The organism is Pseudomonas sp. TREG-RG-20F-10-E-6-01 (assembly GCF_022662455.1).
Classification (GTDB): Bacteria; Pseudomonadota; Gammaproteobacteria; order Pseudomonadales; family Pseudomonadaceae; genus Aquipseudomonas.
Map to the genome: position 1 here is coordinate 229,706 of NZ_JAKNQP010000006.1, position 56,538 is coordinate 286,243.

Annotated in this window: 55 protein-coding genes and 1 pseudogene (2 of these 56 only partly in view); 41 read left to right on the forward strand and 15 right to left on the reverse strand. The window is 62.1% G+C overall.

The genetic code is table 11. From position 1 onward, the window contains the following. The 3 genes from cysS to L8K08_RS19125 form a co-directional block, all read left to right on the forward strand. Positions 1-1,346, forward strand: the 3' portion of a protein-coding gene (cysS, locus tag L8K08_RS19115) for a cysteine--tRNA ligase (RefSeq protein WP_242199391.1). 43 nt of this gene lie to the left of the window's left edge; only the last 1,346 of its 1,389 coding nucleotides appear in the window; its start codon lies off the left edge, out of view; its stop codon occupies positions 1,344-1,346. Positions 1,347-1,798: 452 nt separating this feature from the next. Beyond that, positions 1,799-2,890 (forward strand): hypothetical protein, encoded by a 1,092-nt coding sequence (locus tag L8K08_RS19120; protein ID WP_242199393.1) that lies wholly within the window; start codon positions 1,799-1,801, stop codon positions 2,888-2,890. A 317-nt stretch (positions 2,891-3,207) separates the two neighbouring features. Then, positions 3,208-3,666: an HIT family protein gene (locus tag L8K08_RS19125; RefSeq protein ID WP_242199395.1), complete on the forward strand. Its 459-nt coding sequence runs from the start codon at positions 3,208-3,210 to the stop codon at positions 3,664-3,666. Positions 3,667-3,790: 124 nt separating this feature from the next. On the opposite strand, the gene L8K08_RS19130 is transcribed toward L8K08_RS19125, so the two are convergent. From L8K08_RS19130 to L8K08_RS19160, 7 genes are all read right to left on the reverse strand, one after another. Then, positions 3,791-4,129 (reverse strand): Na+/H+ antiporter subunit G, encoded by a 339-nt coding sequence (locus L8K08_RS19130; RefSeq protein WP_145164022.1) that lies wholly within the window; start codon positions 4,127-4,129, stop codon positions 3,791-3,793. Next, positions 4,126-4,404 (reverse strand): K+/H+ antiporter subunit F, encoded by a 279-nt coding sequence (locus tag L8K08_RS19135; protein WP_106578792.1) that lies wholly within the window; start codon positions 4,402-4,404, stop codon positions 4,126-4,128. Before L8K08_RS19135 ends, L8K08_RS19130 begins: the two co-directional genes overlap by 4 nt. Then, the gene (locus L8K08_RS19140; protein WP_242199396.1) at positions 4,401-4,889 is read right to left on the reverse strand and encodes a Na+/H+ antiporter subunit E; all 489 of its coding nucleotides are present in this window, start codon (positions 4,887-4,889) and stop codon (positions 4,401-4,403) included. Before L8K08_RS19140 ends, L8K08_RS19135 begins: the two co-directional genes overlap by 4 nt. Then, a complete protein-coding gene (locus L8K08_RS19145) occupies positions 4,886-6,568 on the reverse strand; it encodes a monovalent cation/H+ antiporter subunit D (RefSeq protein ID WP_242199397.1) in 1,683 nt (560 codons plus the stop codon). The genes L8K08_RS19140 and L8K08_RS19145 overlap by 4 nt, the downstream gene beginning before the upstream one ends. Beyond that, complete coding sequence (locus tag L8K08_RS19150) at positions 6,565-6,909, reverse strand: Na+/H+ antiporter subunit C (RefSeq protein WP_007986256.1); 345 nt, start codon at positions 6,907-6,909, stop codon at positions 6,565-6,567. The genes L8K08_RS19145 and L8K08_RS19150 overlap by 4 nt, the downstream gene beginning before the upstream one ends. Further along, a complete protein-coding gene (locus tag L8K08_RS19155; RefSeq protein ID WP_242199398.1) occupies positions 6,909-9,833 on the reverse strand; it encodes a monovalent cation/H+ antiporter subunit A in 2,925 nt (974 codons plus the stop codon). The genes L8K08_RS19150 and L8K08_RS19155 overlap by 1 nt, the downstream gene beginning before the upstream one ends. 210 nt (positions 9,834-10,043) lie before the next feature. Next, positions 10,044-10,973, reverse strand: a complete 930-nt coding sequence (locus tag L8K08_RS19160; RefSeq protein WP_145164030.1) for a DMT family transporter — start codon at positions 10,971-10,973, stop codon at positions 10,044-10,046. A gap of 92 nt (positions 10,974-11,065) precedes the next feature. Here L8K08_RS19160 and L8K08_RS19165 point away from each other — a divergent pair, with 92 nt between their 5' ends. From L8K08_RS19165 to L8K08_RS19215, 11 genes and pseudogenes are all read left to right on the forward strand, one after another. Further along, positions 11,066-11,629 carry an XRE family transcriptional regulator gene (locus L8K08_RS19165; RefSeq protein WP_106578787.1) on the forward strand — a complete coding sequence of 188 codons (564 nt, stop codon included), beginning with the start codon at positions 11,066-11,068 and terminating at the stop codon, positions 11,627-11,629. A 155-nt stretch (positions 11,630-11,784) separates the two neighbouring features. After that, the gene (locus L8K08_RS19170; RefSeq protein ID WP_242199399.1) at positions 11,785-12,981 is read left to right on the forward strand and encodes an SfnB family sulfur acquisition oxidoreductase; all 1,197 of its coding nucleotides are present in this window, start codon (positions 11,785-11,787) and stop codon (positions 12,979-12,981) included. A 12-nt stretch (positions 12,982-12,993) separates the two neighbouring features. Beyond that, on the forward strand, positions 12,994-13,320 hold the full coding sequence (locus L8K08_RS19175) for an acyl-CoA dehydrogenase (protein ID WP_145164034.1): 327 nt from the start codon (positions 12,994-12,996) through the stop codon (positions 13,318-13,320). After that, on the forward strand, positions 13,320-14,699 hold the full coding sequence (locus L8K08_RS19180) for an LLM class flavin-dependent oxidoreductase (protein WP_242199400.1): 1,380 nt from the start codon (positions 13,320-13,322) through the stop codon (positions 14,697-14,699). The genes L8K08_RS19175 and L8K08_RS19180 overlap by 1 nt, the downstream gene beginning before the upstream one ends. A gap of 183 nt (positions 14,700-14,882) precedes the next feature. Beyond that, positions 14,883-15,785, forward strand: a complete 903-nt coding sequence (locus tag L8K08_RS19185; RefSeq protein WP_242199402.1) for an AMP-binding protein — start codon at positions 14,883-14,885, stop codon at positions 15,783-15,785. Then, positions 15,782-16,552 carry an ABC transporter ATP-binding protein gene (locus tag L8K08_RS19190; RefSeq protein ID WP_242199404.1) on the forward strand — a complete coding sequence of 257 codons (771 nt, stop codon included), beginning with the start codon at positions 15,782-15,784 and terminating at the stop codon, positions 16,550-16,552. Before L8K08_RS19185 ends, L8K08_RS19190 begins: the two co-directional genes overlap by 4 nt. Beyond that, positions 16,552-17,433, forward strand: coding sequence for a branched-chain amino acid ABC transporter permease (locus L8K08_RS19195; protein WP_145164041.1), 882 nt, complete (start codon positions 16,552-16,554; stop codon positions 17,431-17,433). Before L8K08_RS19190 ends, L8K08_RS19195 begins: the two co-directional genes overlap by 1 nt. A gap of 4 nt (positions 17,434-17,437) precedes the next feature. Continuing rightward, the gene (locus L8K08_RS19200; RefSeq protein ID WP_242199407.1) at positions 17,438-18,487 is read left to right on the forward strand and encodes a branched-chain amino acid ABC transporter permease; all 1,050 of its coding nucleotides are present in this window, start codon (positions 17,438-17,440) and stop codon (positions 18,485-18,487) included. A gap of 22 nt (positions 18,488-18,509) precedes the next feature. Further along, positions 18,510-19,850 (forward strand): annotated as a pseudogene (locus tag L8K08_RS19205) (ABC transporter substrate-binding protein). A gap of 3 nt (positions 19,851-19,853) precedes the next feature. Continuing rightward, positions 19,854-20,621, forward strand: a complete 768-nt coding sequence (locus L8K08_RS19210) for an ABC transporter ATP-binding protein (protein WP_242199409.1) — start codon at positions 19,854-19,856, stop codon at positions 20,619-20,621. Between the two features lie 11 nt (positions 20,622-20,632). Further along, positions 20,633-22,027: an FAD/NAD(P)-binding protein gene (locus L8K08_RS19215; RefSeq protein WP_242199412.1), complete on the forward strand. Its 1,395-nt coding sequence runs from the start codon at positions 20,633-20,635 to the stop codon at positions 22,025-22,027. Between the two features lie 159 nt (positions 22,028-22,186). On the opposite strand, the gene L8K08_RS19220 is transcribed toward L8K08_RS19215, so the two are convergent. From L8K08_RS19220 to L8K08_RS19235, 4 genes are read right to left on the reverse strand one after another with little or no spacing between them, the layout of a single operon-like run. After that, positions 22,187-23,443, reverse strand: coding sequence for an HlyD family efflux transporter periplasmic adaptor subunit (locus L8K08_RS19220; protein WP_242199413.1), 1,257 nt, complete (start codon positions 23,441-23,443; stop codon positions 22,187-22,189). Then, entirely contained in the window at positions 23,433-24,938 is a 1,506-nt protein-coding gene (locus tag L8K08_RS19225) for a TolC family protein (protein WP_242199415.1), read from the reverse strand. Before L8K08_RS19225 ends, L8K08_RS19220 begins: the two co-directional genes overlap by 11 nt. Further along, positions 24,931-26,130, reverse strand: coding sequence for an ABC transporter permease (locus L8K08_RS19230; RefSeq protein WP_145164055.1), 1,200 nt, complete (start codon positions 26,128-26,130; stop codon positions 24,931-24,933). Before L8K08_RS19230 ends, L8K08_RS19225 begins: the two co-directional genes overlap by 8 nt. Then, positions 26,127-26,834: an ABC transporter ATP-binding protein gene (locus L8K08_RS19235; RefSeq protein ID WP_242199416.1), complete on the reverse strand. Its 708-nt coding sequence runs from the start codon at positions 26,832-26,834 to the stop codon at positions 26,127-26,129. Before L8K08_RS19235 ends, L8K08_RS19230 begins: the two co-directional genes overlap by 4 nt. Before the next feature lie 357 nt (positions 26,835-27,191). Here L8K08_RS19235 and L8K08_RS19240 point away from each other — a divergent pair, with 357 nt between their 5' ends. From L8K08_RS19240 to L8K08_RS19250, 3 genes are all read left to right on the forward strand, one after another. Continuing rightward, entirely contained in the window at positions 27,192-27,944 is a 753-nt protein-coding gene (locus L8K08_RS19240; RefSeq protein WP_145164059.1) for a TetR/AcrR family transcriptional regulator, read from the forward strand. A gap of 295 nt (positions 27,945-28,239) precedes the next feature. Then, positions 28,240-30,600, forward strand: a complete 2,361-nt coding sequence (locus L8K08_RS19245; RefSeq protein ID WP_242199417.1) for a YncE family protein — start codon at positions 28,240-28,242, stop codon at positions 30,598-30,600. 249 nt (positions 30,601-30,849) lie between these two features. Further along, the gene (locus L8K08_RS19250) at positions 30,850-33,114 is read left to right on the forward strand and encodes a hypothetical protein (protein WP_242199418.1); all 2,265 of its coding nucleotides are present in this window, start codon (positions 30,850-30,852) and stop codon (positions 33,112-33,114) included. 70 nt (positions 33,115-33,184) lie between these two features. Here the strand turns inward: L8K08_RS19250 and L8K08_RS19255 are convergent, their stop codons facing one another. Together L8K08_RS19255 and L8K08_RS19260 are read right to left on the reverse strand one after the other, a co-directional pair. Continuing rightward, positions 33,185-34,246 (reverse strand): FUSC family protein, encoded by a 1,062-nt coding sequence (locus tag L8K08_RS19255; RefSeq protein WP_242199529.1) that lies wholly within the window; start codon positions 34,244-34,246, stop codon positions 33,185-33,187. A 158-nt stretch (positions 34,247-34,404) separates the two neighbouring features. After that, a complete protein-coding gene (locus L8K08_RS19260; RefSeq protein ID WP_242199419.1) occupies positions 34,405-36,021 on the reverse strand; it encodes an NADP-dependent glyceraldehyde-3-phosphate dehydrogenase in 1,617 nt (538 codons plus the stop codon). 59 nt (positions 36,022-36,080) lie between these two features. Between L8K08_RS19260 and L8K08_RS19265 the strand changes: the two genes are divergently transcribed. The 9 genes from L8K08_RS19265 to L8K08_RS19305 all read left to right on the forward strand — a co-directional run bounded on the left by L8K08_RS19265 (position 36,081) and on the right by L8K08_RS19305 (position 44,660). Continuing rightward, positions 36,081-36,419 (forward strand): hypothetical protein, encoded by a 339-nt coding sequence (locus L8K08_RS19265; protein ID WP_242199420.1) that lies wholly within the window; start codon positions 36,081-36,083, stop codon positions 36,417-36,419. 68 nt (positions 36,420-36,487) lie between these two features. Continuing rightward, positions 36,488-37,363 (forward strand): Dyp-type peroxidase, encoded by an 876-nt coding sequence (locus L8K08_RS19270; RefSeq protein WP_145164068.1) that lies wholly within the window; start codon positions 36,488-36,490, stop codon positions 37,361-37,363. A 1,449-nt stretch (positions 37,364-38,812) separates the two neighbouring features. Beyond that, positions 38,813-38,974: a hypothetical protein gene (locus tag L8K08_RS19275; protein WP_016969018.1), complete on the forward strand. Its 162-nt coding sequence runs from the start codon at positions 38,813-38,815 to the stop codon at positions 38,972-38,974. A gap of 103 nt (positions 38,975-39,077) precedes the next feature. After that, positions 39,078-39,962: an FHA domain-containing protein gene (locus tag L8K08_RS19280; protein WP_242199421.1), complete on the forward strand. Its 885-nt coding sequence runs from the start codon at positions 39,078-39,080 to the stop codon at positions 39,960-39,962. Positions 39,963-40,161: 199 nt separating this feature from the next. Next, positions 40,162-40,518, forward strand: a complete 357-nt coding sequence (locus tag L8K08_RS19285) for a hypothetical protein (protein WP_242199423.1) — start codon at positions 40,162-40,164, stop codon at positions 40,516-40,518. Further along, positions 40,515-40,853 (forward strand): type III secretion protein, encoded by a 339-nt coding sequence (locus tag L8K08_RS19290; RefSeq protein WP_178119731.1) that lies wholly within the window; start codon positions 40,515-40,517, stop codon positions 40,851-40,853. The genes L8K08_RS19285 and L8K08_RS19290 overlap by 4 nt, the downstream gene beginning before the upstream one ends. Further along, on the forward strand, positions 40,850-42,988 hold the full coding sequence (sctV, locus tag L8K08_RS19295; protein ID WP_242199425.1) for a type III secretion system export apparatus subunit SctV: 2,139 nt from the start codon (positions 40,850-40,852) through the stop codon (positions 42,986-42,988). The genes L8K08_RS19290 and sctV overlap by 4 nt, the downstream gene beginning before the upstream one ends. Next, positions 42,985-44,265, forward strand: coding sequence for a type II and III secretion system protein family protein (locus L8K08_RS19300; RefSeq protein WP_242199427.1), 1,281 nt, complete (start codon positions 42,985-42,987; stop codon positions 44,263-44,265). Before sctV ends, L8K08_RS19300 begins: the two co-directional genes overlap by 4 nt. A gap of 14 nt (positions 44,266-44,279) precedes the next feature. After that, entirely contained in the window at positions 44,280-44,660 is a 381-nt protein-coding gene (locus L8K08_RS19305; RefSeq protein WP_106578757.1) for a hypothetical protein, read from the forward strand. Between the two features lie 266 nt (positions 44,661-44,926). Here the strand turns inward: L8K08_RS19305 and L8K08_RS19310 are convergent, their stop codons facing one another. After that, positions 44,927-45,691, reverse strand: a complete 765-nt coding sequence (locus L8K08_RS19310; RefSeq protein WP_242199429.1) for a tetratricopeptide repeat protein — start codon at positions 45,689-45,691, stop codon at positions 44,927-44,929. A gap of 48 nt (positions 45,692-45,739) precedes the next feature. On the opposite strand from L8K08_RS19310, the gene L8K08_RS19315 reads away from it, so the two are divergent. The 15 genes from L8K08_RS19315 (at position 45,740) to L8K08_RS19385 (ending at position 55,312) form a co-directional block, all read left to right on the forward strand. After that, positions 45,740-46,303 carry a type III secretion protein gene (locus tag L8K08_RS19315; RefSeq protein ID WP_119739907.1) on the forward strand — a complete coding sequence of 188 codons (564 nt, stop codon included), beginning with the start codon at positions 45,740-45,742 and terminating at the stop codon, positions 46,301-46,303. A gap of 12 nt (positions 46,304-46,315) precedes the next feature. Next, positions 46,316-46,549 carry a hypothetical protein gene (locus tag L8K08_RS19320; RefSeq protein WP_119739909.1) on the forward strand — a complete coding sequence of 78 codons (234 nt, stop codon included), beginning with the start codon at positions 46,316-46,318 and terminating at the stop codon, positions 46,547-46,549. 9 nt (positions 46,550-46,558) lie between these two features. Continuing rightward, complete coding sequence (locus L8K08_RS19325; RefSeq protein WP_145164086.1) at positions 46,559-46,993, forward strand: hypothetical protein; 435 nt, start codon at positions 46,559-46,561, stop codon at positions 46,991-46,993. Positions 46,994-46,997: 4 nt separating this feature from the next. Continuing rightward, a complete protein-coding gene (sctJ, locus tag L8K08_RS19330) occupies positions 46,998-47,780 on the forward strand; it encodes a type III secretion inner membrane ring lipoprotein SctJ (protein ID WP_106578752.1) in 783 nt (260 codons plus the stop codon). Next, on the forward strand, positions 47,777-48,394 hold the full coding sequence (locus tag L8K08_RS19335) for a type III secretion protein (protein WP_242199431.1): 618 nt from the start codon (positions 47,777-47,779) through the stop codon (positions 48,392-48,394). Before sctJ ends, L8K08_RS19335 begins: the two co-directional genes overlap by 4 nt. After that, the gene (sctL, locus tag L8K08_RS19340; RefSeq protein ID WP_242199432.1) at positions 48,387-48,971 is read left to right on the forward strand and encodes a type III secretion system stator protein SctL; all 585 of its coding nucleotides are present in this window, start codon (positions 48,387-48,389) and stop codon (positions 48,969-48,971) included. The genes L8K08_RS19335 and sctL overlap by 8 nt, the downstream gene beginning before the upstream one ends. Next, a complete protein-coding gene (locus tag L8K08_RS19345; RefSeq protein WP_242199433.1) occupies positions 48,968-50,290 on the forward strand; it encodes a FliI/YscN family ATPase in 1,323 nt (440 codons plus the stop codon). The genes sctL and L8K08_RS19345 overlap by 4 nt, the downstream gene beginning before the upstream one ends. Beyond that, positions 50,287-50,508, forward strand: a complete 222-nt coding sequence (locus L8K08_RS19350; protein WP_242199434.1) for a hypothetical protein — start codon at positions 50,287-50,289, stop codon at positions 50,506-50,508. The genes L8K08_RS19345 and L8K08_RS19350 overlap by 4 nt, the downstream gene beginning before the upstream one ends. Beyond that, entirely contained in the window at positions 50,505-50,951 is a 447-nt protein-coding gene (locus L8K08_RS19355) for a hypothetical protein (RefSeq protein ID WP_242199435.1), read from the forward strand. The genes L8K08_RS19350 and L8K08_RS19355 overlap by 4 nt, the downstream gene beginning before the upstream one ends. Beyond that, positions 50,948-51,949 carry a type III secretion system cytoplasmic ring protein SctQ gene (gene sctQ / locus L8K08_RS19360; protein ID WP_145164097.1) on the forward strand — a complete coding sequence of 334 codons (1,002 nt, stop codon included), beginning with the start codon at positions 50,948-50,950 and terminating at the stop codon, positions 51,947-51,949. The genes L8K08_RS19355 and sctQ overlap by 4 nt, the downstream gene beginning before the upstream one ends. Next, a complete protein-coding gene (gene sctR / locus L8K08_RS19365; protein WP_017137580.1) occupies positions 51,946-52,599 on the forward strand; it encodes a type III secretion system export apparatus subunit SctR in 654 nt (217 codons plus the stop codon). The genes sctQ and sctR overlap by 4 nt, the downstream gene beginning before the upstream one ends. Positions 52,600-52,609: 10 nt before the next feature. Beyond that, a complete protein-coding gene (sctS, locus tag L8K08_RS19370) occupies positions 52,610-52,879 on the forward strand; it encodes a type III secretion system export apparatus subunit SctS (RefSeq protein WP_003208314.1) in 270 nt (89 codons plus the stop codon). Between the two features lie 6 nt (positions 52,880-52,885). After that, positions 52,886-53,698, forward strand: a complete 813-nt coding sequence (sctT, locus tag L8K08_RS19375; protein WP_106578746.1) for a type III secretion system export apparatus subunit SctT — start codon at positions 52,886-52,888, stop codon at positions 53,696-53,698. Positions 53,699-53,701: 3 nt separating this feature from the next. Further along, on the forward strand, positions 53,702-54,748 hold the full coding sequence (locus L8K08_RS19380) for an EscU/YscU/HrcU family type III secretion system export apparatus switch protein (RefSeq protein WP_242199436.1): 1,047 nt from the start codon (positions 53,702-53,704) through the stop codon (positions 54,746-54,748). Between the two features lie 150 nt (positions 54,749-54,898). Next, a complete protein-coding gene (locus L8K08_RS19385) occupies positions 54,899-55,312 on the forward strand; it encodes an ester cyclase (protein ID WP_145164102.1) in 414 nt (137 codons plus the stop codon). Positions 55,313-55,971: 659 nt separating this feature from the next. Here the strand turns inward: L8K08_RS19385 and L8K08_RS19390 are convergent. Continuing rightward, on the reverse strand, positions 55,972-56,538 hold the 3' end of the coding sequence (locus L8K08_RS19390) for a winged helix-turn-helix domain-containing protein (RefSeq protein ID WP_242199437.1). Its footprint extends 2,250 nt past the window's final position; 567 of the gene's 2,817 nt are visible here — the last part of the coding sequence; the start codon falls outside the window, past its right edge; the stop codon is at positions 55,972-55,974.

Genomic DNA, 56,538 nt, shown 5'->3' on the forward strand with positions numbered 1-56,538 from the left:
TCAAGCCGCTGGATGGCAACAAGGTGCGCATGTACGTGTGCGGCATGACCGTGTACGACTACTGCCACATCGGCCACGGCCGCAGTATGGTTGCCTTCGACCTGGTGACCCGCTGGTTGCGTTTCAGCGGCTATGACTTGACCTATGTGCGCAACATCACCGACATCGACGACAAGATCATCAACCGTGCCAACGAAAACGGCGAGTCGTTCGACGCGCTGACCGAACGCATGATTGCTGCCATGCACGAGGACGAGGCGCGCCTCAACATCCTCAAGCCGGACATGGAGCCGCGCGCCACGGATCACATCCCGGGCATGCACGCGATGATCCAGACCCTGATCGACAAGGGTTATGCCTACGCCCCCGGCAATGGCGACGTTTACTACCGTGTTGCCAAGTTCATGGGCTACGGCAAGCTGTCGCGCAAGAAAATCGAAGACCTGCGCATTGGCGCGCGCATCGAAGTCGACGAAGCCAAGCAAGACCCGCTCGACTTCGTGCTGTGGAAAGGCACCAAGCCCGGCGAGCCGAGCTGGGAGTCGCCATGGGGCGCCGGGCGTCCGGGCTGGCACATCGAGTGCTCGGTGATGTCCACCTGCTGCCTGGGCGAGACTTTCGACATTCATGGCGGCGGCAGCGATCTTGAGTTCCCGCACCACGAAAACGAAATCGCCCAAAGCGAAGCCGCCACCGGCAAGACGTACGCCAACGCCTGGATGCACTGCGGCATGATCCGCATCAATGGCGAGAAGATGTCCAAGTCCTTGAACAACTTCTTCACCATTCGCGACGTGCTGGAAAAGTACCACCCGGAGGTGGTGCGTTACCTGCTGGTGTCCAGCCACTACCGCAGCGCCATCAACTACTCGGAAGACAACCTCAAGGACGCCAAGGGCGCCCTGGAGCGTTTCTACCACGCGTTGAAAGGCCTGCCAGCCGTGGCGCCTGCCGGCGGCGAAGCGTTCGTGGCACGGTTTACCGAAGTGATGAACGACGACTTCGGCACGCCGGAAGCCTGTGCGGTGCTGTTCGAGATGGTGCGTGAGATCAACCGCTTGCGCGAGACCGATCTGGATGCAGCGGCCGGGCTGGCTGCACGCTTGAAAGAGCTGGCCAGCGTGCTGGGTGTGCTGCAGATGGAAGCCGATGACTTCCTGCAAGCCGGCGCTGAAGGGCGTGTGGATGCGTCTGAAGTTGATGCGCTGATTCAGGCGCGTCTGGCTGCGCGGGCTAACAAAGACTGGACCGAGTCCGACCGTATTCGTGACCAACTGACCGCGATGGGTGTGGTGTTGGAAGACGGCAAGGGCGGGACGACGTGGCGGTTGGCTGATCAAGCTTGATTGGTAAACGCTGAATGAAAAACGCCCCGACTGGTTCGGGGCGTTTTTTTGCACATCGTTTTAATGGCTCACTCGATCCAGTGTGGGAGCGGGCTTGCTCGCGAATGCGGTGGGTCAGTCAACAGATTCATTGGCTGATGCACCGCATTCGCGAGCAAGCCCGCTCCCACAATTCGACCGATTTAAGCTTCCACAATTTGGTCGGCTGCAATGCCGCCTGGGTTTTGCTTTTCTGTGGGAGCTGGCTTGCCTGCGATGCAGACGCCTCGGTGCATCAGCGTTACCCAGGCAATGCTATCGAAGGGCACGCCAGCGCTTCCTCGAATTGTCGTTGAAAGTTCTGCGATGGACAGGGCAGCGTGCCTACATAGGGTATGGAACTGTCCGCATCCGACTTACCACTGAGCGGGTGAGAGCCCTACGGGCTTTTCACTTAATCGGGAGCGTTGCAGATGTGGAATTCAGGGGCGGCAGGGACGGGAGGTGTGGGCGCCGGGTATGCGCCAAATGGGTTGCGACCCAGGGCGGTTTCCGTTGCGCCTGCGGCCGAAGTGGTTGCGGTCAAACAGCAGCTCAATGAGTTATTTGATGCGACAGGTTCCAAGGCACAAATGGCTCAACGGTTATCTTTCAGTTTGAAGACGCTTCTGGAAAAGGTGGACAGCGGTACGTTCAAGAACGATCTCCACAAGCTGATTCAAACCTTGGACGTCTACATAGCCTCCCAAGCGGCGGTTTTTCAGTCTATACAGCACCTGTTCCCGGATGCGGGGCGAGAGTCTCTGTCCAGCCGGTCGCATGACACTGGCCACCCCCGTGCACATAACGGACCTGGGCTTCGTCATCCGCGGCAGGTAAGTCATAACACTCCCACTCAGAGGATGAGTCTTGATGACCTCTACACCGACAGGAGTAATCCGGGCAGAAGACCTGGCGTGGGTAATGAACCCGGCAATATCTGGAGTGGTTTCAAGCAGGGGCCAAATAAAAGCAATTGCACGACGGTGGCAGCCATAAAGGTCGCAATGATGAAGTTTGGCCAGAAGCCGACCGATATTTACAAGCAGGTAATCGCAGCGGGTGACGGCTGGAACATACAGATGCGGGATGATCGCTGGTACCACCTGTCCAAAGATGAGCTGGCGCAGGCAACCTATAGATCTGAGTTCAGTGGCGATAATCCGGCGATGGTGGCAGATGCTAATTTTCTGTATGCCGTGAGTGCTAAACGGGCGCAAGTGGAGAATAACGACGGTTATGCCGCGCGAGGTTTCGAGAGCGCGTTATACAGCATCAATGACGGTGAGCCCTTTGGTCACAATTACAATGGGTTCGTGCGCCTGGGCCTGAGTGCCCACATCCAAAAAACCACTGTTGAAAACTTGGCGCGTGGGCAACTGGGTCTTGTGACTCACGGCGTTCCGGTTAACGGTCAAATGGTGGGCCATTCGCTTGCAGTGATCAATGGGCGAGAGGAAGTGTGGGGTAGGCAAGGCGGGAGTCCACCGACTGACATCTACGCCAACGCGGTGACCTTGGTTTGACGTGTGATTGGGGCTGTTGATTGGCCCCTTTACCGTCCCAGAGCACCTTGCCAAACCCATTCTGCGACGCATACGTGCCGACATGGCGCAGTTCACGCTCACTACCAATCAGGCTGAACAAGGGAATCCCTTGTCCCAACAGCACCGGGATACGGATGATGATCAGCTCATCGATCAGGGCGGCCCATCACCGTTGCGTTTCTGATCTCAATTTCGTAAGAGCTTTCGGAAAATTGTCTTTTGTTTTGACGCTCGCCCATTCATGGCTTTAGATGATCGCCACGACCAAACTCATGATGAAACTGGCGGTGATTTGAATGGATTGTATTTTTTGCAGCATTGTCCGAAAGACCTCTCCAGCCCACATTCTGTGGGAGGACGAATACCATATGGCGTTCCTGTCGATCTTCCCCAACACGCCGGGTTTCAGCGTGGTGATCCCCAAGCAACATTACGGCAGCTATGCGTTTGCGCAGTCGGATAAGGTGCTGGCCGACCTTGTTGTCGCCACCAAAAAAACCGCACTGCAGATTGACCGGGCGTTTCCGGATGTGGCGCGCACCGGGATGATGCTGGAAGGGTATGGGGTGGATCACCTGCATGCGAAGCTGTTTCCCATGCATGGCACGGGCTCGGACAGTGCGTTCAAGCCGTTGAGTTCGAAGGTGGACAAGTTCTTCGAGGCGTATGAGGGCTATATCTCGTCCCACGATCATGTACGGGCGGATGATGCTGAGTTGGCAGAGCTGGCGGCCAGAATCAGATCCTTCGCCTAGCGCAAATCAATGTGGGAGCGGGCTTGCTCGCGAATGCGCAGTGTCAGTCAATACATGGGTGACTGATGTACCGCATTCGCGAGCAAGCCCGCTTCCACATGTTTTACTGTGTGCGCCTGGCCGATCAGCGGCGGCTGCTGACCTCTGCGGGCACATCGTCCCCGGCCATGCGCTTGCGGAACAGTGCGGTGCGAGCCAGCAGCAGCGTGGTTACCGGCACCGTGATCGACAGCAGAATCGGAATCAACCAGCCGTGCAGCACCGGCGCGGACTTGAGCACCGAAAAGTAGATGATCGACGCCAACGCCACACACCACGCACCCAATGTAGAGGCCAGCGCCGGCGGGTGCATGCGCTGGAAAAAGTCCTTCATGCGCAGCAGGCCGATCGCGCCGATCAGTGCGAATACGCTGCTCAGCACCAGCAATACCGCCACGCTGGCTTCAACCCATAACGGCATCATTCAATCACCTCGCCACGCAGCAGGAATTTCGCCAAAGCGAACGACCCGACAAAGCCAAACAGCGCAATCAGCAGCGCTGCTTCAAAGTAGGTGTCACTGGCGTAGCGGATGCCGAGCACCAGCATCATCAGCATCGCCAGGATGTACAGATAGTCCAGTGCCAGAACCCGGTCCTGTGCCGATGGGCCTTTGAACAGGCGCGCCAGTGTCAGCACCATGGCCAGCGAGAACAGGAACAGGCTGATCAGGATCGCGTTGGAGAGCAGGGCGCTCATTCGAAGATCTCCATCAGGGGCCGCTCGTAGGTGGTTTTGAAGTGCTCGATAAAGGGCGCTTCATCCTCAAGGTCGAACACGTGCAACAGCAGAATGCTGCGGTCCAGCGCCAGTTCCGACCAGACCGTGCCGGGTGTGACGCTGGTGATCATCGACAGCACGGCCAGGCCGTTGGCGTCGCGCAGGTCCAGCGGGATTTTGATAAAGCGCGAACGCGGCGCACGCGAGCCGCAGATCAGCACGCCCCAGGCCACTTGCAGATTAGAGATGATCACGTCGCGGCCCACCACCAGAAACAGGCGCAGGATCACCCCAGGGCGGCGGATGCGGATCGGCAACGGGCGCAGCGGCGCCATCAGCAGCGGGGCAAAAAAGCCCGGCAGCGCGCCGAGCAGCAGGTTGCCGGGGCTGACGGACAGGTTCAGCACCAGCCACAACAGCCACAACGCCAGCGATAACCAGGGGGCAGGGAACAGACGCTTCATGGCTGCACCTCCAGGGCGGCGGTCTTGGCTTCAGGGCTCGGCACCGGACGCGTCGCCAAGACGGCCATCACGTAGTGTTCCGGGTTGTTCAGGCTTTCGGCGGTGGCCTGGGTGTAGCGCATCAACGGCTCGGCCTTGAAGGTCAGGAGAATGCTCAGGCCGAGCAGGAAGAAGATCGGCAGGCACTCGTAGCGGCGCAGCAGCGGCGAGGGGCGCTCTTCCGGCGTCCAGAAGCGCTGGATGCCCAGGCGGGCGAAGGCAATCAGCGACGCCAGGCCCGACAGGATCAGCAATGTCACCAAGCCCCAGGCGGCGGGGCGTATGGGTTCATCCACCGCATTCCCCAGCCCCAGCGGGTTGACCAGCGCGCTCAACAGGCTGAGCTTGCCGATGAAGCCAGACAGCGGCGGCATGCCGATAATCAGCAATGCGCAGGCAACAAAGCTCAAACCGAGAAAGGCCATGGTCCACGGAATCACCTGGCCGACCACGGCTTTCTGTTCATCGTCGAGGTTCACGCCGGGCCGTGGATGCAACGACTCCATGGCCTTGGGCAACGCATCGATTTCCTCGTCCAGCGGCAGGTCATTGGCCGAGCGCGAACGCTCGATCAGTTCGGCCAGCAGGAACAGCGCGCTCAATGCCAGCGTCGAGCTGACCAGATAGAACAGCGCTCCGGCCGTCAGGCTTGGCTGAGCAAAGCCCACGGCCGACAGCAGAATCCCGGCCGACACCAGAATGCTCAAGCTGGCCATGCGTTCCAGCCGCTGCGCCGCGACCATCGCCAATGCTGCGCAAATGATCGTCGCCATGCCGCCGTACACCAGCCAGTCGCCCCCAAACAGCGCCGAAGCACCGGCTTGCCCCGAAAACAGCAAGGTCCACAGGCGCAGCACGGTGTACACGCCCACTTTGGTCATGATCGCAAACATCGCCGCCACCGGCGCGCTGGCCGAGGAGTAGGCGGGCGCCAGCCAGAAGTTCAGCGGCCACATGCCGGCTTTGGCCAGGAACGCTGTTGCCAGAATTGCCGCGCCTGCGTGCAACAGGCCGCGATCGGCCTCTGGCACCAAGGGGATTTTCAGTGCCAGGTCAGCAAAATTCAGCGTGCCGGTGACGCCATAGATCATCGCCGCGCCAATCAGGAACAGCGACGAGGCCAGCAGGTTGATCGCGATGTAATGCAGCCCCGACGACACCCGCGCACGGCCCGAGCCGTGCAGCATCAAACCGTAGGACGCCGCCAGCAGCACTTCGAAGAACACGAACAGGTTGAACAGGTCCGCCGTCAGAAAGGCGCCGTACAGGCCCATCATCTGGATCTGGAACAGCGCGTGGAAGCTGGTACCGGCACGGTCCCAACGGGCCATGGCGAACAGCAGCGCGCTCACGCCGATGATCCCGGTGAGCACCAGCATCATCGCCGACAGTTGGTCCACCACCAGCACGATGCCGAACGGTACCTGCCAGTTGCCCGGCAGGTACACGCCGATGGAGCCGGGGCCGCCTTGTTGTGTCCAGTACAGCAGCAGGACGGCGATGCCCAGGCCGATGACGCTGGAGAACAGGTTGATTTTTGCCTTCAGCGGACGGCGTTTTTCGCCGAGCATCAGCATCAGCGCGGCGGTCAGCAACGGCAGCAGGATCGGCGCGACGATCAGTTGATTGATCCACGTCATTCCTTGGGCTCCCGACCGTCTACATGGTCAGTGCCGGTCAGACCGCGGGAGGCCAGCAGCACCACCAGAAACAGCGCGGTCATGGCGAAGCTGATCACGATCGCCGTCAGTACCAGCGCCTGGGGCAGGGGATCGGTGTAGTGCAGCAGGTCTTGCGGCACGCCGTCCTTGATGATCGGCTCCTTGCCGATAAACAGGCTGCCCATGCTGAAAATGAACAGGTTGACCCCGTACGACAGCAGGCACAGACCCATCACCACTTGGAACGTCCGTGGCCGCAGGATCAGCCAGACGCCGGAGGCCGCCAGGACCCCAATGGCAATTGCGATGACTTCTTCCATCAGGCGGCTCCTTGCGTTGCGGCAACCACTTTTTTCGCCTGGTTGCTCGGTTTGTGGGCCCGCACGGACTGGTGGCCGAGGGCGGTGAGCATCAGCAGCGTGGAACCGACGACCATGGCGTACACGCCGACGTCGAAGAACAGGGCGCTGGCGATATGGATATCGCCGAGCACCGGCACGCTGAAATGCCATGTGTGGGTGGTGAGGAACGGGTAACCGGCAAACAGTGCGCCGAGCCCGGTCAGGGTGGCCGAAAGCAGGCCAAAACCCATCCAGCGCATTGGCCGCAGGCTCATCTGCGCCTCAACCCACTGCGTACCGGCGACCATGTATTGCAGGATGAACGCTACCGACATCACAAGGCCTGCGACAAAGCCGCCGCCCGGCTGATTGTGACCGCGCATGAACAGGTAGAACGACACCACCAGCGCAATTGGCAGCAGCAGGCGCACCAGCACCGCCGGCACCATCATGAAGCCCAGCGCGGTGTCGCTGGCCTGGCGCGGGTTGACCAGGTCGGTGGCCACGTCCGGCGCCAACTGGCGCTGTTGCGCGGGCAGTTGCATGCTTTCTTTGGACGGACGGAAGCGCCGCAGCAGGGCATACACCGTCAGCGCCACGGCGCCGAGCACGGTGATTTCGCCGAGGGTGTCGAAGCCACGGAAGTCGACGAGCATCACGTTCACGACGTTGCTGCCGCCGCCTTCGGGCAGGGCGCGGCTGAGGTAGAACGAGGAGATATCGTTGGGCGTCTGGCGGGTCAGCATCGCGTAGGACAGCAGCGCCATGCCGCCGCCCACCACGGTGGACAGCAGGAAGTCACGCAGGCGGCGAATGCGCGCCTTGCGCAGCGAGCTGGGCAATGGCGACACTTCTTCGATCCGCCGTGGCAGCCAGCGCAGGCCCAGCAGGATAAGCACGGTGGTCACCACTTCGACGACCAGCTGCGTCAACGCCAGGTCCGGCGCCGAGAACCACACGAAGGTGATGCAGGTCATCAAGCCGCACACGCTGACCATGGTCAGGGCTGCCAGCCGGTGATACTTGGCTTGCCACGCGGCGCCGAGGGCGCAGGCAATCGCCAGCAGCCACAGGGTCACAAACACAATGGAGCCCGGGATCTTCGGCCGGTCGCCCCAGCTGAGGCCGCTGTTGAGCATCGGGATCAAACCTGCAATCACCGCTGCCATTACCAGCAGGAACAGCTGGGTCTGCAGGCGTTTGGTGCTGATGCGTTTTTCGATCCGGCGCACGCCGCGCATCATCACCACCAGGCTGCGTTCGAACATGCGCTTGCCGTTGAAGTAGCTGATGACCGGCGGGTACTTGAAGCGGCCTCGCTTGAGCTGTTTGCGCAGCAGCAGGTAGAGCACCACGCCGCCGGACATCGCCACCAGGCTCATGATCATCGGCGCGTTCCAGCCGTGCCAGATCGCCAGGCTGTACTCGGGTAGCACCCCACCGACCACCGGCAGGGCGGCGGCGGCGAGAATCGAGCCGACCACCTGGGCCGGGAAGATGCCCACCAGCAGGCAGGTGAACACCAGCAGTTCCACCGGCGCACGCATCCAGCGCGGCGGTTCGTGGGGCGTGTGCGGCAAATCGGTGGCGGGCGGGCCGAAGAACACATCGACGGTAAAGCGCAGCGCATAGGCAACGCTGAAGGTGCCGGCGATGGTTGCAATCATCGGCAGGGCGATTTCCACCCAGGCGGTCGCCGAGATAAATACCGTTTCAGCGAAGAACATCTCTTTGGACAGGAAGCCATTGAGCAACGGCACTCCGGCCATCGACGCACTGGCCACCATCGCCAGGGTCGCGGTAAACGGGATCAGGCGCACCAGACCGCTGAGCTTGCGAATATCACGGGTGCCGCTTTCGTGGTCGATGATGCCCGCCGCCATGAACAGCGAGGCCTTGAAGGTGGCGTGGTTGAGGATGTGGAACACCGCAGCGACGGCGGCCAGCGGGCTGTTGAGGCCCAGCAGCAGGGTGATCAGCCCGAGGTGGCTGATGGTGGAGTAGGCCAGCAGGCCCTTGAGATCGTTTTGAAACATGGCGCAGTAAGCGCCGAGGAGGAGGGTGATGGCGCCGGCACCGCCGACGATCCAGAACCATTCTTCGCTGCCGGACAGCGACGGCCACAGGCGGGCCAGCAGGAACACGCCGGCTTTCACCATCGTCGCCGAGTGCAGGTACGCCGAAACCGGCGTCGGTGCCGCCATCGCGTGGGGCAGCCAGAAGTGGAAGGGGAACTGTGCGCTTTTGCTCAGGGCGCCGATCAGCACCAGGGCGAGCATGACCGGGTACAGCGAGTGCGCGCGAATCTGATCGCCCGCCGCCAGCACCTGGTCCAGGTCATAGCTGCCCACGATATGCCCCAGCAGCATCACGCCGGCCAACAGGCACAGGCCGCCCGCGCCGGTGACCATCAGCGCCATATAGGCGCCGCGCCTGGCATCGGCGCGGTGGTGCCAATAGCCGATCAACAGGAACGAGAACAGGCTGGTCAGTTCCCAGAAGAACACGATCTGGATCAGGTTGCCGGAAATCACCAGCCCGAGCATGGCGCCCATGAAGGCCAGGAAAAACGCGAAGAAACGCGGCACCGGGTCGTCCGGCGACATGTAGTAGCGCGCATACAGCGACACCAGCGAGCCGATGCTCAGCACCAGCATCGAGAACAGCCAGGCGAACCCATCCATGCGCAGCACGAAGTTCAACCCAAGGCTGGGCAACCACATGAATTCTTCGCGGATCACGCCACCGTGGGCGATCTGAGGGTAGAGCAGGGCGACTTGAATGGTGCCGACCAGGGCCACGAGGCCAGCCAACAGGGATTCGGTGTTACGTGCATTGTGCGGCAGCAAGGCCGCCAGACAGCTGCCAATAAAAGGCAGAAGCAGTAGAACTATCAGGGACATAGGCTTCTAATCTGCGGGAGTTTGGGATGCATCATACGTGCCGCTTTGTCGATCACCAAACGCCAAGATGTGGCAGGATCCTACAAGGTAGGCTGAAAACCCCCGTTTGGCATTGTTTCAGCTGGCGCCATTGCAGCCGTCACCACCGCTCGCTGTGGGAGCCGGGCTCGCCCGCGATGGTGATCTGACAGCCATTACAGCAGTCAGACCTTACCCCTGCTGCTCCTGTTCCCTTTCATCCTGCAGTTCGATGGCCTTCTGCCCTTTAGTCTTCAGCTCACTCACAATCACTGCCGCCACAATCAACGCCGCCCCCACCATCGCGATCGGCGGGAAGCGCTCACCGGCCATCCGCCCGATCACGCCGGCCCACACCGGTTCACCGGCGTAGATCAAGGTGGCACGTGTCGGCGAGACACTCTGCTGCGCCCAGTTCATCGCGACCTGGATCACCGCGCTGGTCAAGCCCAGGCCCACTGCGCTGAATACCAGCAACCACGAGAAACCTGGCAAGGGTTCTCCCATCGGCACCACCATCAGAAACGACAATAACGACGCCGTGGCCAGTTGCACCACGGTCACCCGGCGTACATCCACCTGCCCGGCAAACGCGCTGATCAGAATGATTTCGGCGGCCACCGCCACGGCACAGATCAGCGTGGCGATTTCGCCGGGGCTGAAGTTCAGCGACGCGCCGGCCGGGCCGGTGAGTAGCATCAAGCCGGTAAACGCCAGCATGATGCCGATGGCCGGCATCAGCCCCGGGCGGCGCCCCAGTACCAACCATTGCAGCAGCGGCACGAACGGCACATACAGCGCGGTGATGAACGCCGACTGACTGCTCGGAATAGTCTGCAGCCCGATGGTCTGCATGCCGTAGCCGAACATGATCGAGGTGCCGATGAAGGCGCCGGCTTTCAACTCAAACAAGGTCAGGCCGCGCAGGGTGCGCAACGAAAAGAACCCAACCACGATGGCCGCTGCGGCAAACCGCAGACCCACGAAAAACATCGGGCCGCTGACCGTCATCGCATGTTGCACCAACAAAAAGGTGCCGCCCCAGATCATGGTGATCACCACCAGAATGCATTCGGCTTTGCTGAAACGGTTGAAGCGTGAGGAAGGGCTCGGGGCAGTCATGGCGGCTCGGTCTTGCAAGGGAAAGGCACGGACCGCACAATGCGCCGCACGCTGGGCAGTATACTGCGCACCCCTACCTATTGAGCAATATAGTGCACAAAGAAAATCCACATCGGGCGTCGGTCCTGCAACACGTCAGCCAGAACGTCCGTCGTTTGCGGCATGCTGCCGACATGAGCCAGACCGCGCTATCGGAAAAGTCCGGCGTCAGCCGGCGCATGCTGGTGGCCATCGAGGCGGGCGAGAAGAATGTCAGCCTGTCCACCCTGGACCGCGTCGCCGAAGCCCTGGATGTGGCCTTCAGCGACCTGATCCAGGCGCCGGATGCCGGCGATCACAGCCGCATCAACGAGCTGGCGTGGGCCGGCGACATTCCCGGCAGTAAAGCCGTATTGCTGGCCAAGGCCACTGCCCGGCGCGAAGTGGAATTGTGGGAGATGCGCCTGGAACCGGGCGACCGTTACAGCCCGGAACCCGACCCGGAAGGCTGGAGCGTGCAGCTGTTTGTGTTCGAAGGCCGCCTGACCCTGATCCTCGATGACGAAGAAAAACACGTGGCCACCGGTGAGTTCTTCATGTTTGCCAGCCGCCAGGCCCACGGCTATCGCAATGACGGAGAGGTGGCGGTGCGCTTTGTGCGCAACGTGGTGATCTAACTGTCTGCCAGGCAACAGTGGATGGACACTTTGCTCGCCTGCACACGCAGGCCTTTCAAGGTTTTAGCCGCAACACCCTGATTTTATTGGCGATTAGATTCAGGCACGACTCCTGCAATCACCCAGGTTATCTCACCGGAGCCTGGAGTCGGCCCATGTCAGCCCACCCTCAACAACCTGCCCATATCATTCGCTCGGACGCCGAGGCCATCGAGGTCGCCACGCGCCTGGCCGCACGCTTTGCCGTCGACGCCAGTGCACGCGACCGCGAGCGGCGCTTGCCGGTGGCCGAACTTGACGAGTTTTCTGCCAGCGGTTTGTGGGGCATCACCATTCCTAAAGCCTATGGCGGCGCCGAGGTGTCCTATGTGACGGTGGCCGAGGTGATCAAGTTGATCTCCGCCGCCGACCCATCGCTGGGGCAAATCCCGCAGAACCATTTGGGCGTGGTGGACATCCTGCTGCAAACCGCCACAGAGGAACAAAAGCGCCATTACTTCGGCAAGGTCCTGGCCGGTTATCGGTTCGGCAATGCCTTCTCCGAAGCCAAGAGCAAAAACGCCGGCACGTTCGATACCCAGATCCGTTTTGAGCACGACACCGCGCAAATCAACGGCGAGAAGTTCTACTGCACCGGCGCGCTGTTCGCGCATATCGTGCCCACCGTCGGCAACAATGAAAACGGCCAGGCCTTTATTGCGTTCGTTGAACGCGATGCGCCGGGGCTCACGGTGGTTGATAGCTGGGACGGCTTTGGCCAACGCACCACCGCCAGCGGCGGGGTGACACTCGACGGCGTGAGCGTACCGCGCACCGCAGTGATCCCGGCTCACCTGGCCTTCGACCAACCCACCGCCAACGGCCCTATCTCGCAGATCATCCAGGCCGCGGTCGACACCGGCATCGCCCTTGGCGCGCTCGAACACGCCAAAATCCACGCCCGCCAGGCGCGGCCCTGGATCGACAGCCAACAGGAACACGGCTGGCAAGACCCATTCACCATCGCCGCGATTGGCGACCTGCAATGGCGCGTGCACGGCACCGAAGCCATTCTTGCCAAAGCCGGCAAGGCGGTCGACCTGGCCCTGGCCGAGCCGAACGAAGACACCGTGGCCCACGCCTCGCTGGTCGTCGCCCAGGCCAAAGTGCTGTCGGCCGAAACCGCCTTGCTCGCCAGCAGCAAACTCTTCGAACTCGCCGGCACTCGCTCGGTGACCGCCAAGCACAACCTCGACCGCTTCTGGCGTAATGCGCGTACCCACACCCTGCACGACCCGGCCCGCTGGAAATACCACCTGATCGGCAACTTCGTGCTCAACGGCGTGAAGCCCGCCCGCCACGCCTGGAACTGAGGAGCCTGACCCATGACCGCACTGAATCACGCGCGCCAACTGCTGGAAAGCACCCGCCGCACGGTTGAGCGAAGCGATGACCCCTACGTGATCAGCCGTTTCGGCGATTGGCAGATCCGCGTCGATGTGGCCGCTGCCTTGCTTGAGCGCGCCGCCACCGACCCAAGCCCGGTGGCCCTCACCGAAGCGCAGATCGCCGCCGCCGAAGCGCTGATTTTTGCCAGCAATGCCGAGTTCGAACTCACCGGCCAGCGCACCGCGCTGCCGCCCAGCCTTGATGATCCGTTGCGCAGCAAATACCAGATTGTCGGCAACTACCACCTCAACGGAGCGCTTTGATGTCCCGTGAAATCCGCTTGAATGCCTTCGACATGAACTGCGTCGGCCACCAATCGCCCGGGCTGTGGGCGCACCCGCGTGACCGTTCGTGGCAGTACAAAGACCTTGAATACTGGACCGACCTGGCCAAAATCCTCGAACGCGGCAAATTCGACGGGTTGTTTATCGCCGACGTGCTGGGTATTTACGACGTGTACAACGGCAACGGTGACGCGGCGATTCGCCAGGCGGCGCAGGTGCCCGTCAATGACCCGCTGTCGTTGATCGCGCCGATGGCACTGGTCACCGAACACCTGGGTTTCGGCTTGACCGCCTCGTTGTCGTTTGAGCACCCGTACCCGTTTGCCCGCAGGCTTTCCACCCTCGATCACCTGACCAAGGGCCGCGTCGGTTGGAACATCGTCACCTCGTACCTGGAAAGCGGCGCCAAGAACCTCGGCCAGAAAGCCCAGACCGAACACGACGCACGCTATGACTACGCCGAGGAATACCTGGAGGTTTGCTACAAGCTTTGGGAAGGCAGCTGGGAAGAGGGCGCGGTATTGCGTGATCGCGAGCGCCGAATTTTCAGCGACCCGAGCAAAATTCACGAAATCCGTCACGTCGGCAAACACTTCCAGGTGCCCGGTATTCATCTGTGCGAGCCGTCGCCGCAGCGCACGCCGGTGCTGTACCAGGCCGGGGCGTCCAGCCGTGGCAAGCAGTTCGCCGCCGAGCAGGCCGAGTGCGTGTTTGTCGCGGCGCCGTCCAAGGTGTTGCTGAAAAGGACCGTGGCTGATATCCGCCGCCGTGCCGCAGAAGCCGGGCGCGACCCGAAGAAAATCCTGATTTTCAACTTGCAGACGGTGATCGTCGGCGAGACGGACGCCGAGGCCAAGGCCAAGTTTGACGAGTACAAATCCTACGTCAGCTACGAAGGCGCGATGGCACTGATCTCTGGCTGGACCGGTATCGACTTCAGCCAGTTCAAACCCGATGAACCGCTCAAGCACGTGCACACCAACGCCATTCAGTCGGCGGTAGAGGCCTTCTCCACGGCGGACCCCAACAAAGTCTGGACGCCCAACGAACTGGCCGACTGGGTTGGCATTGGCGGCTTTGGCCCGTTGTTTGTCGGTGGCCCTGAAACCGTGGCCGACCTGCTGCAGGAATGGGTCGAGGAGACTGACGTGGACGGTTTCAATCTGGCCTATGCGCTGACCCACGAAACCTTTATCGACGCCGTGGACCTGTTGGTGCCGGAGCTGCAAAAGCGCGGCGTGTACAAGACCGAATACGCCCAGGGCACCTTGCGCGAGAAGTTGTTCGGCGATGGCGCACGGCTGGCGCCGAATCATCCGGGTGCCGGTTACAGGGATCTTAAGGCCAGCGCTCTATAACTGAACAAACCCAATCCATGTGGGAGCTGGCTTGCCTGCGATAGCGTCGGGTCAGCTGGAAACGTGCCGACTGACACACCGTTATCGCAGGCAAGCCAGCTCCCACAGTAGAACTGTATTGATCCAAATAACTCAGCCAGCGGACCACCGCACGCACATCACTTTAATAGGAGCATCACCCCTATGAGCGTGCACGAACTCAAACGTCCGCTGGGCCTGGAATGGCCCGCCGAACTGCTCGGCAACCTGTCCGAGCCTTTGGAACACCTGCGTCACTGGGCGCAAATCACGCCGTTGCATCCGGCCCTGCGCCACAAGCGCCAGGGCCAGTGGTATGCCTGGCGGTGGATTGACGCCTTGCGCGACGTCGAGCGCCTGGCCGATGGGTTGCGCCAGCATGGCTTTGGCGAGCAGTCGCGGCTGGCCCTCAGCGGCGCGTTCGAGCCGAACCTGCTGTTGTTGGCGTTGGCTGCGCAATCGGTCGGCGGGCAGGTGGTGACCCTGGCCGATGACCTCGAGCCCGAAGTCCTGTACCAACAGCTGTGGCGTATTCGCCCGACCCATTCGTATGTGCAGGACCGCCGGCAAGTGCGGCACTGGGCGTCTGCCAATCGACTGGATTTCGCCCAGTTGCTCGGCCCGCTGGACCCGGCGCAGCACTTGCAGCGCTGGTGGCAACCCACCGGCGAAAGCGCGTTGTGGAGCGAGGAGGGCACTCACTGGCAGGGCGGGTTGGCCGTGGTGCTGGAGCAGTGGCTCAACAGCGGCCATGGCCTGGCGTTTCCGGAAAACCTCGCCTCGGCCCGCCGCGATCGCAGTGAAGTCGCTCCGACTGGCCTGCTGTTATCACCTGAGCGTTTGCACCACCTGGCCGACGACATCGAAAGCCGCCTGGCGCCCCACGGTACCTGGCGCCGACGCCTGTGCGACTGGGCCATCGCCCACCCGCAAAGTGGCCTGCGCCGCTTGCTGAAAAACCGCGTGCGCAGGCTGCTGGGCTTTCAGCGTCTGTCCTATATTTGGCAACCGCTTAAATCCAAAGCCGAGCCGACATGGCTGGCCGAATTCAAACGGGACATCGCATGAGCCAGGCCATTCTCCAGGTGCGCGACATCTCGTTGTCATTCAAGGGCGTCAAGGCGATCAATGCCCTGTCGTTTGACGTGCAGCGCGGCGAGATTTGCGCGCTGATCGGGCCAAATGGCGCCGGCAAGAGTTCGTTGCTCAATGTGCTTAACGGTGTGTACCGCTTTGACGCCGGCGAGATCGTCTTCGAGCAACAACACTTCCACCGCATCGACCCATTGGGCGCGGCGCGGCGGGGCATCGGCCGCACCTTCCAGAACAACGCGCTGTTCAAAAAGATGAGCGTGCTCGACAACATCCTCACCGGCCTGTCGCGGCATATGCGCAGCACCTTTATCGAACAGGCCTTGGGCTTGCCGCGCGCCCGGCGTGAGGCCGAGGCCTTCCGCCTGCGTGCCCAGGGCATCCTCGAATTCCTGGAGCTGCAAGCCCACCGCGACGTGCTGGTGGGCAACCTGTCCTACGGCCTGCAAAAACGCGTGGAGTTGGGCCGCGCGTTAATCGCAGGTCCCAGCCTGCTGCTGCTCGACGAACCCATGGCCGGGATGAACGCCGAAGAAAAACACGAAATGGCGCGCTTCGTCGCCGACGTGAACCGCGACCTGGGCACCACCGTGGTGTTGATCGAGCACGACATGGGCGTGGTCATGGGCCTGTCCGACCATGTGGTGGTGCTCGACTACGGGCGCAAGGTCGGCGACGGCACGCCCGCCGAGGTTCAGGCCAACCCCGAAGTGATCAGCGCCTACCTGGGAGTCGCACACTGATGACGTTCTTTTTCGAAACCCTGCTCGGCGGCTTGCTCGCCGGCACCCTGTACTCGCTGGTCGCCATCGGCTTCGTGCTGATCTACAAGGCCAGCGGCGTGTTCAATTTCGCCCAGGGCTCGATGCTGCTGTTCGCCGCGCTGACCTTCGTCAGCCTGCATGACCAAGGGGTGCCGTTCGCCCTGGCGCTGCTGCTGACGGTGATCGTGATGATCGTCGGCGCCTTGCTGATCGAGCGGCTGGTGTTGCGCCCGTTGGTGAACCGTTCGCAGATCACTCTGTTCATGGCCACTTTGGGCCTGTCGTTCATTATCGAAGGCCTGGCCCAGGGCTTGATGGGCTCGCAGGTGCGCGCGCTGGATTTGGGCATTGACGACGTGCCGCTGTTTGTCGGGCCACTGATGCTCAGCCAGTTTGATCTGATTGCCGCCGCGGCGGCGGTGGTGCTGGTCACGGTGTTGGCGTTGCTGTTCAACAAGACCCGCATCGGTGTGTCGTTGCGCGCGGTGGCGGATGACACCACGGCGGCGCTGTCCATCGGCATCAACCTCAATCGCATCTGGCAGATCGTCTGGGCCGTGGCCGGTGTGGTCGGGCTGGTGGCGGGGCTGCTGTGGGGCGCGCGCCAAGGTGTGCAGTTTTCGCTGTCGCTGGTGGTGCTCAAGGCCTTGCCGGTGCTGATCATCGGCGGCTTTACCTCGATTGGCGGGGCGATTGTCGGCGGGCTGATTGTCGGCGCGGCGGAAAACCTCGCCGAGGTGTATATCGGCCCGCTGATCGGCGGCGGCATCACGCCGTGGTTCGCCTACGTACTGGCCCTGGCCTTCCTGTATATCCGTCCCGCCGGCCTGTTCGGCGAGCGCGCCATCGAGCGAGTCTGAACCCATGTCGATTCCTGTTGTTCAACAAACCGCACCGTTGGTGTTGATCCAGCGGCGCGTGCCCTGGGGCCTGATCGGCCTGTTGGCGCTGGCCTTTGTTGTCGTGCCGCTGTGGGGCAATGACTATTGGCTCAATGCAATCCTCGTCCCGTTTCTGGTGCTGTCACTGGCCGGGCTGGGCTTGAACCTGCTGACCGGCTACACCGGGCAAACCTCGGTGGGCGCGGCCGGTTTCATGGCCGTCGGCGCGTTCGCCACCTACGGGTTTTTGCTGCGTCTGCCGGCGCTCGGTTTGCCGGTGGCGCTGCTCGGCGGTGGGGTGATCAGCGCATTGGTGGGGCTGTTGTTCGGCCTGCCCAGTTCGCGGATCAAGGGTTTTTACCTGATGGTCACCACGTTGGCCGCGCAGTTTTTTCTGGAGTGGCTGTTCGTCAAATTCCCGTGGTTCTACAACTACGGCTCCTCCGGCACCATTTCTGCGCCGCAACTGGCGCTGTTCGGCCATGACCTCAACACGCCGCTGGGGCGTTACCTGCTGACGCTGGTCACGGTGTTGCTGCTGACCTGGACCGCCGTCAACCTGGTGCGCAGCCAGGTCGGCCGCAACTGGATGGCGATCCGCGACATGGACACCGCCGCCGCCGTGGTCGGTATCCCGGTGGTGCGTTACAAGCGCCTGGCGTTCGCCGTCAGTTCGTTCTACTTAGGCATTGCCGGTGCGCTGTGGGCCTTCGCTTACTTGGGCACGGCCAGCGCCAGCAGCTTTGATATCAACCGCTCGTTCCAGATCCTGTTCATCATCATTATCGGCGGCATGGGCAGCATTGCCGGCAACTTCGTCGGCGCGGCGTTTATCAGCCTGCTGCCGATTTTGCTCAGCCATGCCGGACAGGCCTTGTTCGGCGGCTCGGTGGATGCGGGGCAATTGCAGAACCTGCAAAAAATCATCTTTGGCGTGTTGATCATCGTGTTCCTGATCAAGGAACCCGAGGGGTTGATTCGTCTGTTGCACAACCTGCGTGACCGTCTGCGGAAATGGCCGCTGCGCTTCTAACATTCCCTCAAGAGAATCCAATATGCGTGCAACCTTGAAACGTTCCCTGGTCGGCGCCGCCTTTGCGCTGGCCGCCTTGGCGGGCACTGTGCCCCAGGCGATGGCCTCGCCCGACCAGCAATTCATTCCCCTGGCCACCTACCGTGTGGGCGCGTACGCCTCCAGCGGCGTGCAGGTGTGGGCCGGGATGATCGACTACCTGCGTTATATCAATGAGGTCGAAGGCGGCATCAACGGCGTGAAACTGGTGTGGCAGGAATGCGAAACCGAGTGGACGGCGGAGAAGGGCATCGAGTGCTACGAGCGCTTCAAGAATGGCCTGGATGGCGCGCCGGTCGCGGTCTATCAACCCAATGGCGCCCCGGCGGCGTACGCGCTGAGTGAGCGTGCCGAGGTGGACAAGATCCCGCTGATCACCCTCGGTTACGGCCGTACCGAAGCCACCGACGGCACGGTGTTCCCGTACAACTTCCCGGTGATGCTGACCTTTTACAGCGAAGCCTCAACCCTGGTGAACTACATCGCCCAGCGCGAAGGCGGTTTCGACAAACTCAAGGGCAAGAAGATCGCCACGGTCTATCACGACTCGGCCTATGGGCGCGAAACCCTTGGCCCGCTGAAGTTGCTGGCAGAGAAATACGGCTTTGAAAATATCCAGATTCCGGTGGCCGATCCGGGCAATGAACAGTCGGCGCAATGGCGCCAGGTCCGTCAGGCGAACCCGGACTGGGTGTTCCTGCGCACCTGGGGCGTCTCCACGCCGGTAGCGGTGAAAACCGCCGCACGTTTTGGCTTCCCGGTCGACCATATCATCGGCGATATCTGGGCCAGCTCCAGCGAAGACGTGCTGCCTGCCGGCGCGTCCGCCAAAGGCTATCTGGCGCTGACGCCATACCCGGCCGGTGCCGACTTCGAGATCCACAAACGCCTCAAGCAGTACGTCCTCGACAAGGGCCACAGTGACCTCAAGGACCTGAAAAACTTCGGCAGCGTCTACTACAACTCCGGCCTGGTGAACGCCGCCGTGGCCGTGGAAGCGATCCGCACCGGCCAGGCCAAATTCGGCAAGCGCCCGCTCAACGGCGAAGAAGGCCGTTGGGGCCTGGAACACTTGAACATCGACGACGCGCGCTTGAAGGACATGGGCTACCTGGGCCTGATGCAGAACCTCAAACTGTCGTGCCGCGACCATGAAGGCGGCGGTTCGGCGCGGGTGCAGCAATGGGACGGCGCCAACTGGACGCTGATCAGCGACTGAATCGCCGCCGACCGCGCGTTGCTGCGCCCATTGATTGACGAAAAATCCGCCGCGTTCGCCAAGGAAAAAGGCCTGACGCGGCGCACCTGCACCGGGGATGAATAACTCATGAGCCAACCCGCCGCCGAGTCCGCCAGCGAAGCGCTGTTGACGGTCGATGACATCGAAGTGATCTATGACGGCGCAATCCTGGCGGTGGCCGGGGTGTCCTTGAGCGTGCCCAAGGGCGCCATCGTTGCCTTGCTCGGCGCCAATGGCGCGGGCAAAAGCACCACGCTCAAGGCGATCTCGGGGCTGGTGCGTGCCGAACGGGCCGAGGTCAGCCGGGGCGTGATCGAATACGCCGGCCGCGACCTTGCCGGCATAGACCCCAGCCAGCGCGTGCGTGAGGGCATGGTCCATGTGTTGGAGGGCCGGCATGTGTTCGGCCAGCTGACGGTCGAAGACAATCTGCGCAGTGGCGGCTTTGTGCGGCGCCTGAGCCGCAAGGCCATGGAGCATGACCTGGAACGCATCTACTCCTGGTTTCCACGCCTCAAGACCAAGCGCCACACCCGTGCCGGGCTGACCTCCGGCGGCGAACAGCAGATGGTTGCCATCGGCCGCGCGTTGATGACGCGGCCCACCCTGGTGTTGCTCGATGAGCCGTCGATGGGCCTGGCACCGATGATCGTGCAGGAAATTTTCGCGATCATCGCCCAGCTCAACCGTGAGCAGCAGGTGAGCTTTTTGATCGCCGAGCAGAACATCAACGTCGCGCTCACCTATGCGTCCCAGGGCTACGTGCTGGATACTGGGCGGGTGGTCTTGGGTGGCAGCGCCGCTGAACTGCGGGCGCGCGGCGATTTGCACGATATTTATCTGGGTAAACAGTAAGGGCGATGTGCATGACTGAATCCACCCGCAACGCTGATGTCTTGATCATCGGCGGCGGCCTGAGCGGCACGATGTTGGCCGTGCAATTGCTGCGCCTGCCTGGGCAGCGTCGCATCCTGGTGATTGAGCCCCGCGCCGAACTGGGCCGTGGCGAGGCCTACAGCGCGGTCGAGCTGGGCCACACCTTGAACGGCAACGCCGCGCGCATGAGCGTCGACCCGGATAACGCCGACGACCTGACCCAATGGCTCACCGACTACATCGGCGCCGGTGGGTGGCCGCAGGCGCACCAGCAAGCGGTGCCGATCAGTGAGCTGTTCCCGCCGCGCGGGATCTTTGGGCTGTACGCGCAGCAGCGGCTGGCCGAAGCCAAGGCGTTGTCGGCTTCGACGGTGGAGCATGTGCGTGGCGAGGTCATCGACCTGCACGTGGATGAGAGCGCCACAGTGCTGACACTTGATAACGGCCAGCAACTGCGCGGCGCCTTCGCGGTATTGGCCACCGGCATGTTTCCCGCAGCGCGTACGCCGCAGACCGACTCCAGCGGCTTGAACGCGGCAGCCGTGGACCCGTGGGACGTGCAGGCGATGACCCTGATCGACCCGCAATCGACGGTACTGATCATCGGCTCCGGGCTGACCATGGTGGACGCCGTGGTGTCGCTGGAGCAGGCCGGCCATCGTGGCCCGATCGAGATTTTTTCGCGCCACGGGCTGCTGCCGCATGTACGCCGGCAGCCCCCGGGCTGGGTGGATTTTCTCGCCGAGGACCATCGCCTGCGCAGCCCGAGGCAATTGCTGCGCGAGGTGCGCCGCCAATGCCGCAGTGCGCTGCAGCAAGGCATCGATTGGCAGGCGCCGCTGGACACCGTGCGCGCGCATGTTGCCCGTTTGTGGAGCCAGGCCAGCGACGTCGAAAAACGCCAGTTCGTGCGCCATGTACGGCCGTGGTGGGAAAGTCATCATCACCGTTCGCCGCCGTTGAGCGCGCAATTGGTGGCACGGTTGCAGGACGAAGGGCGGTTGCGCATTCAGGCAGCATCGTTCAAGGGCCTGGTGGCTTCGGACGGCGGTGTGACTGTCCGCGTGCGTCGTCGCGGCGAGCAGGAGGTGACGCAGGTGTCGGGGGCGGCGTTGATCAATTCCAGTGGCATTGAGTACGACTGGCGCCGCGTGGCCCGGCCGTTGCCCCAGCAGTTGCTCAAGCGTGGGTTGATCCAGCCCGGGCCATTGGCGTTGGGGATTGCGGCGGACGTGTCGGGCGCTGTGCTGGATGCCGAGGGCAATGTCAGCCGCCGCCTGTTCGCCATGGGCCCGCCGTTGCGCGGGATGTGGTGGGAAAGCACAGCGGTGACCGACGTGGCGATTCAGGCCAAGGCGTTGGCGTTGAAGCTGACAAATATCTAATGTGGGAGCGAGTTCAGCCGGCAGACTTCTGTGCTCTGCTTTTCTGTGGGAGCTGGCTTGCCTGCGATGCAGGCAACTCGGTACATCAGGCATAAGCAGTTGATGCCATCGCAGCGGTGCGGCGATCCGACAAGCCCGCTCCCACAGTTGATCGGCGTTTCAACTTCCAATCTTCACGAAACCAGGCTTGAGGCCAAACACTTCCACCCCCTGCGCGGTTGATTGCCCGGTGGTGACCTTCACCCGTTCCACCGGTTGATCCATCGTCGCGCGGTACTCCACGGTCATGTCAGCGCGGTTGATCGCCTGGCTGGGAATCACAATCGCCTGCGCGTTGTTGTAGGTGACGATGGTCAACCGCGCACTCATGCCCAGCCGCACGCGTTGCAATTGCTGCGGTGTCAGTTTGGGAATCGACAACGTCACCGGAAACTGCGCGCTGCCCTGGCTGTCGCTGGCAATCGCCAAGCCACTGACCACACTCACGGAGCCGGTCAGCCGCTCACCGTCGAAGCCATCGCCCATCACTTCCACCGCCTGGCCCTGGTGCAGCTGGTTGATGTCCAGCTCCGACACCTTGGCGACGATTTTCAGCCGCTCGATGTTCGCCAGGCCGAACAGCACCTGGCCCTGACTGACTTTGCTGCCGGCCTGCACCGGCGCGTTACTGTTGCCACCGCCTGGCGTCGACGTATTGCTGCCGGGGGCGGGCACTACGATGCCGGAGAACGGCGCCTTGACTTCCTTGCCATCGAGCAGCTTGTGCAGGGCGTCGTACTTGACCGTGGCATTGGTCAGTTCCATGTCGGCGATCTGTTTGTATTCGCCCTGGCCCTGGCTCTGCGCCTGCTGCAGTTCACTGCGGGCTGAGGCGAGGTCCAGTTGCTGCTGCTGAGTCTGTTGTTTGAGGTCGTCCAGTTCGTTGCGCGGGATGATGCCGCGCTTGAACAGGTTTTCGCTTTCGGTGAGTTTGCGCTGGGTGTTGCCGGCGGTCATTTCGGCGGTGCGCAGGCTGCGGCGCGCACGGCTGACGGTGGGGCTGCTGTCCCAGTCTTGCATTTCTTGCACGGTGCGCCGGGCCTTGAGCTGGGCGGACAACGCGTCGCGCAGCTGCACCTCGAGGGTGGCCGGGTCCATGCGCAGCAGCACCTGGCCGGCGTCGACACGCTGGCCTTGCTCGACCAGGTTGTCCAGCACGTTGCCGTCGAACGGCGCCGTCAGGGTGACGGTGGACTCGGGTTCGATCTTGCCCACCAGGCCGATCTGGTGCACAAGTGCGTCGGGTTTTACCGCCAGCCATTGCTCGGCCGTCTGGGCTTGCCCGGCGTCACTGCGATGGCTGAGCACGGCAATGCCTGCGCCGGTCAGCAGCACGACCAATACAGCGCCCAACAGGCGTTTTTTATCAGTAGTCATTGAGGGCGATTTCCCAACTTTCCAGCGTCATGCCCAGCGTCAGGTCGAGCTGGGTCTGGGCGTTCAAATAAGCGATCAGTGCATTGAGCTGCGCGTTCTCGGCGTTGCGCAGGTCGGTCTCGAAACTCAACACCTGAAAGTTGGTGGAGCGCCCGGCACTGAGTTTTTCCCGTTCGATTTCGATCTTGCGCCGCGACAGTTCGACAGCGCGCTGGGAGATTTCATATTGGCGCCAGCGGGTGCCGAGGTCGCGCACCACGTCATTGACGTTGCGTTCCAGCTCCTGACGCGCATCGGTGATACGGATCTCCTGGTCCTCTACGTTGACCCGCGCGCGCACTTCGGCCTGTCGCGTGCTGATGTCACCGATGGGGATTTGCACCTGCACGCCAGCGTAGCTGTTCCACGTGCGGTTGTTGCCGTTGCCGTTGCCGATGCCGATGCCATTGCCGTTGTCGTTGTTGCTGTAGGCATCGCGGATCTGGTTGGCCCCGGCCACCAGGTCGACCTGCCAGCGCCCGGAATCCTTGGCGATCACCAGGTTGAGGTCGGCCTGCTGGCTGCCCAGCAGGGCGGCGAGGTATTCCGGCTGTTGGGTCTGCGCCAGGTTGAAGGCCTGGCGCTTGTCGATGGTCATTGGCCTGGCCTCCAGCGCCTCGCTGGCGCGGATGGGCGTCGACAGATCCAGTGCCAACAGGCGCAGCAGGGCCAGGCGGCTGGTATCGAGCTGGTTCTGCGCTTCTTCGACGCCGAGTTGTTGGGTGGCGATGTCGGCTTCGGTCTGCACGATTTCGAACTCGGCCATGCGGCCTGCGCTGATCAATGCCTTGTTCACCTCCAGCAGCGTGTTGGAGCGTTTGAGCGCGTCCTGGACGATGCTCAACTGCTCCTGGGCGCGCAGCAGTTCGCGGTAGGTGGCGATGATCTGGCTGATGGTCTGCGCCACGGTAGCCTTGAGGTTGAGCCGGTTGGCCTGTTCCGACAGGCGCGACAGGCGCAACGGCGCGGTGGTGGCGTCCCAGCCGGCGCCGCGCGCCAGCGGCTGGATGAGCGCCAGGTCGAGGCCGTCACTGCGGTAGCGGCCGGCGCGATCGGCGTTGTTCAGTTGCTGGGTCCAGGCCATGCTCAGCCGCGTGCCGTATTCGCCGAGCAAGGTGGCGTTCGGGGCCAGGTTGGCATTGCGTGAGTTATCGGCGGTGCCGCGACTTTGGCGGTAATAACTGTTGAGCGTGAGCTTGGGGTTGAACACATCTTCGGCCACGCGCAGGTCGAACTTCTGCGCCACCCGTTGCAGGTACGCGCTGCGGATCGCCGGGTTGTTGCGCAAGCCCAGGTACACCGCATCACCCAGGGTCAGGGTGGTGACCTGGGCATTCAACGACACACCGCGCTCGTAACCGCTGCGGGTGCTGCTGGGGGCGGACGGGTTGATCACCACGTCGCCAGCCATGGCCGGCAGGCTTGCGATCAGCAGTAACAGCGGCCATTTATTCATCACGCAAGGCCTCCACCGGCTGCAGCCGCGAGGCGGACACCGCCGGGTAGATGCCAAAGAACAAGCCCACCAGCAATGTACTGCCCACCCCAAGGGGCAGGGCGGCGGCGGCCAGGGCAAACGCCCAGCCCGACAGCCAGGCGTAGAGCCAGGCGGCGCTCATGCCCAGCACCGCGCCGCAAAGTGCACCGACGGCCGTCAGGGTCACGGCTTCGAGCAGGAACAGGTTGCGGATATCACGCTGACGCGCACCCAGGGCCATGCGGATACCGATCTCACGGCGGCGCTCCGAGACATTCATCAGCATCACGTTCATCACACCGACGCCGCCGCCTACCAGCGAGATCGCACCCAGCGCCAGCAACAAATAGGCGAACGTGCGGCTCTGACGGGTCATGCCATCGATCATTTGCTGGGGCACCTGGATGTCGACATCGTGGTCGGTGAGTTGGCGTTTCAAGGCGCTGGAGGCGTCGCGGGCGATGCGCTCCATGTCCTGGCCTGGCGTGGCGCGGATAATCACGTTGCCGATCTGCGGCGTCGGGTAGATGCGGCGCATGCCTTCGGCGGGGATGAACAGCGACTCGTTGGCCTGCACTGGCATGAGCATGGCGCGGGCCTGGTTGTGCAGGATGCCCACTACCAGAAACAGGTAGTCGTTGATGCGTATGCGGTCGCCCGGTTTCAGCGGATCGCCCGGCATACCCAGGGCTTGAGCGAGCTGGTCGCCGATCACGGCGTAGGTCTCACTGGCGTCGAAAGGCGAAAGAAATCGCCCGTCGCGCACCACCAGGCGCATGGCGTCCTTGATATCGGCTGTGGTGCCGACCAGGTTGGCGTTAGCCGTGCGGCCGTGGAACACGATGGGGCCACCGAACACACTGAGGGCACCGATATGGGCAATGCCCGGCACGGTGTCGCGCACGGCCTCAAGGTCGAGGCTGGCGCGCATCGGGGCGCTGCTGTTGCCTTTGGGCGGAAACTGGGCGACCAGGGTGTCGGTGCCCATGTCCTTGAAAATCATCGCGGCATCCACCGCCGCGTTATGGCCGATATTGATCAAGGCCACCACCGATGAACTGCCGATGACGATGCCCAGCAGCGCCAGGACCGAGCGCTTGCCCAGGGTGCGCAGGCTCACGAACGCTTCGTGCAGCAGTTGGCTCAGGCTCTGCTCGACCCGCAAGCTCATAGGCGCCCGGCCTCATGCACCACGCCATTGCGCACCAGGATCTTGCGCTCCAGGCGCTCGGCGATATGCGGGTCATGGGTGACGATGATCAGCGTCACTTGCTGCTCGCGGTTGAGGCCCAGAAGCAGATCCATGATCTCTTGGGCCGTGGTGCTGTCGAGGTTGCCGGTGGGTTCGTCGGCAAGAATCACCGAGGGTTTGCCGACCAGCGCGCGCGCAATTGCCACGCGTTGACGCTGGCCGCCGGAGAGGTCGGCGGGGCGATGGTGGGCGCGCTCGGCCAGGCCGACCTGTTCCAGCATGCGCAACGCTTGCTCCACCGACTCGTGGCGCGACACGCCGCGGTAACTCAAGGGCAGGGCGACGTTGTCCAGGGCACTGAGGCGCGGCAGCAGGTTGAAGCTCTGGAACACGAAACCGATCTGCTGGTTGCGGATTGCCGCCAGCTCATCGGGGCTGGCGCTGAAAATATCGTGGCCGGCGAAGTGGTATTGGCCGCAGTTGGGCAAATCCAGCAGGCCGAGGATATTGAGCAGGGTACTTTTGCCGGAGCCGGAGGCGCCGAGAATGCCGCAACTGTCGCCGCTGGCGATGCACAGGCACACATCATTGAGGATGTTCAGTTCCTGGCCGGCAAGCTGATAGCGTTTGCCGATGCCTTGCAGGGAGATCAAGCCTGGGTGCGCGGGGGTCTCTGTCATCATGACTACGCCTGCAGTCTCGACGGTGCCGCTTGCGCCCGGTAAATCCTTGTAACAAGTTCGGGAGCTGCCTGGTACGCGTCACGGACTGGTTTTATTTCTTGTTTTTAAAATATTGTTTGAATAGTAACCGCGTTCCATGCGCTTCGCCAGCCATGGATGTAGAGCGGTTTTACCCTTTGAAACGATTTTATCGCGCACGCGCTCGGGCGACTCACGATCTTCTCTGCAAGTCGCAGAAGTCCCGGTTATACAGGCTTTTAGATGGATAGCGCAGTGTCAGTACTTGCTTTCGAAGGGCCGCCCCGGTATAAAAAATCAAATTATTTTTTAAAACAATATTTCCCCCGTGGAACTCCTATGGTCGCGAAGAAACTCAGCGCTCCAAACGTTACCAAGACTCGACTGCTGGATGCGACAGAGGCTCTCTTCATCAAGTACGGCTACGACGCCGTTCTGCTCCGGCAGATTACCGAGCGCGCCCAGGTGAACCTGGCCGCCGTGAACTACCACTTCGGGGACAAGGATTCCCTGATGAAAACCCTGCTGATGCAGCGCCTGGAGCCGCTCAACGAGCAGCGCCTGGAGCTGCTCGCGCGTTGTGAAGCCGAATCCGATGGGCCCCTCGATTGCGATACCTTGCTTGGCGTGCTGTTCGCCCCGGCCATGGGCCTGGAGCGCAGTGACCCGGCCAGCGGGGAAGGGCGCTCATTCATTCGCTTCCTGGGTCGGGTTTACAGCGACACCTCGCCGTTTATCCAGGAATACCTCAAGGTTCATTACCAGCCGGTGTTCCAGCGTTTTTTCGAAGCGTTTGCGCTGGCCTTGCCGGACCTGCCCCGCAATGAGCTTGGCGTGCGCCTGCAATTTGCCCTCAAGGCGATTTCCGGGGTGATGGCGGGGACGGAACTGCGCCTGCTGATGAACTCCATGAGCCTGGGCCGCCCGGCCACGGACGCCGAGGTAATGGCCAAGTTGATCACCCTGGTGTCGGCCGCGATTCGTGTGCCGCAGCAAAGCGCTGAGGCTGAAACCGCGTTGGCGAAGGTGCTGGATACCCAGCGCGCCATTCGTGAACAAGCGGTTGCGCCCGCGACCAAGGCAGCGCGATAAGCCTTTATTCAGGGCAAAAAAAAGCCCGCTGGGGCGGCGGGCTTGATGTGCAACGTTTGTAACGGATGAGGCTTCACCCTACGTCTGCGGATGTGAATAAATCGTGAAAAAAATGTAAGAAAATGGGTGGGTAACAACAGATTGTCGATCCTGTTGTTGCCTGTCGGATTTTTCCTGCAAGCCTACCATTCGTCGCCACTGTCAGTTCTGACAGTAGATTCGATGACTGCCCCAAGCGCCTCATTCACCTTGCCCGTCGCGCCGTTTCAGCGCGCTAAACCAGCAAGGTATGGCCATGACCACTCCCACTGAAGAACTGTCTCCACCCCCTTATTCGGTCTACCCTGCTGTCCGATTGGCTGAGGCGCTTTACCCGGAAACCGCGACCTGGGGTCTGGGCCAGCGCGAAACCGACCCCTACGCGCTCTTTACCTTCGAGAACTGGTACGCGGCCACCGTCAACGATCTTTACGCGATTTACTGGCGCGATTCGAGTATTGCGGTGGCCTCGGCTGTCGTCACCAAAGTGGCTGATCGCTACAACCTGGCCATCCCCAAGACCAAGATTCCGGAAGGTGAATTCCCGGTGTTCGGGCAGGTCACGCGCGCTGCCAGCGGTCAATTGGTGCGCTCCCTTCCTGAGACCTACCTGGTCAAAACCAAGCGTCCCGGAGGCCTTACGTTCTGGGCTGCGGAGCAATTCCACAGAGGCTTGATCCTGTCGGTTGAGGGGTTCCCGGCGGGTTCGATCCTCAATCCCGGCAACATTACCGGCGGGTTGTGGTGCCTGATTACCAAGTACGAAAACATCCGCAAGAACGACACCATCACCGTCGCCTACGGCGCCACGACCATCGACCATGTTGTCAGCCCCGACGAGGCTGCCGGGCCGGGGCCGATCCGGGTTTTTATCAGCCCGTCGGTTATCCAGGCGGGCAACCTGTACGGCGCGGTAGGCGTGCAGTTTATGGTGCGCGATGTGGTGAACAACACCTCCGGCGAGAAGTACGCCTATTCGCGGCCCTACATCCTCAACAGTGAACTGGACCCCAACCTGCTGGACCCGCCGATCTTCACGGTCAACGACGTCGAAGCCTCCATTGTTGATCTGGATCTGTCCAGCGCGGCACATTTCGCGGCGCTGGTCACCTTGCCGCGCAAGACGCCGACGCCGAGCCCGAGCAACCGTGTGGTGCTCATATTGGTGATCACCCAGGTTACCGAGTACGGCGAGTCAACCCGAACAATTCGCTTGCCGGCGGTGACCGACAGAAACCTGCGGGGCGAGAGCATTCCCATCGGCAACGGCGTATTCAGCTCGTTGATGGAGGCCAAGATCAGCCTGAGCTTTGAGTGGCAAACCGCTGGGGGTGTGGTGCTCAATCGCTCGGGCACCAGTGTGGTTCAAGTGGTGGGTACGCCAGCGTTGCGGCTGCTGGCGCCTGCTTTCGATAACAAAACGGGGCCCCAGATTGTCCTCGCCAGCAACTATCCGAGTGGCGCCGTTGTGGCCGTGGCGTATCAGGGCATGACTGAGGCGCAGATCATCAGGCTCAAATGGACCTTTGCCGATGGCACTGTCGCCAGTATTCCTGTGCAGGCCGGGGTCAGCAGCGGCCTGGTGCTGTTTTCCATCAGCGCCCAAATCCTCGCGCAAAGCCCAGGTCAGCTCATCAAGCTGTCTTATGAGGTGACGACGGGGACCAAGACACAATCTTCGGCTATTCAGGAGCTGACGTTTCAAGCCCAGGGCGGCGGGTTGACCGAGACGGTTGACGTCGGGATGGCCCCCCACGGGATCAGTATCACCAGCGATGGGCTGCGGGCTTTTGTAACCTGTCAGTTTAGCCATTCGGTTTCAGTGATTGATATCAAGGCGCGTAAAGTCATTTACACCCTCTTTAATGTGAACTCGGCGTTCCTGTCGGTGCTCAGTCCAGACAACCGGCGTCTGTATGTGGGCAATTTTGATGGGTCAAGTTACACCGTCATTGATACCTCCACGTACAGGATTCTTTCGACGGTTCAGATCGCGGGCGGCAACGACCTTTCGGGGCTCGCCATTACGGCGGATGGCTCGCGATTGTTTGTTGCCTGCACCCGAAATTCCTTCGTGTCCGTCCATGATGCCGCCTCGGGCGCCGTTCTGGGTCGGGTCTCCGTTGGGGTGAACCCGTTCGGCGTGGCGGTCAATCCGGAACAAACACAGGTGCTCGTCGCTTCAGCCTCGGTGTTGGATATCATCAGCGCCGGTACCCGCAATGCGCTCGTGGCGAGAATCAGCGGTACCAATCGGCCCGTGCAAATAGCCTTCAGTGCGGGCACGCCGGCGCGCTACGCCTATGTCAGTGACGTTGATGGCGTCCTGGTTGTGGACCTTATGAGTAACGTCATCATCCAGAAAATCACGGGTATCAATTGGGCGTGGGGCATCACGCGAAACCCGAATGCTCCGGAACTCTGGGTGGGCGGCGTGGGCCCTGGCGGCATTGGGTCCAATCGCGATTCGGTGTACATCATCAACACCAACACAAACCAGGTTACTAAACGCCTCACCGGGTTCAGCAACGCTGCAAACATAGCCTTCTCGCCCGCCGCCGGCGTAGCCCTGGTCGTCAATAACGGCTCGGACAGTGTGAGTTTCGTCCCGGTTTAAAGTCTTTGGTGCCTCACCTAACACGCACAGGACGTGCATGGGACAGCACTGCGTCAACGCAGGCTGTCCCTTTTTCGTTAACGCTTGCAACGACTTGCCGGCCTGGCGGCTCGCTGACGCCGTGAAACGGTCTCTACCATTTGTCGCTACTGTCAGTTCTGACAGTAGATTCGATGCCTGTCCCAGGCGCTTCATCGACCTTGCCCGTCGCGCCATTTGCGCGCGCCCCAACCCAGCAAGGTGATGGCCATGACCACCCCCACTGAAGAACTCTCACCGCCGCCGTATTCGGTCTATCCGTCTGTTTCACTGGCTGAGGCCCTGTACCCGGAAACCGCGAAGTGGGGGCTGGGTCAGCGCGAAACCGACCCCAATGCGCTCTTTACCTTCGAGAACTGGTACGCGGCCACGGTCAACGATCTTTACGCGATCTACTGGCGGGACTCGAGCATTGCGGTGGCCTCGGCCATCGTCACCAAAGTGACTGATCGCTACAACCTGTCCATCCCCAAGACCAAAATTCCGGAAGGCGAATTCCCGGTGTTCGGCCAGGTCAAGCGCGCTGCCAGCGGGCAATTACTGCGCTCCATGCCTGAAACTTACCTGGTGAAGACCAAGCGTCCCGGTGGCCTCACGTTCTGGGCATCCGAACAATTCCACAGAGGCTTGATCCTGTCGGTTGAGGGGTTCCCGGCGGGTTCGATCCTTAATCCCAGCAACATTACCGGCGGGTTGTTGTGCCTGATTACCAAGTACGAAAACATCCGCAAGAACGACACCATCACCGTCGCCTACGGCGCCACGACCATTGACCATGTGGTCAGCCCCGACGAGGCTGCCGGGCTGGGGCCGATCCGGGTTTTCATCAGCCCTTCGGTTATCCAGGCGGGCAACCCGTACGGCCCGGTGGGTGTGCAATTTATGGTGCGCGATGTGGTGAACAACACCTCCGGCGAGAAGTACGCCTATTCCCGACCCTACATCCTCAACAGCGAACTGGACCCCAGCCTGCTTGATCCGCCGATCTTCACGGTCAACGAAGTCGAAGCCTCCGTCGTCGATCTGGACCAGTTCAGCGCGGCACGGTTTGCGGCGCTGGTCGCGTTGCCGCGCAAGACGCCGACACCGAGCCCGAGCAACCGCGTTGTGCTCACAGTGGTGATCACCCAGGTGACCGAGTATGGCGAGTCAACCCGTACGCTTCGTTTGCCGGCGGTCACCGACAGAAACCTGCGAGGGGAGACCGTTCCTATCGGCAACGACGTGCTCAGCGCGCTGACGGATGCCACGGTCAGCCTAAGGTTCGAGTGGCAAACCGGCACGGGCTCGCCACTGGGACGGTCGGGCACCACTGTGGTCAGGGTGGTAGGCACACCGACTCCCGATGTGTTGCCCTACCCAACACTCAACGGCGCTTCAAACACTGCGCAAGCGACGACAGTTGACCCGTTGGCCATTCAATACAACACCGGTGTGACGGTTAAATACCCTGGCATGCTCGCCACGGACAGCATCACACTGAGTTGGATTTATCAGGATGGCAGTCAATATCAAACAACCCTGAGTGGTCATGCGAGTGGCACCGTAGTGTTCGATCTGACGGCAGCTCAAGTGCTGCATAACAGTGTCAATAGCCGGGTGCAGTTGCAGTATTCGATTCAACGGGCTGGAAGAACAGCTCAGTCAACCGTTCAAACCGTCACAGTCGGTGCAATTGCGCCAGCCCTGTTGCCGACACCCACAATTAATCATCAAGCCAATGGAACGGTCATCGACTTGAACAACTTCGCGGGCAATGCTCAGTTGTCGTTGAGTCAATGGCCGTTAAGTAAAGCAGGCCAGCGTGTCTGGATGACGTTGATAGGAGAGGGGCGATCGCAGGAGGTGCTGACGGATTATGTGGTCACGACTCACGATGCGATAAATGGCCTGGTGAATCAGGCAGTGCTGCGTAATGTTTTGACGGCGCTGCCGAGGAACTCCAGGTTTCAAATTGAGACTCGAGTGGCCTACGATGGCGGCACGGACAAATGGCGAGCCGTAGTGTTTCCAACAGCGAGCTACATAATTAACGATTCGTGGACGGACGCTGTATCCAACTTTCCGGGTGGAAGCTATGGGCCCTGGAGTGCCGGTGCAGGTGCGGCGGGTGGTTACATGTCAGGCACAGGCTTTCAAGTTGTCACCGCACTCTGGCCGGCATCGAACGCGGGTGTCTTGTTCAATGCGGTGCGTAATTTCAATAGCGCTCACCGTTATCGGGTTGATGCAACTATTTATAATCAGTCGGGTTATAACGACCCGCTCCTGGCTATATTTGTGGCTGGGCAAACCCTCAAAGGCCCAGTCTCCATACCTCGGCAGCAATGGTATGTGCTGGATGCCGAGTTTGTCGGCAGTATGGGCGGTGCGGAAGTTGTGCTTTATAACTACCAGGCCAAAGGGGGCGGCAGTGGTGCGGAGGGTGGCAATGACTTTATCGTCAATTCGGTGCGCATCACCCGTCTGACCTGATCATCCGTCATGCTTGAGCGTGCGTCGGGACAGCGCTACTTAACCGTACGCTGTCCCTTTTGCATTCTCGTCAAATCTTCCAGTGACTCGCCGTCTTGGCCAACCGCTGGCGCATGGCATCCACATTCGCCGCCAGTTGCAACGTCAACAACCGATACCCGTCCAGCGCATTCTGTACCGGCGCTTCCAGCGCCTCGTCATCCGTTGCATGCGTGGCAGGCCGTTCCAGCCGCTCGGTAAACCCCAGCTTCAATGCCCGCGCCATGCCCACTAACTGCACCCGAATCTGCCGGTGCTCCGCCTTCAACATCACCTGCATCCGCGCCATCGTCTGTTCGTCGCGCGGGTCGGGCCGGGTATTGCCGAGAATCTCCAGGGTGCTGATGCACATGCGCAGATGCCGTTGGATCGCATCCAGTTCGGTCATGGAGATGCGCACTTCCTTGGACACCGACGGCATCAGCGAGCGCAACTGCAGCATTGCCGCATTCAAGCGGTTGAGCAGCTTCAAGTGTTCATCATCGGTGACCGACTGGCCGCTGATGATTCGGCTATAGATTTGCGCGCAGTCACGCAACGCGCTGGCCAGGTTGTAGCGCCACGAGTACACCGCGTACAGCGGCAGGGCGAAGGAGAACGCCAGCGCCAAGACGATGCCGATCAGAATGTCGACGGTGCGCCACAAGCCGTCGGATATCGGATTATCCCCGTGCCCCGCCACGATAAACACCGTGATCGCCGACAGCAGCGCGATGTAACCGCCCTTGCCGATGGCGTGATAGGAAAAGAACCCGCACACCACCGACATCAACAGATAAGTCAGCAGCGGCAGGCCGAAATAGGCCTGTTGCACCACCAGCAACAAGCCGACGCTGGCGCCGATCAAGGTGCCGTAAGCACGCTCCACAGCCTTTTTGCCGATATTGCCGTGGTGCTGCAAACCGCCGATCACGATCAGCATGGTCACCGAGGCCCACTCACCGTGCGGCAGGTTGATGCCGGTGGTGAGCAAAATGGTGGCCAGCAAACCGATGGACACGCGCACGGCGTGGATCAGCTTGGCATGGCGATAGCGGCGGTAGGGGTCGAGCAAGGGGCGCAGCAGGCGCCGGGCGAACGCGGGCAAATGCAGGTTCATCGGTATAAACGTGGCCTCAGTAGTCAGTGCGAACGCGGTCTAAAGGGTGGGAGCGGGCTGGCTTGCGAGTGCGCAGTGTCAGTCGAAACATCGTTGACTGATCCAGCGCCTTCGCGAGCAAGCCCGCTCCCACATTGTGAACTGCGCCATCGTTAGAAAATGTAGTCGGTGGTCAAGAAGCTTGAGTCACGGTTGCGCAGGATATCGCTGACCAGCGCCTTGTTGCTCTCCTGGAACTTGGTCGCCACCAGCGTGCGGATCGAGAACACGCGCAACGCGTCATGTACCGACAGCGTGCCCTCGGCCGAGTTCTTGCGGCCGTTGAACGGGAACGTGTCCGGGCCGCGCTGGCACTGGGCGTTGATGTTGATACGGCCCACCTGGTTGGCAAACACATCTACCAGGCGCCCGACCTCCACAGCGTTGGTGCCGAAGATACTCAGTTGTTGACCGAAGTCCGAGTCCAGCACGTAGTCGATCACCGTGCCCAGGTCACGGTAAGGCACGATCGGCACCACTGGCCCGAACTGCTCCTCGTGGTACACGCGCATCTGCGGGTTCACCGGGTACAGCACCGCCGGGTAGAAGAACGAACCGCGGCTGGTTGCGCCATTGGCATTCACCACCTTGGCGCCATGCTGCGCCGCATCGGCCACCAGCGCGTTGAGGTAATCGACCTTGCCGACTTCCGGCAGCGGCGTCAGCGAGACGCCGTCTTCCCACGGCATGCCGGGCTTCAATGTCGCCAGCTTGGTGTTGAATTTCTCGATAAAGCGCTCGACGACATCTTCGTGCACAAACAGGATTTTCAGCGCAGTGCAGCGCTGACCGTTGAACGACAGCGAGCCGGTGACGGCCTCGTTGACCGCATTGTCCAGGTCCACCTCGGGCAGCACGATGCCAGGGTTTTTCGCGTCCAGGCCCAAGGCCGCGCGCAGACGGTGTGGTTTGGGGTGCAGCTTTTTCAAGTCGCTGGCGGCCTTGTTGGTGCCGATGAACGCGAAGATATCGATCTTGCCGCTGGCCATCAGCGCACTGACGGTTTCACGGCCACTGCCGTAGATCACGTTGATCACCCCGGCCGGAAAGCTGTCACGGAACGCCTCCAGCAGCGGGCGAATCAACAGCACGCCAAGCTTGGCCGGCTTGAACACCACGGTGTTGCCCATGATCAGCGCCGGGATCAGCGTGGTGAAGGTCTCGTTCAGCGGGTAGTTGTAAGGCCCCATGCACAGCGCCACGCCCAGTGGTACGCGGCGGATTTGCCCAAGCGTGTCCTGTTCCAGCTCGAAGCGGCTGCTGCGGCGGTCGAGTTCCTTGAGGGCGTTGATGGTGTCGGTGATGTAGTCGCAGGTACGGTCGAATTCTTTCTGCGAGTCCTTGAGGTTCTTGCCGATCTCCCACATCAGTAGCTTGACCACCGCGTCACGCTGTTCGCGCATGCGCCGCAAAAAGGCTTCCACATGTTGGATGCGCTCGGCCACGCGCATCGTCGGCCATTCGCCCTGGCCTCGGTCATAGGCGCGCACGGCGGCGTCGAGGGCGGTCAGTGCGGTGTCGGCGTCCAGCAGTGGCGTGCTGCCGATATGCACGCGCTCATCGCCCAATTGCACCGGGCTCAGCACTTGGGCCAATGGGCCGTTCCACACCTGCAACTGGCCGTCGACCAGGTAATCACGCTGTTCAATGGGCGCCGCCAGGCGAAATTGCTCGGGAATATCGGCGGCGCAGGTCGGAAACAGCTGGGCGAGCAGGTTACTGGTGGTCATGTCGCTACCCCTGGAATAGTTGCAAAACATGACTAGAGAGTCACCCATCCAAGGGCTGTGTGGCAAGCGCCAGACGCATTACAGCAGCGTCCTGCCAGCGCCACGCCCAGCGCTGCGCCGATTTGTCGCGCGGTGTTGAGGGTGCCGGCGGCGAATCCGGCCTCAGCGCGATTGCGCCTGTGTCGGCGATAGCGCTCAAACCTCAAAGTCGCGAGGCTCAAGCGCTGCGCTTTGCCCGGTGCTGCTACAACCATTTGGCCGGGCCGTTGGGCGTGCAGTTGCTCAGCGCGATGTGCGAAGCCGGTTGGTTGCGCCGCTCGAAAGATTCCCGCGCGGTACGGGTCACGCCCAAGGGCTGGACGCAGTTGAAGGCGCAATTGGGTCTGGACCCCGCTTGATCTGGAAAAGCCTGAGCAAAAGCAGGCGTGCGGCGGTTAAACTACGCGGCTTTCTTGAAGGAGTTCACATGAGTCAGTACCAGCCGGGCATTCTTGCCGCACCGGTGCCCTTGCAGGCACGCCATCTGTTTTTTGCCGTGGATTGCCTGGCAGCCGTACCCACCGCATTGGACGCGCTGGTGCAGTTGACGGATTCGGCCGCGGTGGTGGGTTTGGGTGAGCCGCTGGTGACTGCACTGGGCGCAACCATTGACGGCTTGCGCGCGTTCCCTGTCGTCAGCGGCCCGGGCGCGCATAACCCCTCCACCCAGCAGGCGCTGTGGGTGTGGCTGCATGGCGTGGATCGCGGTGAGCTGCTGTTGCGCAGCCGCAGTGTTGAAAAGGCCCTGGCGCCGGCCTTTCGCCTGGTGCAGATGACCGAAGGTTTCCGCTACAAGACCGGTTTCGATTTGACCGACTATGAAGACGGCACTGAAAACCCCCACGACGACGCCGCGGTCGAAGCCGCGATGACCGACAGCGGCGCCAGCTTTGCCGCGATCCAGCAGTGGCAGCACGACCTCGACGGTTTTGCCGCGTTGCCTGCGCAAGAGCGCGACCACATCATCGGCCGCCGCCATGGCGATAACGAAGAGCTGGACGACGCCCCCGAGTCCGCGCACACCAAACGCACCGCGCAGGAAAGTTTCACCCCGGAAGCCTTCGTGGTGCGCCGCTCGATGCCTTGGGCCGAGAACGGTCAGGCGGGGTTGATGTTCCTTGCGTTTGGGCATTCCTTTGATGCGTTTGAAGCGCAGCTGCGGCGTATGAGCGGGCTGGAAGACGGGATAGTGGATGGGCTGTATCGCATCAGTAAGCCGTTGACGGGCGGGTACTACTGGTGCCCACCGCTGAAGGACGGGCACCTGGACCTGAGTGCGATTAGCTGTACGCCGCAAACCTAAAACTGTAGGCGCGGGCTCGTCGTGGCGAGCAGGCCTATTGCGGCGAGCTGGCCCGTTGTGGCGAGCGGGCTTGCAGTGGCGAGCGGGCTTGCCCCGCGTTGGGCTGCGCAGCGGCCCCAAAACCGGCTACGCGGTTTGCCTGAAAGAATGCGGTGTTTGCACGAGGGGCCGCTTCGCGCCCAACGCGGGGCAAGCCCGCTCGCCACAACAATTACCGCTTGCCACGATAACGCTGGTTGTCACACCTGTCAGTCAGTTGTTCCTGGGCCGAGATAAAACTGTTGGCGCGGGCCCGTTGTGGCGAGCGGGCTTGCAGTGGCGAGCGGGCTTGCCCCGCGTTGGGCTGCGCAGCGGCCCCAAAACCCGTTACGCGGTTTGCCTGAAAGAATGCGGTGTTTGTTGGAGGGGCCGCTTCGCGCCCCAACGCGGGGCAAGCCCGCTCGCCACAGCAACGCCGCTTGCCACGATAACGCTGGTTGTCACACCTGTCGGTCAGTTGTTCCTGGGCCGAGATAAAACTGTGGGCGCGGGCCCGTTGTGGCGAGCGGGCTTGCAGTGGCGAGCGGGCTTGCCCCGCGTTGGGCTGCGCAGCGGCCCCAAAACCCGTTACGCGTTTTGCCTGAAAGAATGCGGTGTTTGTAGGAGGGGCCGCTTCGCGCCCCAACGCGGGGCAAGCCCGCTCGCCACAACAAGCCCGCCCGTCACAACAATTACCGCTTGCCACACTAAAGCTGGTGCGACACCTGTCGGTCAGCTGTTGTGCATACCCAACGCGGTTTCGAATTTTTTCTGCGAGCCGTCTGTGCCCGGCGTGTCAACAGGGTCACGACTACTTGGGATCGCTGGCATAAATGTTCACCTGGAAGTTCTTTCATATATCAGGGCCTGTGCACTAACGATTTCGGCTATTAGTGCAACTGTACTAATTCGGCGCAGGCAATTAGTTGCCCGCGGGCATTAAGGCCACTCGCGCCGAGCTATCAAACGCGATGATCAAGTCGCTTTTGTTACAAATGGAAGTATCCGCAAAGTTGGGCAAAAGGCTATTAGCGAAAAATGTGAAGTGGTCGCGAAAATAGCGGTGAGAACGTCCCTAATCGAACACTCAACCAGGGGTTGAAAGTTCGCAAACTGTTCAAGTGATGCCGCCAGAGGCCCGTAAACACTGGGTCTTTTGCGTGTATGAATTTTTTTAAAAAAGTTCAACGGCCTCAGCTGCATGAGTTTTTTTCACTGCCAGGTTGAGCCAAACCTTTCACACCCTGTAAGCGAAACGTTTCACAAGCTTTCACAGCGAAGGCGTTTTGATCGTGAGTAGTATGGGGCCCATGCAAACCAACGACGGTTCGAAGGCTCACTGTCTGACGTTTTGGGCATTCACCGGTTTGCATACTTTCAGCTTGCTGTTGCGCAACTGAATAACTTCCCTATCGATGCAAGGAGATGAACATGGCTGATGTCCCACCAGTAAAAGCCGGCGGCGCCGACGACGCTATCGCGAAGATGGAAGCGACCTTCAACATGGCTATCGAGAAGTCGGCCAAGATCACTGAAATCAGTACCGCGAAAAAAGCGGAACTCGACGCCACCAAACAGCGTCCGCAGAACTGATTCGCCAAAACGGGCGGCGCCGGCGCTGCCCGTTTACCTGCTGAGTGTTTTCACCTTCTGATTGTTGACCCCGTTGCACATGCTCAAGGGGGCAAACCCGAACATGACAGCCTTGATTTCCTTGGGTCCGGTCGCTGGTATTGGCGCACCGACCCTGACTGTGACCAGCGGTTTGCATCAGGGCAGTTCCCTGGTGCTCGACCAGCCCGTCTACACCCTCGGCGCGGACCTCGCGGCCGACCTGGTACTCAGCGATCCCGGCATCGCCGGCCTGCACCTGCGCCTGCGGTTCGAGGGCGGCCAGGTGGCAGTCGAAGCGTTGGGCGGCGATGTGGTGCTTGGCAAAAATGTCCGTATTCCCCAGGGCAGCGGCCATCGCGCGCGACTGCCGTTGCAGCTGCGTATCGGCACGGCAGGTGTCAGCCTGGCCTCGCCTGAGGGGGTGGAAAAACCTTCGGACGCCACACGCACATTTACGCCCTGGATTGTCGCGATTGTCCTGCTGTTTTTATGTGCGGGGGCGCTGGCGGTGCGCAACGACACGCCGCTCACCCAGGCCGCGGTCGCGGCGCAGGTGCCTGCGCTGAAAAAACCGTCGCGTGAACACGCCAAAACCTGGCTGGAGCAGCAACTCCAGGCTGCCCACCTGGATGCAATAAAGGTCACTGACGCCAACGGCCAGCTCAGTGCCGTCGGCAGCTTCGAACAGTCGCAAAAACCTCAATGGCTGGCCCTGCAACAAGCCTTCGATGAGCGTTACGGCCAACAGATCGTCCTCAACCCTCGCGTCAGCGTACGCGCCGACGCCGCACGCCCGCGTGTGCGCTTCCAGGCCGTGTGGTTCGGCACCAACCCCTACGTGATCAACGACAGCGGCAAACGCCTGTACCCCGGCGCGGCCCTGGCGGACAACTGGGTGCTGGAGCGCATCGAGAACAACCAAGTGATCCTCGCCCGTGGCGAAGAGCGCTTCACCTTCACCTTATGAGTCGCCCCATGGAACGCACCCAACCCACCCGTGGGAGCTGGCTTGCCCGCGATGGCGTCCCCCCCGCCAACCCAAGTCTACCCACCGCCACGCAATTCAAATGTGGGAGCGGGCTTGCCCGCGAAAGCTATCTGTCAGGCGCTAGAGATCTTGGGGCTGAGTACCTATTCAGCCATGAGCGCTGTTCGCAGGCCCCCGCATGAAAGTCGAACCCCGCCCGCTCATCCCCAGCGACGCACGCAGCGCCCCCGTCGAAGCCGTTCGCCCGGTCAACTCACGCCAGGCCACTGCGTTCGAAGCGGTGCTCAACACCCGCAAGACCCAAACCCGCCGCTCGCTGCGCAGTGACCTCGAAGCACTCACCAGCGCCGCGGGCGTTGACTCCTTGCTGTTCGGCAGCGCCCGCTCCCTGGAGCTGCTGGAACACGTGATGGAACACATCCTGCCGTCCCTTGATGCCGAGACGGACATCAAGGCACTGGCCCATGACCTGATCAGCGAAGAGATCGAGATGCGCCGCACCCTCGAACAGCAACGCTCGGAGGTACATGCCTGATGGCCCGCGATAACGACGACGCCGTGCAATTGCTCAAAGGCATTGGCGAGCTGTACCGGCGCAACGGCCAGTCCCAGCGCGCGCTGGTGATGCTGCTGATCGCCGTCAGCGTCGCGCCAGAAGACGGCGTGTTGCTGCGCTCGCTGGTGCTCGCGTTCACCGACAGCGGCGACGCCGGCCGTGCCCTGGGTGCCCTCGATCGTCTGGTGGCGCTGGAAGGCGAGTCCGCCAGCCTGTTGCTGCTGCGCGCCCGCGCGCTGTGGTACGGCGAGCGCAAGGACGAAGCGCGCCAGTGCTTTAAACGCTACCTGGCTGCGCGCAGGGCCGGCGCATGAGTGCCCTCAACCGCCTGAACAACCTGGCGCGCATGGCGGCGCAGCGCACCGACGTGATCATCGTCGCATTCATGCTGATGGCGATTGTGATGATGATCATCCCGCTGCCCACCTACCTGGTGGATATGCTGATCGGCCTCAACATTGCCCTGAGCATCCTGATCCTGATCGTTGCGTTCTACATCGGCCATTCCGTGGAATTCTCCGCGCTGCCGCCGCTGATTCTGCTCAGCACCCTGTTTCGCTTGTCGTTGTCGATCACCACCACCCGCTTGATCCTCCTGCACGGCGATGCCGGCCATATCGTCAAGGCCTTCGGTGACTTCGTGATCGCCGGCCAGGTCGTGGTCGGCATGGTGGTGTTTTTGATCATCACCGTGGCGCAGTTTGTGGTGATCACCAAAGGCGCCGAACGCGTAGCGGAAGTGGCCGCGCGCTTCACCCTGGACGCGATGCCCGGCAAGCAGATGAGCATCGACAACGACCTGCGCAATGGCGACATCGACCAGGCCGAAGCGCGTCGTCGGCGTTCGCGCCTGGAGCGCGAAAGCCAGATGTTCGGCGCGATGGACGGCGCGATGAAATTCGTCAAAGGCGACGCCATCGCCGGCCTGGTGATTCTGGCGGTCAACCTGCTCGGCGGCATGCTGATCGGCATGATTGAACGTGACATGCCGTTCGGTGTAGCGGTGCACACCTACTCGCTGCTGACCGTGGGTGACGGCCTGATCGCACAGATCCCGGCGCTGCTGATTTCGGTGGCGGCGGGCACGGTGGTCACGCGGGTCAACAGCGACGGTGAAGCCGGCGACCTGGGCAGCGAGATCATCAAGCAGCTGGGCGCCAGCTACCGGGCACTGGGCCTGACGGCATTGATCATGATCGGCGTCAGCCTGTTGCCCGGTTTTCCGACCTGGGTATTCCTCGGCTTGTCCGCAGCCTTTGGCGGCGCAGCGTTCGTAATGTACCGCCGGCACACTCTCCAGCCACAGGGCGAGCTGGAAGCCTTGGCCGAAACCCCGGAACCGGTGGTCGAGGCGCAGGCCGAACTGGATGACAACCTGCTGCCCGATACTCGCGTGCTGCTCACCCTGGGCAGCGGCGTGTCCCAGAGCGCGCCGCGCCAGTTGCTGCGCCAGCGTGTCGAAGCGCTGTGTCACGACATCCGTACTGACCTGGGCGTGGATGTGCCGGTGCCGGGCATCTACATGGAGGCCAAGGCCACGCCGGGCAGTTTCCGCGTGTCGCTGGAAGGCGTGCCGGTGAGCGAAGGCGAACTGCCGATCAATTGTTTGCTTGTGCAGGACGACCCGGTGCATGTGCAACTGCTGGACATCGCCACCGTGCAAGCCGACTCGCCGCTCAACGGCCGCAATGCCCACTGGGTCGAGCGCCAGCATGAAGAGACCCTGCGCAACGCCGGCATCGGTTTCCTGCTGCCCGCCGAAGTCTTGCGCGGCGTGCTGGAACGCAGCCTGCGCCGCTATGCCGCCGACTTCCTCGGCATCCAGGAAACCCGCCTGCTGCTCGAGCGCACCGAAGCCACGTACGGCGAACTGGTCAAGGAAGCCTTGCGCCTGGTCCCCTTGCAGCGCGTTGCCGAGACCTTGCGCCTGTTGGTCGGCGAAGGCGTATCGATCCGCAATCAGCGCGCCTTGCTCGAAGCCATGGTGGAGTGGGGCGCCCGTGAGACCGATGCCGGGCGGCTGGCCGAACATTTGCGCGCGGCATTGGCGCGCCAGATCAGCCATCAGTACGCCGACCGTAACCGGGTAATTGGTGCGCTGGTGCTGGCGCCGGGCCTGGAAGACCAGTTGCGCGCGTCCCTGCGTCGCCAGGAACCGCAGCGCGAATTGATCCCCGAAGACGTCAGCCGCGCCTTGCTCGCGCAACTGCGCCAGGCCTGTGAAAACACCCGCGAGGTCAACAGCGCGGTATTGCTGGTGCACCCGGAGCTGCGGCGCAGCCTGCGCCGTCTGGTGTTGCGCGGTGAACTGGAGCTGGCGGTGCTGTCGTTCCGCGAGCTGGCCACCGAGTACAACCTGCAAGCGCTGGTGACCATCAGCCTCACCGATATTTCCAACCGCCGCGCGCCTGCCGCGGCTTCCGTCACCTCCCTGGCGTCTGCCTCATGATGCGTTTTTGTATGTTGTTGCTGGCTTTGGTCACCACTGCAAGTCAGGCTCAGGACATTGCCAACGGGGCCTCAGGTTCGATCAACCTGGCGTCCGGTGAAGGGCGCATTCTGCATTTTGTGGCGCCGGTGGATTCGGTACTGGTCGCCGAGCCGAATGTGGCCGACCTGCAAGTGGTGTCGCCGGGCACGATTTATATTTTCGGCAAGGCGCCAGGCACTACCAGCCTGATTGCCCTAGGCAATGACGGTAAACAACTGGCCAGCCTGACCTTGTCGGTCAGCAGCGGTACGGCCGCGGTGACCACGCCGATGCAGGCCTTGCACCCCGGCAATGGCGCGCAGATCAGCGGCGCCGGCAACCGCCTGATTGCCAAGGGCATCGTCGGTTCGGTGGCCGAAGCGACGGACCTTAACGCGCTGCTCAACCCGCAGGGCCAAGGCTTCCAGAGCGCAATCAACACCACCGAATACGCAGGCGCGGCCCAGGTGAACCTGCGCGTACGGTTTGCCGAAGTCTCGCGCTCCGAATTGCTGCACTACGGCGTGAACTGGAACGCGATGTTCAGCAACGGCACCTTCTCCTTCGGGCTGATCACCGGCGGCGGCCTGGCAGCGGCAACGGCCGGTGGCCTGGCAACGGCAGGCACCGGCTCGGGCAATGTGAACATCGACGGCATGCTCGACGCGCTGCAGGCCAACGGCATTTTGCAGATATTGGCCGAGCCGAATATCACCGCCATGACCGGCCAGACCGCCAGCTTCCTCGCCGGTGGCGAAGTGGCGATCCCGGTGCCGGTCAACCGTGACCTGGTGGGCATCGAATACAAGTCGTTCGGCGTGTCGCTGCTGTTCAACCCGACGCTGTTGCCCAACGGTCGCATCGCCCTGCAAGTACGCCCGGAAGTCAGCAGCGTGGTCAGCGGCGGCACCGTCGATTTCGGCAATTTCCATGTGCCGTCCTTCAGCGTGCGCCGCGCGGACACGCGGGTGGAAGTCGGCAGCGGGCAGACCTTCGCGATTGCCGGGCTGTTCCAGCATGAGAGCAGCCAGGACATTGAAAAGCTGCCGCTGCTTGGCGACTTGCCGATCCTGGGCAACCTGTTTCGCTCCAAGCGTTTCCAGCGCAATGAAACCGAGCTGGTGATTCTGATTACCCCGTACCTGGTCGAGCCGGTGCGCAGTCGCACGCTCGCCACGCCGCTGGACGCACAACCGGCGACCGCCGCAGCCAGCGGCCCGCGCAGCGGCGGCGCGTTCGGTTTTTACATGAATTGATGAGGGGGCCTGCGATGACTGCTTTGCGTGTGTTGATGCTCTTGCCCCTGGCGCTGATGGGCTGCCAGACCCACTTGGCGCCGGTGTACTACGCGCCGGAGTTTCGCGCGGATGGCTTGCCGAGCCAGTGCCAGCAGCCAGCGGCCAAGGACGCAATCGGGCTGGACGAAGACTTCAAACCGACGCTGCCGCTGGGCTGCGCGAACAATTTGAATTTGATGCAGATGGTCGAGCGCAGACAGGACCTGACCCAAGGCCGCACCACCGGCCCGGCGATGGCCGCCCCTGTTGGCCGCGCCGCGCAGGTCTACATCGAAGGCTTCGACCGCGAGCAGCTGCAACGCCGCAAGGACCAACAAGAAGCCAAAGCCGGCGCCACCGGAGGCCAACAATGACTGTTGAGGGCCACGTTTCCTGTGTTCTGACGAAGTCCTGTGACGAGCGCGCTTGTTGTGGCGAGCGGGCTTGCCCCGCGTTGGGCTGCGAAGCAGCCCCAAAACCAGGCCCTGAGTGCTATCTGAAAGAACGCGGCGAGACTGCAAGGGGCCGCTTCGCAGCCCAACGCGGGGCAAGCCCGCTCGCCACAACAAGCCCACTAGCCACAACAAGGCCGTTCACCTCAACCAGCCCGCTCACCACAACACCCTTAATCACCACGGGCTCAACGCGGGTCCACCAACCCCAACTCCTTCGCCTGCGCCACCGGATCACTGATCGCCTTGATCCGCTTGGCCTCCACCACCAATCGCGCACGTTCTGCGGCAGGGATGTCATCAAGGGGAAGGCTGGCCACCCGCTGCTCATACCCGGCCAACACCATCACCAACAACTCATTGCGCTGATGCCGTGGCAATGCGCGGGGCGATTGGGTGACGGGCGCAATGGTATCCAGCGCCTGTTGCGGCTGCCCGCCCAGCGCATAAGCCAGCGCCAGGTTGCAACGGCTGTCGAGGTCGTCGGGCTGCAGGCTCAGGCTTTTGGCGAAGGCGGTTTGTGCGGCACCGGCCTGGCCATTCAGCACGTGGGCAATGCCCAGGCGGGTGTAGGCCACCGGCAGGTGATTGATCTCGGCAGCCTGCCCCAACGCTGTCACGGCGCGTTGGGTCTTGCCCAATTGCAACTGCGCAGTGCCAAGGCCGAGCAGGGCGTCGGCGTTGTGGGCATCGAACCCCAGCGCCTGCTGGAAGGCGCGTTCGGCGCCCAGCGCGTCCTTGGCGTCGAGCCGGGCCTGGCCGAGCTTGAGCCACAACTCAATGCCGGCACCCGGTTGCTGGGTGGCGCGCTCGTACAACGCAGCCGCGCTGCTGTAGTCGCCGCGCTTGCTCAGGTCGTTGGCCAGTTGCAGGGATTTGTCGGTATCGGTCGCAGGTTTGCTGGAGCAGGCAGCCAGCAGCAAGGTGCTGGCGAGCAGAAATTTGTGGGTCATCGTCACAACTCGTCGGGCGAAGGCGCAGGCCATGTAAGCATATTTTTGATGGCGCTCCTATGCCTGTTCGGTGCGGGTTTTGCCAACGCGGCCGAGGAGCCCGCATGGTTCTCGCAGCCCTACGCCTACGTGCTGGTCGATCAGGACGTTCGCAGCGCGTTGGAAGAATTCGGTCACAACCTCGACGTGCCGCTGGTGCTCTCCGACAAGGTACGCGGCAAGGCGCGCAGCACCATCCGCGCGGCCACCGCCGGTGAGTTCCTGCAGACCTTGTGCAGCACCAACGGCCTGACCTGGTACTTCGACGGCAACCTGTTGTACCTCAATGCCAGCGATGAAATCAGCACCAAGCTGTTCAAGGCCAGCGCCCTGAACCTGGACCAGTTGCAGGCCTACCTGAACACCCTCGACGTGTTCGGCCAGCAACTCTCCATGCGCAACGGCCCCGAGGGCGATGAAGTGTTTGTTTCCGGCCCGCCGCCGTACCTGGCGCTGGTGCAACAGCATGTCGACCACCTGCAACCCACGGTCGTGGCCGCCCCGGTGGCGCGCGAGCGCGGGGTGCGGGTGTTCCGTGGCGCGCAAGTCAGTACCGAAACCCCAACCCAGTAAAGGAGCAGCACCATGTCCGTAACGGCCGTAGACAGCAACCTCGCCCCCGGTGGCGCCAGCCCTGAAGCCAAGTTCAACGCCGCGGTGGATAACGCCAAGGCCGCCGACAAACCGTCGGAGACCAGCGACGCCGAATTCAACGATGCGTTGATCACCCAGGCCGTCACTATCGGCGGTCAGTTCATCATCATGCCGAAGATGCAGGAACTGCTGAACGACGCCATGTCCGATGACGACGAAGAGTAGGGAGCCCCTATGACTATCAGTCTCGCCGCCGGCGCCACGGCCTTGCCGCCGTCCGCCGGTGCGGGGCCCGCCGGGGCCTCGCAGAACCTGTTCGAGCACATGGCCAATACCGCCAAGGGCATGCCCGAAGGCGCCAGCCCGCACCAGATCGGCTCGGGCCTGATGGAGCGCATGAACAGTTTCATCGACCGTACGCGCGCGTTTTCCGAACGCGCCGACGTGCTCACCAATAACCCGTCGGCGCCGCCGCCGGCCTCGGTGGACATCCGCACGGCAAGTGCTTCGCCGCAGGGCGAGCCGGGTAAAAAAGTCGGCGAGCAACAGGTCGACCAGATCGTGCACTCCCTGGGCAAGATGTTCGATTACTCCATCGAAACCCAGATGGTGGTGCGCGGTGCGACGCAGATTTCCGGGTCCGCCAACACGTTGCTCAAGGGTCAATAACGCCATGCCAAGCCCAAACCGCGCGCTGCGCCTGCTGCTGATCGGCCTGCTCGCCAGCCTCTTGCAGGCGTGCAACACCGACCTCTATACCAACCTCAGCGAGCGCGATGCCAACGCCATGGTCGCGGTGCTGCTGCGCGGTGGCATCCCGGCGGAGCGCAAGACCCAGGACAACGGCCAGCTCAAAGTGGTGGTGGACGAGGAGCGCTTTGCCGAGGCCATGACGCTGCTCGACAACGCCGGCCTGCCGCAACAGAGCTTTTCCAACATGGGCGAGGTGTTCAAGGGCAATGGCCTGGTGTCGTCGCCGGTGCAGGAACGCGCGCAGATGATCTATGCGCTGAGCGAAGAACTGTCGCACTCGGTGTCGCAGATCGACGGCATCGTCGCCGCCCGCGTGCACGTGGTGTTGCCCGACAACGACTTGCTCAAGCGCGTGATTTCACCGTCGTCTGCCTCGGTGCTGGTGCGTTACGACCCGGGCACCGACATCAATACGCTGATCCCGCAGATCAAGACCTTGGTCGCCAACGGCATTTCCGGCCTGAGCTACGACGGCGTCTCGGTGACGGCGATCAAGGCCGCCGTCGCCATCAGCCAGAACCCGGCGCAACCGCGGTTGGCGCGCTTCATGGGGCTGTGGTTGCTGGAAGACAACCTGGCGCAGGCACGCGTGATGTTTGGCGGCTTGCTGCTGATTGCCCTCGGCGCGCTTGGGGTATTGGCTCGCCAACACTGGGCGCGGCGTCAGTCCCAGGCGATGTATGTGCTCAAGGAGGGTGAATGAGCCTGGTTGAACGCTGGCAGGGGCTGATCGCCGAGCCGCTGCAGTTTGTGCGCGGGCCGAGCCTGGGCGCCTGTTTCGCCGATGAGTTGCCCGATGAAGTGCTGCAGGCCATGCAAGGCCAGGCGCGTTTTCGTCAGCGCCTGGAGCAGTTGCTGGTCAACCATTATCAGTTGGCGCCAATTGCGCACCTGGTGACGCCGTCCGCCGCCGACCTGGCGGTGTTGCTGTTGTCACCTGCGCAGTTTTCACGCTTGCCACGGTTGTGCGGTGCCATCTGGCATGCCTCGACCCTGAGCCGCGAGATCCGCCGTGAGGTGGTCAACGAACTGCGCGAGGGACTCGGTGCCGAGGTGTTCAGCCAGGCGTTGGCGCAGCGCCAACTTGGCGGCGCCGCAGACCTGCTGCGCGAGCCATCGGAGCTGATTGAGGCCATCGACCGCGACGGCCAAGGCTGTGTTGCCGCCTGGCTGCACGCCCAGCACGCCGACTTGCAGGGCTGGCTGCGCCTGCGTTTCGCCTTCCCCCAGGGCCACAGCGCACGCTTGCCCCGCGACCTGGAAATCGTTCAGGCCGCTGCTGCGAGCCTTGCGGCCGAGGACAACGCCCATGAGTGAATTACCTAGCCGGCCCACTGCGCGCATCCTGCGTGCTGAAGAAGCAGCGCTGTGGACCGATGGATTTGCCTTTCTGCAAGCCGCCAAGGAACAGGCCGAACAGATCAAGGCCGACAGCGACCAGTGGCTGCACGCCGCCCGCGCCGAGGGTTTTGAAAGCGCGCGCCAGGCAGGCGCCGAACAAGTCGCGCAGTTGCTGGTGCAGACCCAATCCCAGGTGCAGCACTACTTGAGCAGCCTGGAAGCGTCGCTGGCCGACCTGGCTTTGGGCATCGTGCGCGAGGTGTTGGGTGAGCTGGACAACGCCGACCGGGTCGTGCGTTGCACCCGCCAGGCCCTGAGTGCATTTCGCCAGGACCAGGCACTGACCCTGTGGGTGCCGCCGACCGACGTCGAGGCCTTGCGCCAACGCCTCAAGCACGAAGGCCTGGCGATTGCCGTGGACGCCGACGAGCAGCTGAGCGCCGGTCAGGCGCGCCTCAACAGCCCCGCCGGGTCCGTCGAACTGGGCCTGGAAGCGCAGTTGCAAACCCTGCGCCGCAGCCTGCTGCCCTTTGCCGAAGAAGGTGTGGCATGAACCTGCAACAGCTGCTGCCGCGCCTGACTGAACGGTTGGCCCAGGCCCGTCCACGGCCGATGCACGGCACCGTGTTGAGCATTCGCGGTGTATTGCTGCGCGCCAGTGTGGCCGGTGCGAGCATCGGTGAACTGTGTCAACTGCGCGACCCCGGCAGTGGCCGCAGCTTGAGCGCCGAGGTGATCGGCTTTGATGGCGACGAGGCGATTCTGTCGCCGATCGGCTCCATGGAAGGCCTGTCGACCCGCACGCAAATCACGGCGACCGGCGAAACCCTGGGCGTTGCCGTGGGCGATGCGCAACTGGGCCGGGTGATCAGCCCCATGGGCGATTTTCTCGACGGCGATGGCGTCCCGCCGACCCTGGCCTTGCAGCGTTACCCCCTGCATGCCGAGCCGCCCGCACCGTTTTCGCGGCAACTGATCGTGCGTTCGATGGCGCTGGGCATTCGCTCCATCGACGGCCTGCTGACCCTGGCCCAGGGCCAACGCATGGGCATTTTTGGTGAGCCGGGCGTGGGCAAGTCGTCGTTGCTCGCCAGCATCATCCGCAACAGCGAAGCCGATGTGATTGTGATCGGCCTGATCGGCGAGCGGGGCAGGGAAGTGCGCGAACTGCTCGACGTGCAACTCGACGCCCAGGCCCGCGCGCGCACCGTGGCAGTGGTTGCGACTTCGGACCGCCCGGCGGCCGAGCGCGTGCGTGCGGCGTTTGTCGCCACCACGCTGGCCGAGTACCACCGCGACCAGGGCCGCAATGTATTGCTGCTGATGGACAGCCTGACGCGCTTTGCCCGCGCCCAGCGCGAAATCGGCCTGGCCGTGGGCGAACCGCCCACCCGTCGCGGTTATCCGCCGTCGTTTTTCTCGGCCTTGCCGCGCCTGCTCGAACGCGCAGGCCCCGGCCCCACGGGCAGCATCACCGCGCTGTACACCGTGTTGACGGAAGGGGATGCGGCCAGTGACCCGGTGGCCGAAGAAGCCCGTTCAATCCTCGACGGGCATATCGCCCTCAGCGCGGAATTGGCCCAGCGCAACTACTTCCCGGCGGTGGACGTGTTACGCAGCCGCAGCCGCTTGATGGAGCAGGTCACCGGTGAAGAACACAAACGCCTGGCCATGCGCATACGTGAGCTGATGGCGCGCTACGGCGAAATCGAAATGCTCATCCGCGTCGGCGAGTACTCCGCCGGCAGCGACCCGCTGGCCGACGAAGCCATCAACCGCCATGCGGCCATCGAAGCGTTCCTGCGCCAGAACGCCGGCGAGCCGAGCAGCCTGGACCAGACCCTGATCCGCATGCGCCAGGTGTTGACATGAGCCTGTTAAAGAGTGGCGCAAATGTTTGTGAAAAGCAGATTTGTTGTGGCGAGCAGGCTTGCCCTGCGTTGGGCTGCGAAGCAGCCCCAAAACCAGGCACTGAGTTTTTTCGGGAAGAACGCGGTGAGTTTGCAAGGGGCCGCTACGCAGCCCAACGCAGGGCAAGCCTGCTCGCCACGCAGATTTGTATTGGCATGAACATGGAGACAGCCCAATGAAAACCGACCAACTGCGCACCCTGCAAACCCTGCGGGTGCTGCGTGAACAACGCGCCGCCAACCAACTGGCCGCCCAACAGCAACGCTGCGCGCAGACCCACGACGTGTTGACCGACGCCAAGGAGCAACTGCGCCTGCACCGTGAAGCGATTGCCGAGGAAGCCCGTCAGGTTTATGCAGCCTTGACCGAGGGCCTGTCGGTGGCCAGCTGGCAGGCGGCTCAGGAGCGTTTGCGCGGCCTGTCGGATGACCAGCAGCTGCTCGAGAACGACGTTCACCACGTGTCCACCACCCTGCAAAGCCAGGAGCGCGAGCGTGACCTGTTTCGCCAGGAACGCCTGAGCCGTCAACGCCAGTCCGAAGCCTGGCAAAGCCTGCTGCAAGGGCGTGAAAGTGATGAACGCCGTGTCGGTGAGTTGCGCGAAGAAGGCACCGGCACATGATCACCGCCCTTGCCGGCCCATTGGCACCCTGGCTGACGCAGTACGACCCGGCGCTGTTGGCGCTGCATAACCAGTTGCACCGTCGCCGTCGCGCCTGGCAGGGCCGTTGCGCCGGGCAAGCGTTGCGCGTGAGCTGGGCCGCCCAAGTACAAGGCCTGGGCAATTCGCGCGATGTGTTTTTGCTGCTCGGTCGCGCCCCGGTGCGCCTGCGTCTGTCGTCGGCCGCGCTGGAGCAAGTACTGGTGCCGCTGGCGTTGCAGTTCGATGCGCAGTTGCTGCCATCGTTGCCACGCTCGTTGCTGCTGGAATTGGCGGTGCTCGACCTGATCGAGACCCTGGAACCGGTGCTCGGCCACCCGGTGCAGTTAGTCGAGGCCACTGACGATCAGTGCGCGTATGCCGTGCACCTGGCGCTCGAATTGACCTTTGGCAACCAGCCGGCCATGAGCGCGCAACTGGACTTGAGCGAAGGCGCTGCCGTGCTGGTGGCGCAGCTGCTGGCGCAATACGGCCAGATCGAACCCGACCCGCTGCCCGCGCTGCGCCAGACCCTGGCGGTGGTGGCCGGGCGGCAATGGCTGACCCTGGGCGAATTGCGCAGCCTGCGGCCCGGCGATGTGCTGATGCTGGAGCAGGGCTCGGGCTTGTTGCTCGACCTGGACGGGCGCTTGCAGGCCCGCTGCCAATACCAGGGTGACGAATTGCGGTTGCAGGAAGAACTACAAGCACCCCCTTTGCACATGGAGAACACGATGACTGATGTTGATGCCGCTGCGGCCCTGGATGACTTGCCGCTCAAACTGGTGTGCCAGGTCGGCAGCCTGGAACTGACCCTGGCGCAATTGCGAGAACTGGGTGCGGGCAGCCTGTTGCAGCTCAACACGCCGGGCGTGGACAGCGTTGACCTGATGGTCAACGGGCGTCGGGTCGGCCAGGGCCAACTGGTAAAAATCGGTGACGGCCTGGGCGTGCGCTTGCTGAGTTTTGCCACCCCATGACCGGTTATCAGCCGAACCTGATCGAGATCATCCTGGTTGTTGCGACGATCGGGCTGATCCCGTTGGCAGTGGTCACGCTCACCGGGTTCATGAAGATTTCGGTGGTGCTGTTCCTGATCCGCAACGCCCTTGGGGTGCAGCAGACGCCGCCTAACCTGGTGCTGTACGGCATCGCGCTGATTCTGTCGGTGTACGTGACCACGCCGTTGATTGGCGACATGTACCGCCAGGTGGAGGGGCGCGACCTCAATATCGAGCATGTCGAGCAACTCAAGGACCTGGGCGATGCGCTGCGCCCGCCACTGCAGGCGCATTTGAAGCGTTTTGCGAATGAGTCCGAGCGCGGTTTTTTTGTGCAGGCCACCGAGACCATCTGGTCGCCGGAAGCCCGCGCCGACTTGCGCGACGATGACCTGGTGGTGCTGATTCCGGCGTTTGTCAGCTCAGAGCTGACCCGCGCCTTCGAGATCGGCTTTCTGCTCTACATCCCGTTCCTGGTGGTGGACTTGCTGGTGTCCAACGTGCTGATGGCGATGGGCATGTCGATGGTCTCGCCGAACCTGATTTCGATCCCGCTGAAGATCTTTTTATTCGTGTCACTGAGTGGCTGGTCGCGCTTGATGCACGGTTTGATTCTGAGTTACGGCTGAGGCACGAACCATGGGCCAGGACGTTTTCCTGTCATTGATGAAACAGGCACTGATGACCGTGCTGATGCTCTCGGCACCGGCGCTGGGCGTGGCGATTATCGTGGGCTTGAGCGTGGGGCTGTTCCAGGCGCTGACGCAGATTCAGGACCAGACCTTGCCACAGGTGGTAAAGCTGGTGGCGGTGCTGTTGACCATCGTGTTTCTCGGCCCGGTACTCGCTGGCCAAGTCGCGGAGCTGGGCAGCCAAGTGCTGGATAACTTCCCGCTGTGGACGCGCTGACCGCCCATGGATGCCAGCCTTACCGCGCAGTTTCTGGAGGTCGCCTACCCGGTGATCAGCGCCGCCTCGCTTGCCGCCTGCCGCGCCATGGGGGTGGTGGTGATCACCCCGGCGTTCAACCGCCTGGGCCTGACCGGCATGATTCGCGGCTGTGTGGCGGTGGCCATTTCGATCCCGATGTTCTTTCCGGTGTTCGACGCGCTGACCCGAATGCCCGAGCACGGCAGCGTGTTCATCGCCGGGTTGCTGATCAAGGAGTTCCTGATCGGCATCCTCATCGGCCTGTTGTTCGGCATTCCGTTCTGGGCCGCGGAAGTGGCGGGGGAGTTGATCGACCTGCAACGCGGCTCGACCATGGCGCAGCTGGTGGACCCGTTGTCATCCGGTGAATCCAGCGTGATGGCGACCTTGCTCACGGTGATGTTGATCACGCTGTTCTTCATGTCCGGCGGCTTTATCCTGATGGTCGACGGCTATTACCACAGCTACCAGCTATGGCCGGTGACTTCATTCACGCCGGTGTTTGCCAGCTCCGCGTTGCTGGCGGTGCTGTCGATTCTCGACCAGATCATGCGCGTCGGCGTGCTGATGGTTTCGCCCTTGCTGATCTCGTTGCTGATCACCGACCTGATGCTTGCCTACCTGTCGCGGATGGCGCCGAACCTGCATATGTTCGACTTGTCACTGCCGGTAAAAAACCTGTTTTTCTCGATCCTGATGGTGATCTACATCGGCTTTCTGATTCCGTTGATGCTCGATCAATTGGCGGAATTTCGCGGCACTGTCGAGTTGCTCAAAACCCTGGCGGGCATGGAGTAGCCGATGGCCGATACCAGCGAAGAAAAATCCCAGCCGGCCACGGACAAGAAGCTCAAAGACGCACGTCAGAAAGGCCAGGTCGCCAAGAGCCAGGACCTGGTGTCGGGCATGGTTATCCTGTTTTGCACGCTGTGCATCTCGATCCTGGCGCCGCGTGCCAAGGCCCAGGTCACGGCGCTGATCGACCTCACCGCGCAAATCTACATCGAGCCCTTCGCCACGGTATGGCCGCGGGTGCTCGACCATGCCGAGCAACTGGTCACCGGTATTACCTTGCCGGTGATGGCGGTGACCACCGGCGTGGTGGTCCTCACCAATATCATCACCATGCGCGGCTTTGTGTTCTCGGTGGACCCGATCAAGCCCGAGTTCAAACGCATCAACCCGGCCGAGGGTTTGAAGAAAATTTTTGCCCTGCGCAACCTGGTGGAGTTCATCAAGGGGCTGATCAAGGTGCATGTGCTGGCGATCGCGTTTTATGTGATCGGTAAGCATGCGTTGCAGGCGCTGATGGAGTCGTCACGCTGTGGCGCGGAGTGCATGGAGTCGACGTTTTTCCTGGTGCTCAAGCCGCTGGTGTTCACGGTGTTGTGCGCGTTCATCCTGGTCGGTGCGGTGGACGTGATCATGCAGCGCTGGCTGTTTGGCCGCGACATGAAAATGACCCGCAGCGAAACCAAGCGCGAACGCAAGGACATCGACGGCGACCCGCTGATCAAGAGCGAGCGGCGGCGCCAGCGCAATGAAATGCAGGCGTTGGCGACCAAGCTGGGGCTGGGCAGGGCGTCGATGATGATCGGCACCACCGATGGCTGGGTGATTGGCGTGCGCTATGTGCGCGGTGAGACGCCAGTGCCGGTGATCGTGTGCCGGGCCTCACCGGAGGAGGCGTTGCTGATGTTGCAGGAGGCTTATGACCTGGGTATTCCGCACGCGCCGGACAAGAACCTGGCGGCTGACATCGCGCGCAAGACTGTGCCCGGTGATCCGGTGCCGGATGCTTCGTTCCAGGCGGTAGCGGATTGGCTGGTCGCGGCGCGGTTGATTTAATCGTCGCGCGGACTACGCTTGTCTGGCGCTTTGGTACGGAGGGAGTATCTGCTCAGCAGGAGCTGAAGGTGTATCTGTCACGGGCGATGGACGCAGGCGTCAACCAATTGGGTGGCGCTGCACTGTTCCAACTTTCCCAGGAGATTCACCATGACAGATCAACACCGTGCATTGATCCAGGAGTGGGCCGACAGCTGGTCTACCGCCGACAAAGAGCGGTTTCTCGCGATTTTTTCCGAGGCGACCGTCTATGAAGACAAGGCCGCAGGGCAAATCATGCGAGGGCGCCCGGCGCTGGGCGACTTTTTCGACCTGATCAGAAAGGCATTGCCCGATTTCGAGGTTATCCGCGACTTGATCAGCCTCGGCGAGCGCGGCGGGACGATCCAGTGGCATATGACGGGCACCCATGAGGGCGAGCTGTTCGGCTATCAGGCGACTCACCGCAAGATCAATGTCGACGGCACCTGCGTGATCAGGATCGAGGCCAACAAGATTGTCGAATGCACCGATTACTACGACATGAAAACGCTGTACCGCCAGTTGGGTTTCGACACCAACTGAATGCACCCCGCGAATGGGGCCCCATCCGATGGGGGCCTCATCCGACATGCCTCAGGGCTTGTCTACATCGTGATACTCACCGCCATACCCGTCGCCCGCGCGCCAGATGATGTCGTGGTTGACGGGGCCTGTCAGATCAAAATCAAAAGCAAAGCACTGGTAGAAAAAAAGCGGATCAAAAGCACAGCAACACATTTCTATCTGAAGCACAGAGATCCAAATGTGGGAGCGGGCTTGCTCGCGAATGCGGTGGTTCAGTCAGCTCATGTGTCACTGGCATACCGCCTTCGCGAGCAAGCCCGCTCCCACAAGTTGACCGAGTTCAGCCTTCACCGCTGCACTGCTTTTGCTCTTCTGTAGGAGCTGGCTTGCCTGCGATGCAGGCACCTCGGTCCATCAGGTACACCGGGTTGATGCCATCGCAGGCAAGCCAGCTCCCACATTTGATTGAGTTCAGCTTCCAGAATCAGGTCGGCTGTCAGGCCGCCGTGCTTTGCTTTTGATTTTGATCTTAGGCGCCCCGTTAAACCACGCTCCAAAGCCTAGGCGAGGTGCCGAGTGGTGGGGCAAGAGCCCTTTGCTTACTTTGGGCTTTTCCAAAGTGACCCGCCGTAAGGGCGCAACCCAAGGCGGCCATCACCCAAATACCGGCGATGCCCTCAGCGATGCTGAAACCTGGGCAGAGAAGCAATGCGTGACTTGGGCTCCTGCAACCGCGCCAGGTCCGTGGCAATCTGCGCCCGCCAGAAGTGCGCACCGGCCAGCTGTGCATCCACCCACGCCTGGCGCAGCAGCACCGTGGCCTTGTCCACCGACCCGTAGTTGCCCTGGCGCAGTGTCAGTTGGGCTTTGATCCGCAGCATCTGCGGCACAAACCAGCGCTCATGGCGGCCGATAGCCAATTGCAGCGTCTCCTCCAACACCTCCAGCGCGAGTTTTTCCAGGCCCAGGCGCGCCAACCCCAAAGCGTATTCACACCGAAACAGGCTGTAGAGCTGACCATCGCCCTGGCCCTGCAGGTGCTGCAGGGCTTGGCCTAGTTGCGGCACGCCTTCTTCCGGCGAGCCCTGGCGGATCAGCAGGATGCTCTCGAAACACAGGCGAAATTGCCGCCAGATATGCAAGTCCTGGCGAGTGGTGCTGTCCTGCAGCAGGCCCAGGTAATAACGCATTTTCGGCAGGTTGGACGCCAGCAGCGCCAGGGGGATCGCCCCCAGGCACAGGGT

Coding starts and splice junctions, on each gene's coding strand:
- L8K08_RS19120 (WP_242199393.1), top strand. CDS start 1,799: ATGTGGAATTCAGGGGCGGCAGGGACGGGAGGTGTGGGCGCCGGGTAT.
- L8K08_RS19125 (WP_242199395.1), top strand. CDS start 3,208: ATGGATTGTATTTTTTGCAGCATTGTCCGAAAGACCTCTCCAGCCCAC.
- L8K08_RS19130 (WP_145164022.1), bottom strand. CDS start 4,129: ATGATGCCGTTATGGGTTGAAGCCAGCGTGGCGGTATTGCTGGTGCTG.
- L8K08_RS19135 (WP_106578792.1), bottom strand. CDS start 4,404: ATGAGCGCCCTGCTCTCCAACGCGATCCTGATCAGCCTGTTCCTGTTC.
- L8K08_RS19140 (WP_242199396.1), bottom strand. CDS start 4,889: ATGAAGCGTCTGTTCCCTGCCCCCTGGTTATCGCTGGCGTTGTGGCTG.
- L8K08_RS19145 (WP_242199397.1), bottom strand. CDS start 6,568: ATGACGTGGATCAATCAACTGATCGTCGCGCCGATCCTGCTGCCGTTG.
- L8K08_RS19150 (WP_007986256.1), bottom strand. CDS start 6,909: ATGGAAGAAGTCATCGCAATTGCCATTGGGGTCCTGGCGGCCTCCGGC.
- L8K08_RS19155 (WP_242199398.1), bottom strand. CDS start 9,833: ATGTCCCTGATAGTTCTACTGCTTCTGCCTTTTATTGGCAGCTGTCTG.
- L8K08_RS19160 (WP_145164030.1), bottom strand. CDS start 10,973: ATGACTGCCCCGAGCCCTTCCTCACGCTTCAACCGTTTCAGCAAAGCC.
- L8K08_RS19170 (WP_242199399.1), top strand. CDS start 11,785: ATGTCAGCCCACCCTCAACAACCTGCCCATATCATTCGCTCGGACGCC.
- L8K08_RS19175 (WP_145164034.1), top strand. CDS start 12,994: ATGACCGCACTGAATCACGCGCGCCAACTGCTGGAAAGCACCCGCCGC.
- L8K08_RS19180 (WP_242199400.1), top strand. CDS start 13,320: ATGTCCCGTGAAATCCGCTTGAATGCCTTCGACATGAACTGCGTCGGC.
- L8K08_RS19185 (WP_242199402.1), top strand. CDS start 14,883: ATGAGCGTGCACGAACTCAAACGTCCGCTGGGCCTGGAATGGCCCGCC.
- L8K08_RS19190 (WP_242199404.1), top strand. CDS start 15,782: ATGAGCCAGGCCATTCTCCAGGTGCGCGACATCTCGTTGTCATTCAAG.
- L8K08_RS19195 (WP_145164041.1), top strand. CDS start 16,552: ATGACGTTCTTTTTCGAAACCCTGCTCGGCGGCTTGCTCGCCGGCACC.
- L8K08_RS19200 (WP_242199407.1), top strand. CDS start 17,438: ATGTCGATTCCTGTTGTTCAACAAACCGCACCGTTGGTGTTGATCCAG.
- L8K08_RS19210 (WP_242199409.1), top strand. CDS start 19,854: ATGAGCCAACCCGCCGCCGAGTCCGCCAGCGAAGCGCTGTTGACGGTC.
- L8K08_RS19215 (WP_242199412.1), top strand. CDS start 20,633: ATGACTGAATCCACCCGCAACGCTGATGTCTTGATCATCGGCGGCGGC.
- L8K08_RS19220 (WP_242199413.1), bottom strand. CDS start 23,443: ATGACTACTGATAAAAAACGCCTGTTGGGCGCTGTATTGGTCGTGCTG.
- L8K08_RS19225 (WP_242199415.1), bottom strand. CDS start 24,938: ATGAATAAATGGCCGCTGTTACTGCTGATCGCAAGCCTGCCGGCCATG.
- L8K08_RS19230 (WP_145164055.1), bottom strand. CDS start 26,130: ATGAGCTTGCGGGTCGAGCAGAGCCTGAGCCAACTGCTGCACGAAGCG.
- L8K08_RS19235 (WP_242199416.1), bottom strand. CDS start 26,834: ATGATGACAGAGACCCCCGCGCACCCAGGCTTGATCTCCCTGCAAGGC.
- L8K08_RS19240 (WP_145164059.1), top strand. CDS start 27,192: ATGGTCGCGAAGAAACTCAGCGCTCCAAACGTTACCAAGACTCGACTG.
- L8K08_RS19245 (WP_242199417.1), top strand. CDS start 28,240: ATGACCACTCCCACTGAAGAACTGTCTCCACCCCCTTATTCGGTCTAC.
- L8K08_RS19250 (WP_242199418.1), top strand. CDS start 30,850: ATGACCACCCCCACTGAAGAACTCTCACCGCCGCCGTATTCGGTCTAT.
- L8K08_RS19260 (WP_242199419.1), bottom strand. CDS start 36,021: ATGACCACCAGTAACCTGCTCGCCCAGCTGTTTCCGACCTGCGCCGCC.
- L8K08_RS19270 (WP_145164068.1), top strand. CDS start 36,488: ATGAGTCAGTACCAGCCGGGCATTCTTGCCGCACCGGTGCCCTTGCAG.
- L8K08_RS19275 (WP_016969018.1), top strand. CDS start 38,813: ATGGCTGATGTCCCACCAGTAAAAGCCGGCGGCGCCGACGACGCTATC.
- L8K08_RS19280 (WP_242199421.1), top strand. CDS start 39,078: ATGACAGCCTTGATTTCCTTGGGTCCGGTCGCTGGTATTGGCGCACCG.
- L8K08_RS19285 (WP_242199423.1), top strand. CDS start 40,162: ATGAAAGTCGAACCCCGCCCGCTCATCCCCAGCGACGCACGCAGCGCC.
- sctV (WP_242199425.1), top strand. CDS start 40,850: ATGAGTGCCCTCAACCGCCTGAACAACCTGGCGCGCATGGCGGCGCAG.
- L8K08_RS19300 (WP_242199427.1), top strand. CDS start 42,985: ATGATGCGTTTTTGTATGTTGTTGCTGGCTTTGGTCACCACTGCAAGT.
- L8K08_RS19305 (WP_106578757.1), top strand. CDS start 44,280: ATGACTGCTTTGCGTGTGTTGATGCTCTTGCCCCTGGCGCTGATGGGC.
- L8K08_RS19310 (WP_242199429.1), bottom strand. CDS start 45,691: ATGACCCACAAATTTCTGCTCGCCAGCACCTTGCTGCTGGCTGCCTGC.
- L8K08_RS19315 (WP_119739907.1), top strand. CDS start 45,740: ATGGCGCTCCTATGCCTGTTCGGTGCGGGTTTTGCCAACGCGGCCGAG.
- L8K08_RS19320 (WP_119739909.1), top strand. CDS start 46,316: ATGTCCGTAACGGCCGTAGACAGCAACCTCGCCCCCGGTGGCGCCAGC.
- L8K08_RS19325 (WP_145164086.1), top strand. CDS start 46,559: ATGACTATCAGTCTCGCCGCCGGCGCCACGGCCTTGCCGCCGTCCGCC.
- sctJ (WP_106578752.1), top strand. CDS start 46,998: ATGCCAAGCCCAAACCGCGCGCTGCGCCTGCTGCTGATCGGCCTGCTC.
- L8K08_RS19335 (WP_242199431.1), top strand. CDS start 47,777: ATGAGCCTGGTTGAACGCTGGCAGGGGCTGATCGCCGAGCCGCTGCAG.
- sctL (WP_242199432.1), top strand. CDS start 48,387: ATGAGTGAATTACCTAGCCGGCCCACTGCGCGCATCCTGCGTGCTGAA.
- L8K08_RS19345 (WP_242199433.1), top strand. CDS start 48,968: ATGAACCTGCAACAGCTGCTGCCGCGCCTGACTGAACGGTTGGCCCAG.
- L8K08_RS19350 (WP_242199434.1), top strand. CDS start 50,287: ATGAGCCTGTTAAAGAGTGGCGCAAATGTTTGTGAAAAGCAGATTTGT.
- L8K08_RS19355 (WP_242199435.1), top strand. CDS start 50,505: ATGAAAACCGACCAACTGCGCACCCTGCAAACCCTGCGGGTGCTGCGT.
- sctQ (WP_145164097.1), top strand. CDS start 50,948: ATGATCACCGCCCTTGCCGGCCCATTGGCACCCTGGCTGACGCAGTAC.
- sctR (WP_017137580.1), top strand. CDS start 51,946: ATGACCGGTTATCAGCCGAACCTGATCGAGATCATCCTGGTTGTTGCG.
- sctS (WP_003208314.1), top strand. CDS start 52,610: ATGGGCCAGGACGTTTTCCTGTCATTGATGAAACAGGCACTGATGACC.
- sctT (WP_106578746.1), top strand. CDS start 52,886: ATGGATGCCAGCCTTACCGCGCAGTTTCTGGAGGTCGCCTACCCGGTG.
- L8K08_RS19380 (WP_242199436.1), top strand. CDS start 53,702: ATGGCCGATACCAGCGAAGAAAAATCCCAGCCGGCCACGGACAAGAAG.
- L8K08_RS19385 (WP_145164102.1), top strand. CDS start 54,899: ATGACAGATCAACACCGTGCATTGATCCAGGAGTGGGCCGACAGCTGG.